This window comes from Pseudoalteromonas sp. A757 (assembly GCF_004103285.1).
GTDB lineage: Bacteria > Pseudomonadota > Gammaproteobacteria > Enterobacterales > Alteromonadaceae > Pseudoalteromonas > Pseudoalteromonas galatheae.
In genome coordinates this window covers 230,686-288,356 of sequence record NZ_QNQN01000073.1, presented here as the reverse complement: position 1 = coordinate 288,356, position 57,671 = coordinate 230,686, and the positions used below count along the sequence as shown (strand labels likewise).

The following is a 57,671-nucleotide window of genomic DNA, read 5'->3' as shown; positions in this document are numbered from 1 at the left end:
GATTTAAAAGAGCAAGACCCTGCGGCATACGAACAAGAAACGGCGTTTATTCTTCCCCATTTTAATCGTCTGTTAATCGCCGAAGGCATGATGTACCTTGCCGGTGAAATGGGACTTGTGGCACAAAGTGATGACTTGGGAAAGACATGGCAAAAATTTGAGTCTTTTTATCGCGGATCATTTTTCGCTGTTGATCAAACCTTTGACAACCAACTTATTGTTGCGGGCCTTAGAGGCAACGCATTTATTGGCAATGTACAGCAAATAGTACAGCTCGATACTCAAAAAACAGCGACAATAAATAGCATTGCCCACAAAGATAATGTGACCTATATGTTTGCTAACAGCGGCGTAATATTCACGTTGAAAGCAGGTAAGCTAACCTCAAAACAACTAAAAAATGGCCACTCTATTTTAGCAGGTGTGGTTAAAAAGAATCAGCTAATTCTAGCGACGGAGCAGGGGATTGCTGAGGTAGAGGTGAACAACTAATGCAAGCGTTTTTAAATCAATTGGTATACGCCATCTTTAGGCATCGTATTAGCGTCGTGTCTTTTTTCGTACTGACGACGGTATTTTTGGGCTTCAAAGCCACACAAATTCAGCTCGATGCCTCATTTAACAAAAATATTCCACTAAATCATGAATACATGAAGGTGTACCTGAAGCACGAAAAACAGTTTGGTGGTGCAAATAGTATTCTTATTTCTGTTTGTGATAAAGATGGTGACATCTTTAATGAGCCATTTTTCACTCAGCTAAAAGCGGTGCATGATCAGCTTTATTTTATTCCGGGCGTTAATCGCCCATTGGTAAACTCAATCTTTGCTCCTAGTGCAAGATTTGTTGAAGTTGTGGAAGACGGCTTTGCTGGTGGGCCTATTATTCCTGCTAATTTCCAACCCACCGAACAAGGCCTAGCGGTTGTAAAGCAGAACATTGAAAAAGCAAAAGTTGTGGGTCGTATGGTTGCAAGCGACTATTCATGTGCCATGGTAACCGCACAGTTAATGGAAACCGACCCGCAAACTCAAGAGAAACTTGATACCTTAGCTTTTGCGCAGAAACTAGAATCTGAGGTCAGAGAGCCACTTAGCACTGACAAGGTGAGTATCCATATCATTGGCTTTGCAAAGATGGCTGGTGACATTGCTGATGGCGCGAAAGGTGTAGTGCTCTTCTTTGCATTAGCGATTGCTTTTACCTTTATTATGGTTTGGATGTTTTGTAAGAGCTTTAAGTTAACCTTACTACCTATCGCCTGTTCATTTATTGCTGTGATTTGGCAGATGGGCTTACTCAGTACTTTGGGTTTTGGTGTTGATCCCATGTCTATTTTGGTGCCTTTCTTAGTGTTCGCCATTGGCGTGAGTCACGGTGTGCAAATGATCAACGCGATAGGTAAAAAAGTAGCGGAAGGGGTAAGCTGCAAAGTGGCTGCTGAAGCGAGTTTTAAAGCATTACTTATCCCTGGTGGTATTGCTCTACTTTCGGACACCGTTGGCTTCTTAACCTTACTGGCAATCGACATCGGCATTATTCGTGAACTTGCTATTACTGCCAGTTTAGGGGTTGCGGTTATCATCTTTACCAACTTGATACTGCTTCCAGTGATGGCGTCGTTCTTTGAGTCCACAAATATCAAACGACTTGGTGATGGTAAAAACGCCAGCCATGGTATGTTTGAGGCAATGCGAGAGTGCTTGGTGAAAACCACAGACAAAAAAGTAGCCAGAATTATCTTACTTATCAGTGCAGTACTGTTCGCATTTGGCTACTGGCAATCTGAAAAGATGCGTATTGGTGATTTACATGCTGGTGCACCGGCGCTACATGAAGATGCCAGATACAACCAAGACACTTTTCTTATCTCAGACCGTTATGCCATTTCTTCTGACATCTTAAAGGTCATTGTCGAAGCGACACCTGCGGCTTGTACTGAGCACGATACAATGGAGCGTATTAGTCGTTTCCAATGGCGCGTAGAAAATTTGGCCAGTGTACAATCGGCAGTTTCTTTGAGCTCTGTTGCACAAGCGGTTAATGCTGGGTACAACGAAGGCAACTTAAAATGGCAGACGTTACCAAGAAATACTGCTTCTCTAGTTCAAGCTACCTCTCGAGTAGAGACAAGCTCAGGACTGCTTAACGGTGATTGTTCGGTGATGCCTATTATCATCTTTATGGAAGATCATAAGGCGGAATCTATCGACCATGTGATTGCAAAGATCAAAGCGTTCTCAGAAGAAGAGGGAACTGATGACGTTGCCTTTAAGTTGGCGTCTGGTCCAATCGGTGTAATGGCGGCGACAAATGAATCTGTTTCTGAGGCACAGGTCCCTATGATGATATACGTGTACGGTGCCGTGATCCTGTTATGCTTAGCGAGCTTTAGGAGCGTTCGAGCGACTATCGCAGTGGTACTACCTCTGTATGTGGTATCAACGCTGGCTCAAGCGCTTATGGTGCAGCTTGAAATCGGTTTAACGGTATCGACGTTACCGGTCATTGCTTTGGGTGTGGGAATAGGTGTCGATTATGGCATTTATATTCTATCCTCAATGATGGGACAGCTTAAGCAAGGTATGCCGTTGTCTGCGGCCTATAGAAATGCGCTTGCTGAACGAGGCAGTGCGGTACTGTTTACTGGTATCACGCTGGCTATTGGAGTAAGCACATGGATTTTCTCTGCGCTTAAGTTCCAGGTTGATATGGGTATCCTTTTAACCTTCATGTTCTTGGTAAATATGCTGGGTGCTGTGCTGCTTTTACCGGCAATTGGAACGCTTATCTGGTCTGACCAGAAAAAATAATGTGAATAATTGTGCTCCTTTTTATTTGGTATTGGCGATTTATATCTATTTTTTGTGAATAGATGAGCAAACAGCTGAAAAGCTTGAAATGTTTTCGTCAAAAAGGCTGTTTATTAGCGTCAGAAAGGTTAGAATTTACCTGACTCCACGCTAATAAATGGCTGTACAAATAATCTACCGTTCAAAGGTGGTATAGATTAAGGAACACATAATGACACAAAATGAAGGCACAGCTTCTGTTATCCTAGATAACGTCTGCAAGCTTATCCATAAAAAAGTCCATGCTGACAAAGTGTCACTTGTCGAAACGTTTGCCAAAACCTTGTACAGCAATATGTCTAAAGAGGATTTGGCACATCGTAACGACAGTGACTTATATGGCGCAGCATTGAGCCTTTGGAATGCCCTTGATAAAAACAAGTCTGACGATGCCGTCATTCGCGTTTTTAATCCTGAGGTTGCAAAGGATGGATGGCAATCATCGCATACGATTGTCGAGATAATCGCTAAAGATATGCCGTTTTTGGTTGATTCAGTGCGCATGGCGATGAATCGCAAAAACATAGTCTCTCACCTATTACTTCATTCTCCACTTAAGTTACAAAGAAATGATGCTGGTGCAATCACCGCAGTTTCTAACTTAAAAGCAGAACAAGAATCTACGTCTACTAAGACCGTATTCTTTATCGAAATCGACAGGCAAACAGATGATTCGGTGATCGCTGATTTTACAGCTGAGCTTGAATCTGTCTTAAATGATGTTTCTGTTGCGGTTGCTGATTGGCTACCAATTCGCGATAAATTGGTGAGCGTAAGTAAAGAGCTGCCGACCCGTCATTATAGTTGTTCAAAAGAAGAAGTTGCTGAAGCCGTCGAGTTTTTAGACTGGCTGGTTAGCGACAACTTTACCTTTATGGGCTACCGCCAATATGATTTGACTCCAGTTCAAGGTGACTATGAGCTGAAGCCAGTTGAAGGCACAAGTCTCGGACTGATGAAAAACTCAGGTGATGATCACAGTCGTTTATTGTCTGAATTGCCTGAAGTTGCGCGCAAAGAAGCACGTAGTAACAACTTGCTGATCTTAACCAAGACAAATTCACTTTCACGCGTTCATAGACCAGCGTATATCGACTATGTTGGTATCAAGCGTTTTGATGATGAAGGTAACGTGATTGGTGAAGACCGTTTCATCGGCTTGTTCTCATCTAGTTTCTACAACAACAGTGCAGTAGATGTTCCGGTACTTAAGAGTAAGATTAACCGTATCATGGAGCAATGTGACTTTGCAAAAGGCACACATGCATACAAAGCGGTACTCAATATTCTTGAAACCTATCCTCGTGATGAGCTAGTACAGGCGCGTGAAAGCGAGCTACTTGAAGTGGCAATGGGCGTTTTGCAAACTCAAGAGCGTGACATGTGTCGCCTATTTGTGCGTAAGGATGTGTATGGTCGTTTCTTCTCTTGTATGGTTTATGTGCCAAGAGAGCGATACAACACAGCGTTACGCCGTGAAACTCAACAACTGCTAGGCCGTGCATTTAAGTCTAGCGACAAAGTAGAGTTCACCACCTTTTTCTCTGAATCAACACTAGCGCGTACGCATTACATCGTGCGTGTTGATGACAACAACATAGATTACAACGTGAAAGAAATCGAAAATAACTTGGTAGAAGCCGCTCGTACTTGGGAAGACAAGCTACAATCCGCACTTCTTGAAAGAACAGGCGAGTCTCGTGGTAACGAGTTAAACCGTAAATACACGAATGCGTTCCAGTCTGCATATAAAGATCAAGTGCTGCCAAGCGCAGCAGTCGTAGACATCGAAAAGCTAGAGCAACTAAATGACGACAACAAACTTGAGATGCTGTTCTACAGACCTCAAGAAGAAGCTACGTCGCAGCTTGTTCGTTTGAGTCTGTTCCACAAGGCAGAGCCTATTCATCTATCAGACGTGATGCCAATGCTTGAAAACTTTGGCCTACGTGTTATTGGTGAAACTCCGTACGCCGTGAAGACGACTGATGGTCAAGTAAACTGGATCATGGATTTCTCTATGCTTATTGACAGTAAAGGGATCACTGATTTTGAGAAAGTATCAGCACGTTTCCGCGCAGCATTGACTAATGTGTGGAATAACCGCCTAGAAAATGACGGTTTCAACCGTTTAGTGTTATTAGGTGGTCTAACTGGTCGTGAAGCATCTATCTTACGTGCATATGCTAAATACATGCGCCAAATTGGTGTGACGTTCTCGCAGTCTTACATCGAAAATACATTTGACCGCTACCCGCACATTGCAGCGATGATCGTTGATCTCTTCGTGAAGAAGTTTGCACCGAAGAAAGTTGCCACTGAAAAGGCACTTCAGAAGGTTATTGATGCAATCTACCTTGAGCTTGAAAACGTAGCAAACTTAGATGATGACCGTATCATTCGTTTGTACGTTGATATGATCAATGCAACGCTGCGTACTAACTTCTATCAAAAAGAAGCAGACGGCACGAACAAGTCGTACACGTCATTCAAGATCCAGCCAAGTGCAGTGCCAGATATGCCATTGCCATTACCAGCGTTTGAAATCTTTGTATACTCTCCACGCGTAGAAGGTGTTCACTTACGTGGCGGTAAAGTGGCTCGTGGTGGCCTACGTTGGTCAGACCGTCGTGAAGATTTCCGCACAGAAGTACTTGGCTTAGTTAAAGCACAGCAGGTTAAGAATACGGTTATCGTACCTGTGGGCTCTAAAGGTGGTTTTGTTTGTAAACAACTTCCCACTGAACGTGAAGCGTTCTTCAAAGAAGGCCAAGAGTGTTACAAGATCTTCATCCGTGGTCTACTAGACATCACAGATAACATCGTACATGGTGACATTGTGCCGCCAGTGGATGTTGTACGTCACGACGAAGATGACCCATACCTAGTTGTTGCAGCAGATAAGGGGACAGCTACCTTCTCTGATATCGCAAACGGCATCGCTGAGTCTTACAACTTCTGGTTGGGAGATGCGTTCGCTTCTGGTGGTTCAATCGGTTATGACCATAAGAAGATGGGTATTACTGCTAAAGGCGGTTGGGAATCGGTTAAGCGTCATTTCCGTGAAATGGACATTGATTGTCAAACAACTGATTTTACAGCAGTTGGTATTGGTGACATGGGTGGTGACGTATTCGGTAACGGTATGCTGCTATCTAAGCACATTCGTTTACAAGCGGCATTTAACCACATGCACATCTTTATCGATCCAAACCCAGATGCAGCAAGCTCGTATGTAGAGCGTGAGCGTCTATTTAATCTGCCACGTTCAAGTTGGGAAGATTATAATAAGGATCTTATCTCCGAGGGCGGTGGTATTTTCTCTCGTGCAGCGAAAGCAATTACGCTAAGCGCTGAAATGAAGAAGATGATAGGCACTAAGAAGTCGAGCATGACACCAAACGAGTTGATCAAAGCATTGTTGAAGATGCCAGTTGATTTACTTTGGAACGGTGGTATCGGTACTTACATTAAGTCTAAATCTGAAACTGATGCTGAAGTAGGCGACCGTGCAAATGACGCGCTACGCATCAACGGTGGTGAGCTTGGAGCGAAGATCTTTGGTGAAGGTGGTAACTTAGGTGCTACTCAGCTAGGTCGTATCGAGTTTGCTTCAAACGGCGGTCGTATTAACACCGACTTTATTGACAACGTAGGTGGTGTTGCCTGTTCGGATAATGAAGTTAATATCAAGATCCTACTTAACGGCCTAGTTGCTGAAGGTGAATTGACGAATAAGCAGCGTAACGAATTACTGTATTCAATGACTGATGAAGTATCAGAATTGGTACTGAAAGATTGTTACCGCCAAACGCACACGCTTTCGATTACTAAGTCTAAAGGTCCTGCAACGCTGAAAGAAAAAGTACGCTTTATTCATGCACTTGAAAAAGAAGGCAAGTTAAATCGTGCAATCGAATTCTTACCAACTGATGAAGAGCTAGCAGAGCGCGCGGCGGCAGGTAAAGACCTAACACGTCCTGAGCTATCTGTATTAGTTTCTTACTCTAAGATGGTATTAAAAGAGACATTAGTTGTTGATGAGATCTCAGAAAATCCATACTACCGTCAGTTGCTAGTGAACTCGTTCCCAGCACCGCTGCGTGAGCGCTTCAATGCTGCGATGGATAATCACCCGCTACGTAAAGAGATCATTGCAACGAAACTTGCAAACAATATCGTTAACGATATGGGTCTAAACTTCATGGTTCGTATGCACGAAGAGACAGGTGCAACGGATGCAGAAATTGCGGTTTGCTACTCAATTGCAAGTGCAATCTTTGAAATGAAGGAAACGTGGTCAGCGATTTCTGCGCTTGATAATAAGATCCCAGCAGCAGTTCAAACGGAAATGCTATATCAATTACGTCGTACGGTTCGCCGTTCAACGCGCTGGTTCTTGCGCCACCGTGATAAGTCTCAAACCATCGAGCAAACTATCGCGTTCTTTGCACCAACATTTAAAGATTTAAGTACAAATCTACACAACTACATGGTTGCAAATGAAAGCGAGCAGATCGTTGATAAAGCGCGCGACCTTGAATCTCAAGGTGTACCAGCTGAGATTGCACTGCGTATTGTGTCACTTTCAAGCTTGTTCTCGGTCATGGACCTAGCGGAAGTGGCACATAACTCAGGTCGTAAGATCGGTGTTGTGTCTAATACCTACTTCACGCTCGGTGCAAACATGGGTCTACATTGGTTCCTTGACCAAATCACGGCTCAACCTGTTGCAAACCATTGGCAGGCGCTTGCTCGTGCTTCATATCGTGAGGAGCTTGATTGGCAACAGCGTTCATTGTCAGAGGTTGTATTAAACAGCTTTGCTGGTGATGACAGTGATATCAATGAACAGATTGAGCAGTGGATGGATAAGCAAGCAGGCTTACTACACCGTTGGCAGCAAATGTTAACTGAGTTTAAGACGTCGCAAAGTCATGACTTTGCTAAGTTCTCAGTTGCACTTCGTGAGCTAATGTTACTAAGCCACAACTGCGATACTTCCAAATAATCCAGAAATCGCTACAATACCCCAGCTTTGACTGGGGTATTTTTTTGTCTAATGCCATTGGCATAATCCATTTAGCTAAAGTCACAAAAGGGTGATTTTAGCTAAGTCGATTACGTTACCAATACTGAGGAGCTACCATGTTTTACGATCTTGCGCGTCGTTTTATGTTTAACAAAGATGCGGAGTGGGCACACGATTTTGCCTTAGGCAATCTTCGTCGCTTTGCAAATACGCCAATGAGCCTTGCATGGTCTCAATCAGTTCAAGACAAACCTGTTAATTTTCTAGGTTTAGAGTTTAAAAATCCAGTCGGGTTGGCCGCCGGTCTTGATAAAAATGCTGAGTGTATTGAAGCATTCGCACAAATGGGTTTTGGCTTCATTGAAGTTGGAACTGTCACGCCGAGACCACAAGCGGGCAACGACAAGCCTCGGATCTTTCGTCTACCTGAAGCAAATGCGATTATTAATCGTATGGGATTCAATAACAAGGGCGTTGATTACCTAGTCAACAATGTAAAAGCAGCAAAATACGATGGGATCCTTGGGATCAACATTGGTAAAAATAAAGATACACCGAATGAACAAGGTAAAGATGACTACATTCACTGTATGAGAAAAGTATTTGAACATGCCTCATATATCACAGTGAATATCTCTTCACCAAATACACCGGGTCTGAGAGATCTACAATATGGCGAAGCGCTGGACGATCTATTACAAAGCCTGAAAAATGAACAGATGGATCTGATCGCCAAGCATAACAAGTCAGTGCCTATGTTGGTAAAGATCGCACCAGATGTCGATGGTGTTCAGTTAACCCAGATCGCAGAATCATTAGTTAATAACCGTATCGACGGTGTTATTGCAACTAACACAACATTAGCCCGAGATGCGGTAGCAAATCTAGAGTACGGTAATGAAGCAGGTGGTTTGTCTGGTAGACCTGTTCGTGAAAAATCGACGCATGTAGTCAGCGAATTGAAGCGTATTACTGACGGTAAGCTACCAATCATAGGTGTAGGTGGCATTGACAGTGCTGAATCTGCAAAAGAGAAATTTTCAGCTGGTGCTGATTTAGTACAAGTCTACACAGGCTTTATTTACGAAGGGCCTGCGCTTGTTAAAAAGATCGTTTCGTCCTTATAAGGATCGGTCATATAACCAAATGATCCAAAACAAAACGTTATTATAAAAAATTTCATCATTGCGTTTTTCGCGTTATACTCCCACTTACTAGTTGAGCTAATTGGTTGGTGGGAGAGGAGTTTTGCAAGCTTCAAAAGAGTGGCAATGGATCCGCTGCACAGAAAGGAACAGGTTGTTGATTGATTTGGGTGATGAGCTTCAGCTTTGCACGCCTTTTCGTTTGCGCCACCTTACTGAAGACTCAACCGTTAATCCTAATTTTAGTCTCAGCGAAGCTGAATTTTATCAGAGTGTATTTTCCTACCTTTGCGGTTTTGGTGTTTGGAACGAGCCCAGATGCTGCCAAATCGCTTTAAATGCCACTGCGGCAAAGTTTCATCTGCAACCGATGCAAGCAAAAAGCTGGTTTTTTAAGCCGTATTTTGGTGGTGAACCTGTGAGTGAGGCGGTTGTGTGTTTAAATTCCAAGTTAAGCCGCGGCGAGTTTCTAATTATCGAGCATGATGGTCAATCAAGTCTTTGCTTAAGCCTGAACGAGCAATTTATGCTTGATGAGGGAATAGAGCTTGAACAATTTCAAGCGATAAAAGTACTGAACGATCGGTTAGCGCCGCTGGTGTTAACACAACGGGTACATCAAAGCGCATAGCCAAGTTCATCCCATCGTTTTATTGACCAGCAATTATTTCCTGTATTAATCTGTACCTAATTTGAGTTGTTTGCTAGTCTAGAGAACAGAATGCGCTGCATCTGCGATAAAACATTAAAACTTACTTATGCCGACGCTGAAGGACATTGCGGTTATCAATGTCAGTCATGCGGTGCCATTTGGCTGCCGCGCAAATTTATTGATTCCATTAAACATACTTATCACTTTAGTTATACCGATTTTATTGCAAAGCGGTCGTTGGTTGAGCGCGACGTTTTACAATTATGCCCTGATGATGGTCATACACTTAAAGGCTATACGCTCTTTGAAGCCAGTTTTAGTGAGTGCGGGTGCTGTGGTGGCGTGTGGTTTGAAAAAGGGGAGCTCCATAACTTACTACAAAATTACGAAAGCAAGAGTTCGGACATAAGCGCGCTAGATAAGTTAGACTTTCTGAACTTGCTAAATTTTTAACGTAATTTATCCCCATACAACTAAGCTCAACTAATAACTAACGATAACTTGTGTGTTATACTGCGCCCAGTTGAAATTTAAGGGTATTCAAATTGCAATTTATCGCATTGACATCTATTGGTGTAGAGCAGTTACTGGTTGAAGAATTAACCGAGTTTGGTTTTGAAATAAATAAGCAAACCGTTGGTTCAGTTAAGTTCACAGGTGCTAATCTAGACGTACAAAAGTTCTGTATGATGACACGATTTGCAACGCGCGTGATGTTGCTTATCGATGACAAACCAGAAGTGAATGACAAAGATTCTCTCTACAAGTTTGTTCGTTTTCAGGCATGGCAAGATTGGTTTAGTCCAAAGCAGACCTTTGCAGTAGAGTTTAATGGTACGAATAATGCGCTTAAAAATACGCAATTCTCTGGTCTGGTGGTTAAGGATGGGATCGTTGACTATTTCAATGACCTGTTTGAACAACGTCCAGATGTTGACAAACAGACACCGGATATTCGCATCATAGCGAAATTATCTAAGCAAGGCTGTGCGCTATATATCGATTTTTCGGGACCTCGCTTATCTGATAGAGGTTATCGTGACAAACAAGGTAAAGCGCCAATTCGTGAACATTTAGCGGCAGCGCTGGTTAAACGTAGCGGCTGGCTTGAAGATACTAATAAGCCACTTTTTGATCCCTGCTGTGGTTCTGGCACGTTATTGATTGAAGCAGCTTCTATGGCACTTGGCTTACCTACTAACCTAAATAAAGACTTTGCCTTTAAACGCCTGCCGAGTTTTCGTGAAAGTAAGTTCACTGAGCTTAAAGCACAATTAAAGGTACAACCAGAGCAAAAGAGCTTATGGCTGATCGGTAGTGATATCGATGAGCGTGTGCTGTCAATTGCCGAGCGCAATGCCAAGCGCGCAGGCGTTGAGTCACATATTAAGTTTAAGTTTGAAGATGCCAATCAGCTTAGCCTTGCAGCTAAACGTCCCGGCACTGTGCTGAGCAACTTGCCTTATGGTGAACGTCTAGGTGGTATGGCTGAAATTATTACGCTATATCGCAATATGGGGATCGCCTTTAAAAAGCACTATAAAGACTGGAATTTGGCGTTACTCGCGAGTGAAGAAAGTCTATTAAAAGTGCTAAAACTAGCGCGTAAAAAGTCTTATAAATTCAAAAATGGTCCGCTCGACGTGCTGCTTAACTTGTATGAAATGAATGAAATGCAGGTACAGCAAAATAAACAAAGCAGTGGTCTTAATTTTGAAGGCTCGACTGCGTTTGGCAACCGTTTGAAGAAAAACCTGCAAGGCTTAAAATCTTGGCTGAAAAAAGAAGACATTAATGCGTATCGTGTTTATGACGCGGATATCCCAGAGTACAATGTTGCGGTTGATGTATATAACGACAACGCAGTCATCTTTGAATACAAAGCGCCAAAAGAAATTGACGATAGCGTTGCGCAAAAACGTTTGCAAGACGTGATCACACTTACCGCCGAGCAGTTGAATATCGACCCGTTAAACATCGCGGTAAAAGTAAGAAAGCGCCAAAAAGGTCAAGAACAATACAAAGCCCTGGACAAGCAAAACCGCACTGAGATAGTAGAAGAGTACGGTGCTAAGTTTAAGGTTAACCTATTTGATTATCTTGATACGGGTCTATTCCTTGACCACCGTTTAGCCCGCAAGTTTATTCAGCAACATTCGAAAGATAAACGTGTGTTGAATCTATTTGCATACACAGGTAGTGCTTCTGTGCACGCTGCAGTTGGCGGCGCTAAGTCTGTTACCACAGTAGATATGTCAAAGACCTATTTAAAGTGGGCTGAAGAAAACTTTGAGCTAAATGGTTTGAAGAACCCACGTTTCAGATTTGAGCAAGCGGATTGCTTAAAATGGCTTGAAAGAGCCGTTGGTCAATATGACTTGATATTCTTAGACCCACCAACATTCTCTAACTCTAAACGTATGTCTGACGCATTTGACGTACAAAGAGATCATTTAAAACTATTTGGTTGGGTAAAGAAGATATTAGCACCGAACGGTGTACTGCTGTTTTCTAATAACAAACGCGGATTTAAAATCGATGAAATGGGACTTGCTGCACTTGGCCTAACCGCTGAGGAATACTCATCACAAACCTTGTCTTTGGATTTTAAACGTAACAAGCAAATTCACAACAGCTGGTTGATCCGTCATGATTAAATGTACCTTATTCCACACCGATGGTTGTCATCTTTGTGAAGAAGCATTGGCGATGTTAATTCAATTTTTGCCTGAGGCCGAAATTGAACTAGTCGATATCGTTGATAGTGAAGAGACGATGACGGAATATCAATATAGAATTCCAGTGATTAAAAAAGGCGAGACAGGTCAGGAACTTGGCTGGCCTTTTACTCAACAACAACTACAAGAATTTATAGACTAATATGGATCTCATTCGAATTGCTAAAGCCCAACTGGCTTTTGGTTCACACCCTATACTTGACCAAGCTGATGCCGTTATTGAATCAGGTGAGCGCGTTTGTATTGTGGGCCGAAATGGAGCCGGTAAATCAACGTTACTGAAAGTACTTGATGATCAAGTTCAACTTGATGATGGTGAAATCAACCGTGTTGGTGGATTAAAGGTTTCAAGGCTAGAACAAGACCCACCAAAGGGTGCAAATGGGTCGGTTTTTGATTATGTTGCGAACGGTTTACCTGATGTTGCTGAGCTACTCATTGAATTTCATGAAGTCAGTGAAAAACTACAAACCAGCCAGTCAGATAAATTGATGACCTCGCTTGAGCGCCTGACTCAGCGATTGGAAAGCGAAGATGCATGGCGTTTTGAGTCAAGGATCAAGCAAGTGCTTAGCCAGTTGCAATTAGATGCGAATATGCGCCTAGAAGAGCTCTCCGGTGGCTGGCTACGCAAAGTCGCGCTGGCCAAAGCGTTGGTGAGCGACCCAGACTTGTTGCTACTCGACGAGCCGACCAACCACCTTGATATGCAAAGTGTTATCTGGCTTGAGCAATTCCTGAAAGAGTTTAAAGGGGGGATCGTGTTTATCTCTCACGACCGTGCCTTTATTCGCGCAATGGCAACCCGAATTTTAGATTTAGACCGTGGCAAGTTGGTTTCATACCCAGGGGACTATGCGCAATATCTAGAGCAAAAAGCCCATGATTTAAAAGTGGAAGAGCAACAGAATGCCTTGTTTGATAAAAAGCTTGCCGAAGAAGAAACTTGGATAAGGCAGGGGATCAAGGCCCGTCGAACCCGTAACGAAGGGCGTGTGCGAGCACTAAAAGCGCTCCGTGTTGAGCGCAAGCAACGCATCGAGCAGCAAGGTAAGACAGACTTTAACATCGAGACGGCGGATCGTTCCGGTAAGCTGGTCTTTGAAGCGAAACATTTAGACAAAGCATTCCAAGAAAAATGCATTGTGAAGGACTTTTCAACGCTGGTGATGCGTGGCGACCGTATTGGCTTGGTCGGTCCTAACGGAGCTGGTAAAACCACGCTATTAAAAATGCTTTTTGGTGATATTAAACCTGATGCGGGTAGTGTAAAACAAGGTGTGAATCTAGAAGTTGCGTACTTCGACCAATACCGAGAAAAATTGGATGAAGAAGCAACCGTGCAGGATAATGTCGCAGAAGGCAAGCAAGAAGTAATGATGGGCGGCCGCTCGCGTCATGTGCTTGGCTATCTGCAAGACTTTTTATTTCCGCCTGCGCGAGCCCGAACCCCTGTAAAGGCGTTATCAGGCGGTGAAAAAAACCGTTTATTGCTTGCAAAGCTTTTCCTTAAGCCTTCAAATATTATTGTGCTGGACGAACCGACCAATGACTTGGATATTGAGACGCTTGAGCTACTTGAAGAAATCTTAAATCAATATCAAGGTACGGTGTTGGTCGTTAGCCACGATCGTGAGTTTATCGATAATACCTGTGGCAGTGTTTGGGCGTTCGAAGGCGAAGGCTTGGTGACAGAAATCGTTGGCGGTTATAGTGACTTTGAGCTGTATCAACAAAGACGTGAGCAGCAAAAGAAAGAAGCGCAAAAGGTTCATCAAGAAAAACAGCAACAAGCCGAGATTAAAAAAGCAGCTGCGCCTGCTCGTTCAAATAAACTGAGTTACAAATTAAAACTTGAATTAGAGTCATTGCCCAGTAAAGTAGAGGAACTTGAAGAGGCAGTGAACAAACAACAAGCACTGGTCAGCGATCCAGACTTCTTTAAACAAGATCAAGAAACGACCCACAAGGCATTGAACCATTTGACTGAGCTAGAGTCGAAGCTGGAAGCCGCGTTTGAACGCTGGGAAGAACTAGAAGCATTACAGAATCAGCAGTAAGGATTAAAATGAAATTTAAACTTTTAGCCGCGAGTGTCGTCGTAGCCCTTTCACAACAGGCGGCCGCTGCCACCTATCAGTTAACTGAATTACCAAGACATGATAATAGCAAATATAGCTACGTGTCGGATGCCAATGAAGCTGGAGATGTGATTGGTCACGCTTCCAACTTATTTGGTGTAAAGATTGATGTATCGTATATCGACTTCGATGATTCAACACTAAAAAATTATTACGACAGTACTAAAAAGCAGTATGAGCTGATCGAAGAAGAAATCACCTTCACACTAGAAGATATTCAAAACAATGATGCAGCTAATACGAATGCTCAAGCTCATGCATTTATGCTGTCTTATGTTATGAGTTCAAGTAGAGTAGTTAGCCAAGAGTATCAAAGAGTTGAAAGAGCAATTTCTTTGACATATGACAACAATACCGCAGAAGAGTTTGTGGTGTTTGATGAACAGTCTCCTGATTACGAAGGACTTACTCGCTCGGTTACTAACTATCTTACGAGCATCGCAGAAGACGGGACAATAGTCGGTTGGGGCTCAGCACCTTTTAAAAAGATAACTTTTACTCCTGAGGGTGAAACAGAAGAAGAAACCTACTTTGTACGTGATTGGCGCAATAAAGGTATTTTAGTTACACCAGCTGGAGAGAAAATTAGATTAGAGCCTGCCTTTACAGAATACGGCGGCTTTTCTATTGCCACTGATATCAAACAAACTGCAGATGGCGGCTATATTGTTGTGGGACAAAGCTCGACGTCGTTATCGCAAAGAGCAATAGAAAATATAGAAGACAGTTGTGACGGTGTAGATGAGCCAGTTGATGTGTGTATTCAAAGGTTGACCTCGCCATATCATACTCGAGCGTATAAGTGGACGTTTGATAACGATTTTAACTTAGTCAGCGCAACCGATCTTGGTTTGGGATTCACGCCAGATGAAGACAGTGAAATTGCTTATTCAAGTTTGGCTGTGGCAACTAATGCGAACGGCTTAACGGTTGGTGAGTCCCGAGCGCGTCGTCAAAGTAATGATGATTTATTGCCATATGGACAGGCTGTTTATTATAAAGATGGTGAAATCAAGCGCATCAAAGAAGTTGAGAGCTTTATCGAGTATAGCCAAGCGGTTGATGTAAATGATAATGGGATTATTGTTGGTGTGTTTGGTCGGTCATCGAATGGTTCAAGAGAATATGACTCAACTGGCTTTTATTTTGATACAACAACATCAGAATTTAAAGAGATGCCTGCATACTTTGAGAGTTCAGCAACTGCGGTAAACGACATCAATAATAACGGGTTTGTTGTAGGTCAAGGTGTTATTGAAAAGAGTGGCTCTAACCGCCGTCGCGAGGCGTTTTTATATGAAATTGGTGCAGAAAAACTAGTTAATATAAACTCACTTCTTCCTTGTAAGAGCGATTCTTTCCCTTACACTATCGCAGAAGCTGTAAAAATCACCGATGATAACAAGATTTACGCTGTCGCGACTAAAACAGTTGAACGACGCAATACCTTGGGTGGAATTGAAAAGGACAGTAAAGGTGAGATAGAGTATGAATCGGTGAGTTTGCCAGTTTTACTTACGCCAATTTCGGGTGAACCAGAAAGCTGTACACCACCTGAAGCGGAGACGTATGAGCGCCAATCTGCAAGCTGGTCTTGGCTTAGCTTACTTGCGTTACCACTAGTGGCGCTGAGAAGACGTCGTAAAATCTAAAGTACAAATTTAGACACAAAAAAAGCCCTTAAGGGCTTTTTTTGTGTCTGAAAAAATTCAATTCGATATTTAATTCAACCGATAAAAATCTTAACTATACTGGTACTAGTCTTGGCCGCGACTTTGCCACGCTTTGTTTACTGAGCGTCGCCACAGGTAATCGATACCGAAAAAGCCGACAATGGCGGCAAATGTTGCGCAGATCAAAGAGCCGACGATAAATGCTGGCCCAATCGTTGTTAAACTTTGTGCAAGCCATTCCCAACTCGCTTCAAAATGGAATGGTTGTTGTTCTTGGCCAAGAGCAAATACACCGACTAAGTATGAGCAATAAAATATAGGCGGCATTGTGAGTGGGTTAGTGATCCACACGAGTGCAATAGACAAAGGCAAGTTAACGCGAAATGGAATCGCGAGTGCTGCTGCCAGCACCATTTGAAAAGGAACAGGGATGAATGCGAAAAATAACCCCACCGAAAATGCACCGCGCGCTGAGCGCCGGTTCAAATGCCAGAGATTGGCATCATGCAATAACTTACCAAAGATTTTTAATGATTTCTGTTGTTTGATTTTATTATGATCAGGTAAAAAGCGTTGAATCGTTTTTTTCGCCATTTGCAGCTGCCATCTACTTGGATTCTGATATGTTTTGGAATAATGCTGGGTTGCTTCAGTGCGGTATTTCTTCTCGACAATTGGCGATTAGCCGCAATAAGCATATTCCTCTACTTCATGGGCCGCTATTCTAAGCTTTTTTGTCCTATATTGGCAGGGTTTATTTTAGGGATTTCCATTGTTCTTAGCCATTACTTTGTTTTTTATCAGCTAAAAATACCAGAAATGTGGCAATCGCAGCTTGTTACTGCTTCGGGTAAAGTTCTTGAGGTTGATAATTCTGTGATAGGTGAAGCGTTAAAGGTAAAACTTGAACAAGTTGACGATTATCAGTTTGCGCGTTGGCGGACGGTAAATGCAAAGCTTTATCGTGACGCGTCAACGCCTATATTGACAGTTGGTGACCACATTGAGTTTACGGTAAAACTTAAGCGTTATCGTAGCCGAGTTAATATCGGACTTTTTAACGCTGAATTGCATGCGTTTAGAAAGCACATGTATTTTAAGGGCAGCATCAAAACAATCAATTTGGTAGTGAAGGACACTACGTGGCGAAATAACTACCGCTTATTCATAGATAAAAAGCTAAACGGGCTCAGTTATGCTTGGCTGTATTATATTTTGTTAACCGGCGATACAAGCAAAGTCGACTTTGAAAACAAAACACAATTTAGAAGTCTAGGTTTGAGCCATTTGTTAGCGATTTCAGGGCTTCATATCGGGATGGTATTTGCCATCGCGTTTTTGCTGATAAAAGTCGTGCTGTATTGTATCCCGGTAATAATCTCCCAGGCAGCCAACTTGCATCAGTGGTGTTTAGTTTTTGCGTTATTATTGTGTTTTGGATACGTCATTCTCTGCGGCTACAGTGTATCGGCGACACGAGCTGTGATCATGGCAATGGTATGGGTTGCCTGTTACCTCTTTGCTGTGCGACTTAAAGCGCTTCAAGTGTTAACGGTTGCGTTGACAATCGTCTTGGCGGTAGACCCGTTTTCGCTACTTAATCCTGGTTTATATTATTCCTTTTTTGCGGTTGCTATCATCGTAACGTTAGTGACAAAAGTTGGTCGAGGTATAGGTGTAAAACTGCTTGCGTTAATTAAGTTGCAGCTTGCGTTATTTATCTGCCTGTTGCCACTTAACCTATATTTCTTTTCCGGTGCGAGTATTATCTCACTGGTTGCGAACATCATTGTGATCCCGTTGATTTCTGTGGTTGTATTTCCGCTACTACTGCTTCATGTTACTGCGTTGCACGCTATTGGTTGGCAACTTCCACTTCACTTAGTTGATAATGGTTTAGTGGTTCTTTTTGAGTTGTTGCAGAGCGCTCCGCTAACTTGGGTAGATATACCCAGCGTTTCGTCCGTGTTTCTCATAACCAGCTACTTAAGTGCTGTGCTGCTGTTTTTATTCAGAGATTATCTCGGTTTATTACCTGTCTTACTTTTCCTCGTTCAGTATCAATTTCGAGCTTCTCCGCTATGGCAAATCGATATCTTTGATGTAGGTCACGGAACGGCAGTGTTAGTTTCTCGTGATAACAAAGGGCTGCTCTATGATGTGGGGGCTAAGTATTTTGGTTATTTTTCGATGTTCGAGTTTGTGATCAAACCCTATCTTTTAAATAATCGAATTACGCTGCAAGATACCATCATTAGTCATAACGATGGTGACCATAATGGTGGCGTTGACGACCTCATTGCTTTTGATGGCGGGAAGTCGTTACAGCGTTTTCACCCAGCAAGTGCTGCTGATAGTTGTGTGCTAGGAATGCATCAATTTCAAGGACTAGAGGTATCTGTGATCTGGCCTCAAGAAATGTCGAACAATGACAACAATAACTCTTGTGTGGTTCGTATCTCTGATGGGCAGTTTACGCTTTTATTACCAGGAGATATTGAGAAAGTCATTGAAGCTAAGTTACTTACTCTAGAAAAAGAAGCACTCAAAGCCGACATTTTACTGGTTCCACACCATGGTAGTGGCAGCTCTTCAAGCGAGCAGTTTATTCAAGCAGTTGACCCGGATATTGCGATATTTTCTCGTGCCTTTTATTCGCCTTGGAAAATTCCCAATGAGAACGTGATTGAAAGATACCAAAGAGTAGGGAGCACGCTATTGGATACCGCCTTAGATGGCCATATAAAGATCTCAATTTTTGCTCAAGAAATCACAGTTGAACGAGCTCGAGAAGTGGAAAATTACTGGTTTCTCAGATAATCCATTCAGTTTTAACGATTTGAAAGTTACAATAATGCCATATAGAAAAGTAGAGGCTGGCAATGCAACCAACCGACAAGCAGATTTACGCTAGATTATTTAGCTATGTAAAAGACTTTAAACTCGCTGCCGTATTTTCAGTAATTGGCATGATAGGGTACGCTGCGATGGACGCTTCGTTCGTTGCCTTAATGGATCCATTTATCGATGAGGGTCTCACAGCAGGCAATCGCGATGTACTAAAACTAGCGCCCTTTGTTGTCATCGCGTTAGTTATTGGTCGCGGTATATTTAACTATATGGCATCGTATTGCTTGTCTTATGTTGGGTCTCAGGTTGTTCGCACTTTGCGACAGCAACTATTTGAACATATGTTGTATCTACCAGTTTCATTTCATGATCAACATTCTAATGGTGAATTGATATCAAAAATCACTTTTGATACTGAGCAAGTACAGCAAGCCGTCACTAAGGCACTTCAAGTGCTGATCCGTGAAGGTGCATTTGTATTTTTCCTACTTATTACGATGTTTTATGCAAGTTGGCAGCTATCACTCATCTTCTTAGTTGTGGTACCAATCGTGGCGGTGATCGTTACTGTGGTGTCTAAGCGTTTTAAGAAAATTTCCAAGAATATTCAAGATGCGATGGGAGAAGTGACGAAAAGCTCTGAGCAAATGATGGCGGGTCATAAAGTTATTCATGGGTTTGGTGGTCAAGATAAAACTATCTCTCACTTTGCTAAAGTTAATAATCATAATCGCCAGCAACGCGTAAAAATGGATGCGACTAAAGCGCTGAGCGTGTCTATCATCCAAATCATAGCGGCGAGCGCAATGGCGGTGATACTCGCGATTGTCGCAATGCCTTCTATGGTAGATAAAATTTCATCGGGCACCTTTGTCACTTTGATCACCTCTATGATGATGATGCTGCGTCCTTTAAAACAACTTGCCAATGTGAATAGCGACTTGCAACGCGGTATCTCTGCGGCGAAAAGTGTGTTTGCGGTGATTGATCTTGAAAAAGAAAAGGACACTGGCACTCAGTCCTTATCTCGTGCTCAAGGTAACCTACAAGTCAAAGACTTAACCTTTACTTATCCATCTAAAAACGATCCGGTGATTGAGTCATTAAACCTTGAAATCAAAGCCGGGCAGAGTATTGCGTTGGTTGGCAGAAGTGGCTCAGGAAAATCAACGATTTCTAATCTATTACCGCGTTACTATGATATTGAAGCGGGCAGTATTGAGTTAGACGGCACGAACATAAATGATTACCAGCTTGCGGATCTACGCGCGCAGTTTTCCATCGTGTCGCAGCAAGTGGTGTTGTTTAATGACACTATTGCAAACAATATTATGTACTCGTTAAAGCAACCCTTATCGCAAGAAGCCCTCGAAAAAGTAGCAAAACAAGCCCACGTCTGGGAATTTGTTAAAGATCTTCCTGAGGGCCTAAATACTGTTGTTGGTGAAAATGGCGTGATGCTTTCTGGCGGACAACGACAACGTATCGCCATTGCGCGTGCTATTGTAAAAGATGCACCTATCCTTATTTTAGATGAAGCCACATCAGCACTAGACACGGAATCTGAGCGTTTGATCCAACAAGCGTTAGAAGAACTGATGGCTGATAAAACAACCATAGTGATTGCCCATCGGTTATCGACAATCGAGCGTTGTGACTGCATCTATGTGCTAGATAAAGGCAAAATCATCGAACAAGGCAAGCATGCTGAATTAGTCGCGCAGGAAGGGGTTTATCATGCACTTTGCAAAATGCAGTTTGGTGAGCAATAAATGGCATCAAAAATAGAGCAAAGTTGGTATAAAAAAGCGGGCGTACTGACGTTGTTATTACTTCCGTTAAGCCTGTTATTTGGACTTATTAGCTCGATAAGAAAGGGGCTTTATAAACTCGGTTTTTGCCCCGCGTATCGCTCGCCTGTTCCGGTTATTATTGTCGGTAACATCAGTGTGGGCGGTAATGGCAAAACGCCATTTGTGCTTTGGTTAGTGCCTTTTCTTGAAAAGCTTGGTTTTAAGGTTGGGGTGATCAGTCGAGGCTACGGTGCGAAACCCAGTTCAACACCGTTTTTGGTCACTGAAGCGACCTCAACGGAAGAGGGCGGTGATGAACCTTGTTTACTCGCCAAGCGGTTGAAATGCCCAGTGATGGTTGGTGCTGATAGACAAGCCAGTATCGAGAAATTATTGGATAGTAGCGATGTAAACATCATTGTCAGCGACGATGGGCTACAGCACTATAAATTGGCGCGAGATATTGAGTTCTGTATTGTTGATGCTGAACGGCGCTTTGGGAATGGCTTGTGGATGCCAGCAGGACCCCTTAGGGAGTTACCTAAGCGTATTCAGAGTGTCGATCTTGCCGTATATAATGGTGGGTGCGAAAGTTACTCCTATACGCTTGAGGCGGTTGGTTTTTTTCGTGTTACAGATGATAGTCCAGCATCCAATATTGAAATGGCTGGTGCTTCAGTCTGTGCTATCGGCAATCCCGCGCGATTTGAAAATACGCTACGAGATAGGGGGATTGTTCTGAGTGAAAGCCTACATTTTGCGGACCATCATCCATATCAAGCGTCCGACTTCTCGCAAATCGATAACGGCGCTATTTTTATGACAGAGAAAGATGCGGTAAAGTGTCGCACATTTGCAAAAGATAATTGGTATTACCTCAAAGTAGATGCCAAACCTACATCAGCGCTTGAAAAAGCGGTATTAAATTTACTTAAAAAGAAAGAGATTTATCATGGCCTTTGATACCAAATTACTAGAAATAATTGCCTGCCCAGTATGTAAAGGCAAATTAAGATATGACAAAGAAAACAAAGAGTTGATCAGCACAGCAGCTAAGCTTGCGTATCCAATTAAAGATGATATTCCTGTGCTATTGGAAAACGAAGCACGCGAGCTGAGCAGTGATGAGGTTGAGCAGTGGAATTCGTAGTCGTTATTCCGGCGCGTTATGCTTCAAGCAGGCTGCCTGGTAAACCACTTGCTGATATCGGCGGTAAACCAATGATCCAGCGTGTCTACGAACAAGCTATTCAATCTGGCGCTGCAGCGGTTTATATCGCAACCGATCACAGTGCGGTATTTGAGGCTGCGCAAGGCTTCACCGATAATGTGCTTATGACGCGTGAAGATCACCAATCTGGTACTGAGCGACTTGCCGAAGTTGTTGAACAACTGGGGCTGAACGAACAAACCTTGGTGGTCAACGTACAAGGTGATGAGCCACTACTAGAGCCTGATAACATCGCACAAGTCGCAGCACTACTGCATCATTCTGATGCACCGATGGCGACTTTGTGCGTTGATGTGGAAGATGTAGAAGAGGTGTTAAATCCGAATGCTGTGAAAGTGGTGTCTGATATTCAAGATAACGCGCTGTATTTCTCTCGCGCGTCTATTCCGTTTCAGCGCGACAGTATGTTAACGCTCGACAAAAATAACATTCCAGTGAGTCACTTTAGACGTCATGTTGGCATATATGCTTATCGTGCGGGCTTTATTCAAACCTATTTATCGCTAAGTGTTTCACCGCTAGAGTTGCAAGAGTCACTAGAGCAGCTACGCGTGCTGTATCATGGATACAAAATTAAGGTCGCTAAAGCGGCTAAGCCGGTGCATGCAGGAGTCGATACTCCCGAAGATTTAGCACGAGTTCAAGAGATACTGAATGGAAAAGTTTAAGCTCATTGCAGACGAGGCAGACTATGTAGTTGCATACAAACCTCAAGGTGTGAGTTTCCATAGTGAGGACGGTGCAGGTTTTGTTGCCTTACTGACGGAGCAATTAGGCTATCCCTTATTTGCGGTTCACCGCCTTGATAAAGTTACATCGGGACTCATTCTTTTAGCGAAGTCTAGCGAGACTGCAAAGCAGTTGACAAGCCTGTTTTCCGCCCGAAAAATAGATAAATTTTACTTGGCGTTAGTCAGTGCTAAACCGAAGAAAAAGCAAGGCTGGATAAAAGGCGATATGGCTAAGTCGCGTAGAGGCACTTATAAGCTGGTTAAAACTAAGCTAAATCCTGCGGTGACTCGATTTTATTCATGCTCTGTTGCGAGCAACCTACGCGCTTGTATCGTTAAACCGTTTAGCGGTAAAACACACCAAATTCGCGTGGCACTAAAAAGCATCGGTGCGCCAATTTTAGGTGATTTAGCCTATAGTGGAGAGCCTGCTGATAGAACGTATCTTCATGCATTTTGCCTTGAATTCGAGTGGCAAGGTAACCATCAACGTTATCAAGCGGTGCCTGAAGGTGAGGGTGCATTTGGCCATTTATTGGCACATGAAATCTTTGCAAGTTGGCAAAATCCAAGTCAATTAGAGTGGTAACATGACGGATTCGAATAGAGAACTAAGATTTGGCGGTATTGGTCGGTTATACGGTAACGCCGAGTTAGAAGCATTAAGTAGAGCACACTTTTGTGTTATTGGTATCGGTGGCGTTGGTAGCTGGGCTGTAGAAGCATTAGTGAGAACGGGTATAGGTAAGATTACGCTTATCGATATGGATGATATTTGTATAACTAACATTAACCGCCAGTTGCATGCTCATAGCGAAAGTATCGGGATGCAAAAGATTGAAGCAATGCGAGATCGCTGTCTTGCGATTAACCCAGATTGTGAAGTTACCCTGATCGATGATTTTTTGATGTTAGATAACATTAGAAACTACATTCAAGGCTTTGATTATGTTATTGACTGTATCGACGCGGTTAAAGAGAAAGCGGCGCTAATCGCACATTGTAAGCGTAATAAAATACCGGTGATCACCACAGGAGGTGCAGGCGGTCAAACCGATCCTAGCCAGATCCAATATGGGGATGTGGCAAAGACAACCCATGATCCGTTGCTGGCAAAAGTACGTTATATTCTCAGAAAACAATATAATTTTAGCGATAATCCAAAACGTAAATTTGGCGTGGATTGTGTGTATTCCACAGAGCAACTCGTTTACCCAAGTACCGACGGCACCGTGTGCAAGGCAAAGCAACAAGCTGAAGGTGGGAAAAATATGGACTGCGCGACCGGGTTTGGCTCTGCTACTATGGTAACCGGGAGTTTTGGTTTTTTTGCGGCGTCCAAAGCAATACGCAAGTACCTAGATAAACAAAGCAAAAGCAGCGAATAAGTGTGCTCGTTCGAGCACCTTATATCACTTTATTTTAATAACTCCGCCTTTGCTTGGATCTGTTCAACAATCGCACGTATACCATTACCTCTTGATGGGCTTAGGTGAGCAATTAATCCAAGCGACTCAAACAGTTCATAAGCATTAAACTGACTTGCTTGCTCTGGTGTTTTACTTGCGTACGCTGCAATGATGATTGCAAGTAATCCTTTGACAATACGCGTATCTGAGTCGGCAATGAGTACGAGCTGCTGCGCGTTTTCATCTAAGTCCAGATAGAGCCAAACCTTACTATCACAGCCTGACACTAACGCTGAGTCGACTTTCAGCGCATCAGGAAGCGCTGGAAGTTGTTTACCTAGCAGCATAATTTCACGGTACTTGGCTTGCCAGCCATGACTTTCAGATAATTTTTTTGTGATATGTTCAATATTCATAAGTTTAATCTAATAATTCTATTGTGGCATTTAACGCATTAATAAAATGCTCAATATCATCTTGGTTATTATAAAAAGCCAAACTTGCACGCACTGTCCCGTTAACCTTGAGCATTTTCATAAGAGGCTGAGTACAATGATGTCCGCTTCTGACTGCTACGCCGTATGTATTGAGTAGTGTGGCAAGATCGTAGTGATGCTCGCTTTTATAGTTAAAACTGACTACGCCAACATTGTTTTGTGTATCGCCATAAACCGTGATGCCTTCAATCTGTCTTAGCTTTTCTAAAAGGGCGTGGTAGAGCGTTTGCTCATATCGTTGAAGTGCACTGTGCTCAATCTTGTTTATATAATCTATCGCTGCGGCAAAACCGATAACGCCAGAAATATTGGGCGTGCCGGGTTCAAACTTGCCAGGTGCCTCTCGATAGCTGGATCGCTCGAAGCTCACTTCTTTTATCATTTCGCCGCCGGTTTTATACACGGGGAGCGCATTTAGTTGCTGGTATTTACCATAAAGCCCGCCGACACCTGTTGGTCCAAGCGCTTTATGAGCTGAAAAAACATAAAAGTCGCAATCCAGTGCCTTCAGATCAGGCCTTAAATGCAGTAAAGACTGTGCGCCGTCGATAACCGTGATGGTACCCAATGCCTTACAAACCGAAATGAGCGACTTAATTGGATGAATATTCCCAAGTGCGTTTGAAACGTGGCCCATTGCTAACACATCAGGTTTATGTTGTTTTAACAGCGCAATAGCGCCTTGCTCATCGAGGATGCCGTCTAACATAGGTAACACTAATAAAGTTGCCCCGGTACGTTGACAGGCTTCTTGCCAAGGCACTACGTTAGCGTGATGTTCAAAAGGACTGATGGCAATGACGCTGTCTGAATTGAAGCATGCACTCAGGCCATGAGCCAACAAATTTAGAGATTCAGTAGCGCCGCTGGTCCATACTATTTCTCGTGTTTCTACATTTAAAAAATTTGCAACTGTTTCTCGGGCACTTTCGTAGCGAACGGTGGCGTTTTCACTAAGCGTGTGTAAACCTCTATGTACGTTTGAATTCTCATCTTGATAAAAAGATTTTATGACATCGATGACTTTGTTCGGTTTTTGCGCAGTTGCAGCAGAGTCAAGATAGCAAAGCGGCTGTCCATCAAGTTGTTTGTTCAAAATTGGAAAGTCGTTGCGCAGAGATTGAATGTCAGTCATAACGTACCTGAGTTAATTGAGCAGCGCGATTCTAACGAATACGCGGCGATATTAAAACAAAAAAGGCCGCATTAAGCGGCCTTTTCAAACACAATAACGAGATTATCTGTCGTTTTGTGTTTTGTAGTCGCGAGACGTGTAGCCTTTGTAAAGCTGACGCGGACGACCAATTTTGTGTCCTGGTTGAGAAAGCATTTCGTTCCAGTGTGAAATCCAACCCACAGTACGAGACATCGCGAAGATAACCGTAAACATGCTTGTTGGAATACCGATTGCTTTAAGAATGATACCAGAATAGAAGTCTACATTCGGGTATAGTTTCTTCTCGATGAAGTAAGGGTCTTCTAGGGCAATCTGTTCAAGTTTCATTGCTACGTCAAGCAGTGGATCTTGAATGTTTAGCTCTTTAAGCACTTCGTGACACGTTTGACGCATTACCGTCGCACGTGGGTCAAAGTTTTTATAAACGCGGTGACCAAAGCCCATTAGACGGAACGGATCGTTCTTGTCTTTTGCTTTTGCAACGTACTCGTCAATACGATCAACAGAGCCAATTTCTTCAAGCATCGTTAAACATGCTTCGTTTGCGCCGCCGTGTGCAGGGCCCCAAAGTGATGCAATACCTGCCGCGATACATGCGTATGGGTTTGCACCTGAAGAGCCAGCAAGACGAACGGTTGAAGTTGACGCGTTTTGCTCGTGGTCTGCGTGAAGCATGAAAATACGATCCATTGCTTTAGCAAGCACTGGGCTGACGTTATAGTCTTCAGCTGGTACAGAGAACATCATGTGAAGGAAGTTTTCTGCGTAGCTCAAGTCGTTACGTGGGTATACGAAAGGTTGGCCAACGTTATATTTGTACGCCATTGCAGCAATCGTTGGTAGCTTAGCTACTAATTTGATTGCACAACGCATACGCTGGTCTTCATCAGAAATATCCAAATCTGAGTGATAGAACGAAGATAACGCACCAACTACACCACATAGCATTGCCATAGGGTGCGCATCGACACGGAAACCTTGGAAAAACGCAGCGATTTTCTCGTGCATCATTGTGTTGCGAGTGATCTCATCTGAGAACTCAGCTAGTTGTTCTTCGCTTGGTAATTCACCATTTAATAGTAGGTAGCAAAGTTCAATATAGTTAGAATTTTCAGCAAGTTGCTCAATTGGATAACCGCGGTGAAGCAGTACACCTTTGGCACCGTCAATATAAGTGATAGACGAGTCACAAGAGGCAGTCGACATAAATCCTGGGTCATACGTAAATAGGCCGTGAGCACCTAAAGAACGAACGTCAACTACGTCTTGACCAGCTGTACCCTCGTAAATCGGTAACTCAATCGGATCGTGACCATCAATATGGACTGTGGCTTTTTTATCTGCCATCTATTTGTCTCCTATTTAATAACAATATTCTGATTGTTATGTTGTGATACTAATGTTAAGCAAATTCAGATCATTCTAACTTATAACCTAGGTCAAAAGTCAATTTTTCTGTGATTTATGCATAAATGTATAATAAATATTCTACGACGATTAAATATTAGACCATTCGCTAATTCGCAAGCGTCTCTATCTAAACAAGAATTGTAAAAGGGCGCATAGCCTTATATACTGTCAACGGTTTTATACCGTATCGTCTGTAGGTAAACCTATTTTTACATCAATTTTTACACTCAAGTGAACTATTTGGTGTCCAAATTGGTTTATCTAGAGTGTGCTGCTTGCATTTGAGAATATGTAGGTGGGTTTCATAAAAACAAGTAGATGGCTCCTTGTGGGCAAAGATGGGCAAGTAACTGTGAAAATGCAAAGACCTGTAAATCTAGATCTTACGACTATATCTATGCCAATAACGGCTAAAGCGTCGATTCTTCACCGTATCACTGGTGTAGCGTTCTTTTTCGCTTTAACCTTTGTGATTTGGGCTTGGTCTGAATCTCTCTCTTCTTCTGAAGGCTTCATGTTTGTAAAAGAACTGATGACTAGCTTTGTCGCGAAATTCATCGCGTGGGGCACCCTAACTGTATTGTCTTACCACGTTATCGCTGGTATCCGTCACATGATACAGGACAAGGGGTGTTGGGAAGAATTAGAATCAAGCGCGAATAGCGCGAAAGTTGCACTAGCGCTTTGGGCTGTTTTAGCAATTTTAGCTGGAGTATGGATATGGTCTTAAATCAAGCGACTCTTAAGCGTGATGGCGTACAAGACTTCGTGTCATTACGCACAACTGCGTTAATTATCCTAGCTTATGCTGTATTTATCATAGGCTATTTATTATTGACTCCTGAACTGACCTATGAAGCTTGGTCAGGGTTGTTCTCAAACTTAGCTGTTAAAGCAGCGACGATGATCACACTCGTTTGTATCATGGTGCATACACGCATTGGTTTGTGGCAGGTTCTAACTGACTACGTTAAGAACTCGACAACTCGCACTGTCCTTGGCTTTGTATTAAACCTAATGGCAATAGCTTACGTAGCTATTGGTCTATTTGTTCTATGGGGTGTTTAAGTGAAATATAACGTACGCGAATTTGACGCAGTTGTAGTTGGTGCTGGTGGCGCAGGTATGCGCGCGGCACTCGCTATTTCAGAATCAGGTAAAACTTGTGCTCTTATTTCAAAAGTTTTCCCAACTCGTTCCCACACAGTATCTGCGCAAGGTGGTATTACAGTCGCGCTAGGTAATTCTCATGAGGATAACTGGGAATGGCACATGTACGATACGGTTAAAGGGTCAGACTACATTGGTGACCAAGATGCCATCGAATACATGACTAAAACGGGTCCTGAAGCTATTACTGAGCTTGAGAACATGGGACTACCTTTTTCTCGTTTTGAAAATGGTCGCGTTTATCAGCGCCCATTCGGTGGTCAGTCTAAAAACTTCGGCGGTGAGCAGGCTGCACGTACAGCTGCGGCTGCTGACCGTACTGGTCACGCATTATTACATTGCTTGTATCAGCAAAACGTGAAAAACAAAACAAACGTGTTCTCAGAGTGGTATGCGCTTGATTTAGTTAAAAACGACAAAGGCGACGTCGTTGGTGTTACCGCGATTGATATCGAAAGTGGCGAAGTCGTTTATTTCAAGTCTAAAGCAGTGGTATTAGCAACGGGTGGTGCAGGTCGTATTTACGCATCTACTACTAACGCACACATTAACACTGGTGATGGTGTTGGTATGGCAGTGCGTGCTGGTATTTCAATGCAAGACATGGAAATGTGGCAGTTCCACCCAACCGGTATTGCAGGTGCAGGTACGCTTGTGACAGAAGGCTGTCGCGGTGAAGGTGGTTACCTTCTAAACAAAGACGGTGAACGCTTCATGGAGCGTTATGCACCTAACGCAAAAGACTTAGCTGGTCGTGACGTTGTTGCACGTGCAATGATGACAGAAATTCGTGAAGGCCGTGGCTGTGAGGGTCCTTGGGGTACACATATCAAGCTTAAACTCGATCACCTTGGTGAAGAGATGCTAAATCTACGTTTACCTGGCGTATGTGACCTTTCTAAGACGTTCGCGCATGTTGACCCTGCTAAAGAACCAATTCCGGTTATCCCAACATGTCACTACATGATGGGTGGTGTACCAACGAATGTGAATGGCCAAGTGTTAAGTGTTAGTGAAAATGGTGATGAGCGTATCATCGAAGGTTTATTCGCTGTAGGTGAAATTGCGTGCGTATCAGTACACGGCGCAAACCGCTTAGGTGGTAACTCGTTGCTTGATTTAGTTGTATTTGGCCGTGCGGCAGGTAACTTCCTAGGCACGTACCTAAACAACTTCGAGTCTACTGGTGAAGCATCAAAAGATGATGTTGATAACGCGTTCGCACGTTACAATCGCTGGGAGTCGTCTGAAGCTGGTAAAGGTGAAGATCCAGTACAAATTAAAAAAGACCTCCAAGAGTGTATGCAGCTTAACTTCTCTGTATTTAGAGAAGGCGATGCAATGGCTGAGGGCCTTAAAGAGCTTAAAGAAATCCGCGAGCGTCTTAAGCATGCTCGTCTAGATGACAAGTCATCTGAGTTCAATACGCAACGTATTGAGTGTTTAGAACTAGATAACTTGATGGAAACAGCGTACTCGACAGCAGTAGCCGCTAACTTCCGTACAGAGAGTCGTGGTGCACATTCACGTTTTGACTTCCCAGAGCGTGACGATGAGAACTGGCTGTGCCACTCAGTTCATCACCCGGGGTCTGATTCGATGACTAAGCGTGAAGTAAACTTTGCGCCTACAACTCGTGAAGCCTTCCCGCCAAAAGCACGTACATACTAGGAGTTCAACGATGGCGACTTTAGAATTATCAGTTTATCGTTACAATCCTGATGAAGATTCAGCACCGCGTATGCAGGACTATACTCTAGAAGTAGAGGAAGGTCGTGACATGATGGTGTTGGACGCTCTGATGCAATTAAAAGAGCAAGATCCAACTTTATCTTTCCGTCGTTCATGTCGTGAGGGCGTTTGTGGCTCTGACGGCGTAAACATGAACGGTAAGAACGGCCTTGCCTGTATTACTCCAATTTCTGCGGTGCAGAAAGGTGGAAAAGGTAAGATCATTATTCGTCCATTACCGGGTTTACCAGTAATTCGTGACCTAGTAATTGACATGAGTCAGTTCTATACGCAGTACGAGAAGGTAAAGCCGTTTTTGATCAACGACAAGCCGACTGGCGGTGTTGAACGTCTTCAGTCTATTGAAGAACGTGAAAAGCTAGATGGTCTGTATGAATGTATTCTTTGTGCATGTTGTTCAACGTCTTGTCCTTCGTTCTGGTGGAATCCAGACAAGTTCATCGGTCCGGCAGGTCTTCTACACGCTTATCGTTTCTTGGCTGATAGCCGCGATACAGCAACGGAAGAACGTCTTGCAGGCCTTGATGATGCGTTCAGTGTATTCCGTTGTCACGGTATCATGAACTGTGTTAACGTTTGTCCAAAAGGTCTTAATCCAACTAAGGCAATTGGGCATATTAAATCAATGTTGTTAAACCGTTCGGTATAACACATACTACTAGCTAAGATGGCAAGCAAATGCTTGCCATCTTGTTTTCGTTTGGGTTTCTGCGCTAGATAAAAGGGCTAATAGATGCACGAAGGTGTGATGAAGGCATGGCTAGAATCTTCGCATTTGTACGGCGGTAACGTTGCGTACGTAGAAGATCTATATGAAGCGTATTTAGATGATGCAGCTTCAGTGCCAGAAGAGTGGCGAGAGGTGTTTGATCAACTACCAAAAGTTGATGGTGTGGATGTTGACACAAAGCATTCAGAAGTGAGAACGCAATTTGCGGAACTTGCTAAAAACAAACACAGAGAAGTCGTGGTTTCTGCAGAAGGTTCTGCTGATGCCAAACAAGTTAAAGTTCTGCAGTTAATTAATGCATTCCGTTTCAGAGGTCATCAGAACGCAAACCTAGATCCTCTAGGGATTTGGGATAGAGAGCGTGTTCGCGATCTTGACCCTGCTTTTCATGATTTAACCGATGCAGACTTAGATAAAGAATTTAACGTTGGCTCATTTGCTTGTGGCAAAGAGACAATGAAACTCAAAGACTTGTACGCTGCGCTTAAAGCGACATACTGTGGCTCTATCGGCGCTGAGTACATGCACATCACGTCTACCGAAGAAAAGCGTTGGCTACAACAGCGTTTGGAATCGTCCTTCTCGAGACCACAGTTCGACAAAGAAACCAAACTAAGAATCTATAAAGGCCTTACTGCTGCAGACGGCTTAGAAAAGTATCTGGGTGCAAAATTTCCGGGTGCGAAGCGTTTCTCTTTAGAAGGCGGTGATTCACTTGTGCCTATGCTGAAAGAGCTTATTCATCGTGCTGGTGAAAGTGGTCAGCAAGAAGCCGTAATTGGTATGGCTCACCGTGGTCGTCTAAACGTACTAGTGAATGTACTGGGTAAAAACCCACAAGAACTATTTGACGAGTTTGCTGGTAAATACGGTGAACATGCAGGTTCGGGTGATGTTAAATACCACATGGGTTTCTCTTCTGACTTTGGTACGAAGGGTGGCAATGTTCACATGGCATTGGCATTTAACCCATCTCACCTTGAAATTGTAAACCCAGTAGTAATGGGCTCGGTACGTGCTCGTCTTGACCGACTAAATTGCCAAAGTGGCTCTAAAGCACTACCAATCACAATTCACGGTGACTCTGCAATCGCAGGTCAAGGTGTCGTACAAGAAACGTTTAACTTATCGCAAACACGTGCATACGGCGTTGGCGGTTCGATCCGTATCGTAGTTAATAACCAAGTAGGTTTCACTACATCAAAACGCGAAGATACTCGTTCGACTGAATACTGCACTGATATCGCTAAAATGGTTCAGGCACCTATCTTCCACGTTAACGCTGACGACCCAGAAGCTGTTGCATTTGTTACACAAGTTGCACTTGATTTCCGTAACAAGTTCAAACGTGATGTGGTCATTGACTTAGTATGTTACCGTCGCCACGGCCACAACGAAGCTGATGAGCCAAATGCGACTCAGCCGTTGATGTATCAAAAGATCAAAAAGCACCCAGTACCTCGTCAATTATATGCTGATCAGCTCGTACGTGAAGGTGTGATTTCTGAAGATGATGCGAAGCAGATTGCCGACGATTACCGTAATGGTCTTGATAAAGGTGTTTGTGTAGTAGAAGAAATTCAAAAAGAAACCAAGCATTCTTCTGATTGGTCTAAGTATGTTGGTCACGACTGGGACGCGCCTTATGAGCCAAAAGTTGCGTTAGATAAGCTTAAAGCGCTTGGCGAAAAGATTGCGAACTATCCTGAAACGCATAAAGCACAATCACGCGTTAAAAAGATTTACGACGACCGTAAACTAATGGCGCAAGGCGAGAAAATGCTTGATTGGGGTATGGCTGAGACATTGGCTTACGCGACTTTAGTTGACGAAGGCACAGACGTACGTCTTACTGGCCAGGATTCTGGTCGTGGCACATTCTTCCATCGTCATGCTGTAGTACATAACCAAAAAGACGCGTCTACTTATCTTCCGCTACAAAACATTCGTGAAGGCCAAGGCCTGTTCGAAGTGTACGATTCAGTATTGTCGGAAGAGGCGGTACTTGCATTCGAGTATGGTTATGCGACAGCAGAGCCAACGTCATTGGTACTGTGGGAAGCGCAATTCGGTGATTTTGCCAACGGTGCTCAAGTCGTATTTGACCAATTCCTTAGCTCAGGTGAACAGAAGTGGGGCCGTCTATGTGGTTTAACACTTTTACTTCCTCACGGCTATGAAGGTCAAGGTCCAGAGCACAGTTCTTCGCGCTTAGAGCGTTATTTGCAGCTTTGTGCTGACCACAATATGCAAGTATGTGTACCGTCAACACCAGCGCAAGTATACGCAATGTTACGTCGTCAATCGGTTCGTCCACTGCGTCGTCCATTGATCGTAATGACGCCTAAGTCGCTATTACGCCACCCACTAGCGGTTTCTAGCCTAGAAGAGCTATCTGAAGGCGTATTCAACAACATGATCGATGAGATTGATGATATCAATCCTGAAAACGTTGAGCGTGTGGTGTTCTGTAGCGGTAAGGTTTATTACGAACTACTGCAAGAACGTCGTAAGCAGGAACTTAACAACGTTGCTATCGTTCGTGTTGAACAGCTATATCCTTTCCCTCACAAAGAGATGGATGAGATCATGGCTCGTTACCAGCACGTAAAAGATTTTGTTTGGTGTCAAGAAGAGCCACAAAACCAAGGTGCTTGGTACTGTTCACAGCATCATTTCTGGGAAGCTATCCCAGCTGGCGCAAATCTGACGTATGCAGGCCGTAAGGCTTCAGCTGCACCAGCATGTGGATACATGTCTACACATACTAAAGAACAAAACGCGTTAATTGCTGACGCTTTAACAATTAAGAAATAAGGAATAAGAGATGACAACCGAAATTAAGGTGCCTGTTCTTCCTGAGTCTGTTGCAGATGCAACGGTTGCTACATGGCATGTAAGCGTTGGCGATAAAGTGACTCGCGATCAAAACTTAGTTGACATCGAAACGGATAAGGTCGTTTTAGAAGTGGTAGCACCAGAAGATGGTGTTATCGTTGCAATTTCTGAAGAAGAAGGCGCAACCGTTCTTGGCGAACAAGTTATTGCACAACTAGGTGCTGCTGATGAAGCAGCAGCGCCTGCTCAATCAAATGAAAAACCAGCAGCGTCAGAATCGGCGCCAGCAGCAGAAGGTAAAGAAGTGGACATTAAAGTACCTGTACTTCCTGAGTCAGTAGCAGATGCTACTATCGCAACTTGGCACGTTCAACCAGGAGAAGCGGTTAGCCGCGACCAGAACCTAGTTGATATTGAAACTGATAAAGTGGTTCTTGAAGTTGTTGCACCTGAAGACGGTGTGATGGGTGAGCACATCCACGCTGAAGGTGAGACTGTACTAGGTGATCAAGTTATCGGTAAAATCGTTGCCGGTGGTGCACCAGCTGCATCATCAAGTGCTAAGAAAGAAGAAGCACCAGCAGCTGCTTCTGACGAAAACTCAGATGTACTAACGCCATCTGTTCGTCGTCTTATCGCAGAAAAAGGCCTTGATGCTGCTAAGATCAAAGGTTCTGGTAAAGGCGGTCGCATTACTAAGGAAGACGTTGATGCTTTCCTAAAAGCACCAGCAAAATCAGAGTCTAAGCCTGCGGCTTCTGCACCAGCAGCGCCTGTAGGTGAACGTACACAAAAGCGTGTACCTATGACTCGTCTGCGTAAGACAATCGCTAACCGTCTATTAGAAGCGAAGAACTCAACAGCAATGCTGACGACGTTCAACGAAGTAAATATGAAGCCAATCATGGATCTTCGTAAGCAATACCAAGAAGTTTTTGAGAAGCGTCACGGTATCCGTTTAGGTTTCATGTCTTTCTACGTGAAAGCAGTAACGGAAGCCCTTAAGCGTTTCCCTGAAGTAAACGCGTCAATCGACGGTGATGATATCGTTTACCACAACTACTTTGATATCAGCATCGCGGTATCAACGCCTCGTGGTCTAGTGACTCCGGTACTACGTGATTGCGATAAGCTTTCAGTTGCTGAAATCGAAAAGAACATTCGTGAACTGGCTATCAAAGGCCGTGACGGTAAGCTAACAGTAGATGATATGACTGGCGGTAACTTCACAATCACCAACGGTGGTGTGTTTGGTTCACTACTTTCTACGCCTATCATCAACTTGCCACAATCTTCAATCTTGGGTATGCACAAAATCCAAGAGCGTCCTATGGCAGTAAATGGTAAGGTTGAAATCTTACCTATGATGTATCTAGCGCTTTCTTATGACCACCGTCAAATCGATGGTAAAGAGTCAGTTGGCTTCCTAGTGACGATTAAAGAGTTGCTTGAAGATCCAACACGTTTACTACTAGACGTATAATATTTGTTTAAAGAATAAGCTGTATGCTCGCATGCAGCTTTTTTTTTGCGCCTTTGGTCTAAGTGGGGTTTTCATCAGAAGCCTTGGGATCTATACTATGTGCGCAATTTGGGATAGCTGACTATTTGCATAAATATTCAGCTTTTTTAGTATAAAAAATTGGATAAAGCATCATGAATTTGCATGAGTATCAGGCAAAACAACTTTTTGCCGAATATGGTTTACCTGTATCAGAAGGCTTTGCTTGTGATACACCTCAAGAAGCAGTAGAAGCTGCTGGTAAAATCGGTGGAGACAAGTGGGTTGTTAAGTGTCAAGTACACGCTGGCGGCCGTGGTAAAGCTGGCGGTGTTAAACTTGCAGACAGCAAAGACGAAATCCGCGCATTCGCTGAAAACTGGTTAGGTAAAAACCTAGTTACTTACCAAACAGACGAGAAAGGTCAGCCAGTTGCTAAAATCTTAGTAGAAAGCTGCACTGATATTGCAAATGAACTATACCTAGGTGCTGTTGTTGACCGTGGTTCACGTAAGATCGTGTTCATGGCATCAACTGAAGGTGGTGTAGAAATTGAACAAGTTGCAGAAGAAACGCCTGAACTAATTCATAAAGCTGAGATCGACCCACTTGTAGGTCCTCAAGCTTATCAAGGTCGTGAGCTAGCGTTCAAACTAGGTTTGAACCCAACTCAAGTTAAGCAGTTCACTAAGATCTTCATGGGTCTAGCGCAAATGTTTATCAACCACGACTTTGCACTACTAGAGATCAACCCGCTAGTAATCACAGACGCTGGTAACCTACACTGCCTAGACGGCAAAATCGGTGTTGACGGTAACGCATTATTCCGCCAGCCTAAGATCCGTGAATTCCACGATCCTTCACAAGAAGATGCACGTGAAGCTCACGCTGCAAGCTTCGAGTTAAACTACGTTGCTCTAGACGGTAACGTTGGTTGTATGGTTAACGGTGCAGGCCTTGCGATGGGTACTATGGACATCGTAAACCTACACGGCGGCAAGCCAGCTAACTTCCTAGACGTTGGTGGCGGCGCGACGAAAGAGCGTGTATCTGAAGCATTTAAGATCATCCTTTCTGATGACAATGTTAAAGCAGTATTAGTTAACATCTTCGGTGGTATCGTACGTTGTGACATGATCGCTGAAGGTATTATCGGTGCGGTTAAAGAAGTTGGCGTAAACGTACCAGTAGTTGTACGTCTTGAAGGTACTAACGCTGAAGCTGGTCGTGAAGTACTAGCTAACTCTGGCCTTGACATCATTGCAGCTGAGTCACTAACTGACGCTGCTGAGAAAGTAGTTGCTGCTGCGGAGGGCAAATAATGTCTGTACTAATTAACAAAGATACTAAAGTAATCTGTCAAGGTTTCACTGGTGGTCAGGGTACTTTCCACTCTGAGCAAGCTATCCAGTACGGTACGCAAATGGTTGGTGGTGTTTCTCCTGGTAAAGGCGGCACAACTCACCTAGGTCTACCTGTATTTAACACAGTACGTGAAGCGGTAGAGTCAACTGGTGCAACTGCATCTGTTATCTACGTACCAGCAGCATTTTGTAAAGACGCTATCCTTGAAGCGATCGACGCAGGTATCGAGCTAATCGTATGTATCACTGAAGGCATCCCTACACTAGACATGGTTGATGTTAAAGTGAAGCTAGAAGAAACTGGCGTTCGCATGATTGGTCCTAACTGCCCAGGTGTTATCACTCCAGGTGAAACTAAGATCGGTATCATGCCAGGTCACATCCACATGCCTGGTAAAGTAGGTATCGTGTCACGTTCTGGTACTTTGACTTATGAAGCAGTTAAGCAAACAACTGACGCTGGCTTCGGTCAATCTACTTGTGTTGGTATCGGTGGTGACCCAATCCCAGGCACTAACTTCATCGACGTACTAGAGATGTTCCAAAACGATCCGCAAACTGAAGCTATCGTCATGATCGGTGAGATCGGTGGTACAGCTGAAGAAGAAGCGGCTGAGTACATCAAGCACAACGTAACTAAGCCTGTAGTTTCTTACATCGCCGGTGTTACAGCACCTCCAGGTAAGCGTATGGGTCATGCTGGTGCAATTATCGCAGGTGGTAAAGGTACAGCTGACGAGAAATTCGCAGCACTTGAAGCAGCGGGTGTTAAAACCGTTCGCTCTCTTGCAGAAATCGGTTCTGCACTAAAAGAGAAAGCGGGTTGGTAAGTTAATACCACGTGTTAAAAAGGCTCCTTACGGAGCCTTTTTTGATCTAGTTATACCTATTGTATGAGTGAATTATGCCTTTTCATAAACTCGGTCAGTTTTGTGAAGCCACAAGAAATGAATTATTAACATTTATTAGGGAGAATCCAACGTTTGGTACAAAGCGCTGCGGCCGCAATGAAATATTGTTGCAGCAAGGACAAATGCAACATTATGGCTTCTTTATCCACTCTGGCAAGCTCGTCTCATCGGTAGTAAATGAAGTAGGGGAACTAAGACATAAGGAGTTCTATTTTGCTGGCGAACTTTGTATTTTATTTGCTGAGTGGATCCAAAAATCTCCTAGCTTCTATCAAATCTCTGCGCTGGATGATGCAAAGGTTGTACTCGTTCCGTTAGCCAAATTGGAACAAGATAATCTCCGCGCACTTAAATTAAAATTATTACAACAACAGTTGCTATTCAAAGAAGCAAAAGAAGCGTTTCTATTACTAAATACGCTTGAGCAAAGGTATTGTTTTTTGCGTGACGAACGTCCACATTGGGTTAATGGTTTGGCAAATTATGATCTTGCTAATTATTTGGGTGTAACGCCTCAAGGCTTATCACGGTTAAAGTCGCGAGTAAACAATGCACAAGTGCCCACAACTAAGCGCTAGCTCAAAGACTATATTCACGCTCTACCTTGGCAATACGAGTTGTATAGCTTTGATACCATTTCTTATTACCGCTTTTTTGTGCCTCAATATGCTCAGCATTGGCTTTCCATGCTCTGATTGACTCAAGGTCTCGCCAATAAGAAACCGTGATCCCAACCTCTTCACGCGCAGATTCTAATCCTAAAAAGCCAGGTTGAAGCTGTGCAAGCTCGACCATTCTCGACGCGGTTCGGGCGTAGCCCTCATCGTCTTCATTTTTTATATTGGTAAAAATTACTGCGTAATAGGGTGGTGGTGGGGTAGTTGCAATCATAAGTTGTAGCGCAGTAAATTGTAGATGCTATGTTTATACCAATTAAGCTGTGCTTAAATCAATCACGATAAATGATGAGTTACTCATCAGAGCAACTCAGCATTTATTTTTAATATCATTCAACCCCAAAAGGATTGTCTATGCTGTGCGCAGGCTCAGTAAACCAACGCGGACCATCGTCGGTCATATAGAAATGATCTTCCAAGCGAATGCCAAATTCATCAGGAATAACCAGCATAGGTTCGTTTGAAAAGCACATTCCAGCTGCAAGCGGTTCTGGGTTGTCTTTGACTAAATAAGGCCATTCGTGGATATCTAAGCCGATCCCATGCCCAGTGCGATGTGGGCAACCTGGTAGTTGATAATCAGGACCGAGCCCATTGTTGGCAATATACTCTCTCGCGGCCTTATCAACAGCGCCACAGGGCGCCCCAATTTTGGCTGCATTAAATGCTGCAATTTGCGCTTGCTTCTCGATTTGCCAAACGGACTTTTGCTTTTCACTGGGGTCGCCAAAAACATAAGTACGGGTGATATCGCTAAGATAGCCGTGTAACTTACAACCAGTGTCGACGAGAACCACATCGCCTTTTTTCAGCGTTTGTGGATTTTTTACACCATGTGGGAATGACGACGCCACACCAAATAGCACAATACAAAAATAATTGCCCGGCGCCCCCACTTTTTTGTGCGCTTCATTAATAAAGGCTTCAACTTCGGTTGTGGTGATCCCTTCATACAGCATAGATGCCGTTGCTTTATGTACGGCAAGTGTCATGTCCATTGCGCGTTGAATAAGGGCAATTTCATTGGCCGACTTATGCATTCTACAATGCGCGGTTACTGCCTTTGCATTAATAAGCGAAAGCCCAGGTGCCGCGAGTTTGATCCCATCAGCAACAAAAAACGCAGTGCTTTCGTCAATGGCGAGTGTGCCTGTTCTATCAATATTGAGTGTGTTAAGTACGTTTGCGACGAGCTCGTAAGGAGATTCTTCTTCTTGCCAAGCATGAATAGGGCCTTCAATCAGCCAATAATCCTTAATAGAGCCGATTTCAAAAAATGGGACGATAAACTGAACTTGTCCATTGGCGGGTAAAATAGCACCAACCAAACGTTCACTGGCGTACCATTGTAAACCAGTAAAGTACTTTAAATTTGTACCAGCATTTAAATAGAGCGCATCAATGTTGTTTTGTTGCATATATTGTTGAGCTTTCTCTATTCTTGCTAAATACTCGCTTTCGCCAATTGGCGCTATGCCTTTGGTCATATCTTCTAAGTTATCTAGCGCTTGCTGCGCGCTTTGGTATGCAATACCTTTCATTTTTGTGCTCCTTGTCTAATTAAATCGAGCAATACTAAAAGGAGTAAGATCGATGTCGTTGGGCTTGTTGTCAATAAGATCTGCGATACATTCACTGGAAATTGCGGCTTGGGTCAGTCCTAAGTGCTGATGACCCAGTGCAAAATAAACGTGGTGATGATTTGGCGCTTGTCCGATGACAGGTAAATAATCTGGGAGTGAGGGACGGCAGCCAACCCACAAGTTATCATTTTGTTGTGGCAGCGATGAGTTTAACAATATACTTGCATGATGCAATAATGCGTGAGCACGGCTGTAATTGGGCTTACTCTCCAGTGTGGCAAATTCTACTGTTCCGGCCAGTCGCAAACCTTGTGACATGGGCGTCATGATAAACCCTCGTTCACTTGATGCGACCGGTCTTGTAAGCGTATTATTCACTGCCAACATGTTGTGATAACCGCGCTCGGCAATCATGGGCAGTGAGTAACCTAAAGACGCACAGAGCGTTTTACTTGCAGCACCCGTTGCCACAACCACTTTGTTAAAGGTCATCTTGTGGTTATTCGAGTTGAGTGTGTAGCCATGCTCTGTGTGGGTAATATTGTCGATTGAGCCTTGCTTGAACGTACCGCCTAGCTGCATAAACTGCTCATATAACGTCAAACAAAGGGCGTAGGGGTCTGTGCTATGCGCGACTTTATCAAAATACAGTGCCGAGGTAATGGTACTTGATAGGCTCGGCTCCATTTCTCGGGCTTGATCGCCTGTTAGTAAGCTCACTGAGATGTCTTGTTCGGCGTATTTGTTATAGCTTTGACGCGCAGAGCTTTCGTCACCTTCAAATACCAGTAAACTGCCGTTACTAGATATAAGTGTATGATATTTGTCACCAAGTAAACGCTGATATGCGGGTAGTGCGCGTTCATTTAAACTTCTAAGTGCGATTGTACCTTTATGGAAGCAGCTACTTTTCATTTGCTTTAAGAATCGTACAAACCAAGGAATATTTTTGAGCAAAGAGGTGGTCTCAATTCGCAAAGGCCCCATCGGATTGACTAACATGCCAGGCACTTTTGTTAGTAAAGCTGCATCTGCCATGGGAAATACCTGTTCTGTGGCAAAATGCCCCGCGTTACCCTTAGAACATCCCTCTGCGGGCTGATTTTTATCGAGTAATGTAACAGCGTGGCCTCGTCGAGCCAATTGCAGTGCTGTGGTGATCCCAATAACCCCTGCACCTATCACTGCAATTTTATTATTATTTTCCACAATTTACCTCACCACCCTAAATTGTATTTCCACATAGCCATCAATCAGGCCTCATTTAAATACCAACAAGAAAAAATTTAACACTTATAAATCATAGTATTAAAGATGTTTAAGCCAATCATTTGAGTTAATGGCTAAAAAATCTCTCTTTTGAATATTGATTATTGTATACAATATACCTATGATGGCAAGCACAATAACTAAACAACTTAATGAAAGGCGAGAACCATGAACGTAAATTGGCAGGGTGTATATCCAGCAGTAACCACTCAATTCCATGATGATGAAAGTATCAACTTTGATACCACTAAAGCGATGATAGATAACCTGATTAACGAAGGGGTTCATGGCATCATAGTATTAGGCACCGTAGGTGAAAATTGCTCACTCACGGCTGACGAGAAACGCCAAGTTTTAAAAGCTGCAACAGAAGTTGTAGGTGATAGAGTGCCACTACTTAGTGGTGTGGCTGAGACCACAACAGCACTTGCTGTCGAGTTTGCCAAGGATGCAGAAGCGCTAGGCATTGATGGACTGATGGTATTGCCGGGGATGGTCTACCGCTCAACCGAGCGTGAAGCTATTCATCATTACCAACAGGTGGCGCGCAGCACCGCATTACCTATTATGATTTACAACAATCCAGTGACCTATGGTGTCGACGTGTCAATCGAAGGCATGAAAACCTTAGCTGAAGAGTCCAATATTGTTTCTGTAAAAGAAGCAACGGAAGATACCCGCCGTATTAGCGAGCTGTTTAGCGCATTTGGCGATCGTTACGTGGTATTTGGTGGTGTTGATGATATCGCACTGGAAAGCCTGATGCTTGGTGCGACGGGTTGGATCTCGGGATTGACCAATGTATTCCCACGCGAGTCAGTGGCTATTTATAAACTTGCTGAGCAAGGTCGCTACGAAGAAGCGCGTGCGCTGTGGCGTTGGTTTTTACCTTTGCTACGTTTAGATACGATTCCGACACTGGTGCAGTGCATCAAATATGCAGAGTATTTGGCTGGGCGCGGTAGTGAAGTGACTCGTTCTCCAAGATTGCCACTAACTCAAGAAGAAAAAGCCTATGTAAGTCGTTTGTACGATGAAGCGATGGCAAATCGAATTGACTTAAGCCAATATAACTTGGACTAAGCGTATGATTTTAGGCACCTACTATTGTATAGATGGCCATACTTGTGGCAATCCCGTGCGCTTGGTCACAAGCGGTCATCCAACGCTTTTGGGCGAGAGCATGAGTGAAAAGCGCCAACATTTTTTACGTGACTACGATTGGATAAGGCGCGCATTGATGTTTGAGCCCAGAGGCCATGACATGATGTCGGGTGCCTTTTTGTATCCACCGACCACTGCTGATGGGGATGTGGCAATCCTATTTATCGAAACCTCTGGGTGCTTGCCTATGTGTGGGCACGGCACTATCGGGACAGTCACTTTTGGCCTCGAAAGCGGCCTTATTACCCCAAAGGAACAGGGGGTACTCAAGCTTGACACCCCTGCGGGGCGCGTGAATGCCTATTATGAGATGAAAGCAGGTAAAGTGACTTGGGTAAGGCTCTACAATGTGCCGGCATTTTTGGCTTACCAAGCGGTGCCTGTCCACGTTGATGGGTTGGGGGAGCTTATCCTTGATATCGCCTATGGCGGTAACTTTTACATTATCGTTGAACCTCAAAGTTTATTTGCTGGTGTGGATCAAAGCTGCGCCGCTGAATTACTGGCGTGGAGCCCTAAAGTGCGCGCGGCAGTTAATGCGCAAATAAACCCTATTCATCCCGAAGACTCTACCGTGTGCGGCGCCTCCCATGTGTTGTGGACAGGCAAGCCACAGCACCCAGGTAGTCATGCGGCCAACGCGGTATTTTATGGCGATAAAGCACTTGATAGGTCACCTTGTGGCACAGGCACAAGTGCAAGAATGGCACAGTTGTATGCAAAGGGGCTGCTAAAAGAGGGTGATACATTTGTTCACGAGAGCATCATAGGCAGTCAATTTATCGGTAAGGTCGAAGGCACAACTGAGGTCGCGGGAAAAGCCGCAATTCTACCAAGTATTCAAGGTTGGGCACGTCAAACGGGGAGTAATTGTATCACTGTAGATGACGAAGATCCGTATGCACTTGGTTTTCAGGTGCTCTAGCCATTAAGACTGAAAGAAAACAGGAGCTAACAATGAATTTATCAGGAAAGAGCTACGTCAACGGTGCGTGGCAAGCCGCACAAACGGCAACAACGTTTTGCGCGTTTTGCCCGGCAACCAATGAACCGTTAACGCAAGCATTTTTTAACGCCAGTGAAGCACAAGTAGAAGAAGCCGTTAATGCAGCAGAGCAGGCTTTTAAGGCTTATCGTAAAACCTCGATGACTGCTAGAGCCGAATTTTTAGAGACCATAGCCCAAGAAATTCTCGCCTTAGGTGATGAGCTGATCACTACTACGATGGCAGAAACTAACCTACCAAGGCCACGACTCGAGGGCGAGCGTGGCCGCACGGTAAACCAATTAAACACATTTGCTGCAGCGCTGAGAGATAACCTAGCTGAGCTTTGCCTGACTAAGGAAGAGCAAGCAGACCCAAATCGCACGCCGGTGCCTAAGCCAAAAACACAGCTTAAGCATATTCCTATTGGTGTTGTTGCGGTGTTTGGCGCGTCAAACTTCCCGTATGCCTTCTCTACGCTCGGGGGCGATACCGCAGCTGCGTTAGCCGCCGGCTGTCCTGTGGTATATAAAGGTCACCCAGCACATCCGGCAACGTGTGAGCTAATGACTAGGGCCATCGCCACAGCAATAAGCAAGTGCGATATGCCAAGCGGGGTGTTTTCAATGCTGCAAGCGAAAGCATACGATGTCGCGCATTGGCTGGTGGAAGCTAAGCCTATCAAAGCGGTTGGGTTTACAGGCTCCTTTGGCGTTGCAAAAGCATTGCAAGAAACCATCGCGAAGCGCCATGAACCTATCCCGCTTTACGGTGAGCTTGGCAGCGTGAACCCGCAAATTGTCTTACCTGAAAAAGTACAGGCACAAGGCGCAGAGCTTGGTGCACAATTTGTCCAGTCTTTACTTATGGGTAATGGTCAATTTTGTACTAGCCCCGGCATTTGGTTGGTGCCAAGTAGTAGTTCGCAAACATTTATCGAGACAACTAAGCGACATATTAGTGAAGCGCCTTCAGATACCTTATTGACTCCGGGCATTTTAAAAGCTTATCAAAACAGCATCGCGGCGCTAAAAGCACACCCTCAAGTAACGTTGTTGAGCGCTGGTGAGCAAGCACAGCCGTTTCACGCAAGCGCTCACTTGTTCCTGACGGATAGCGAAAGCTTTGCAACCGATGCAAGGCTTAAAGAAGAAGTCTTTGGGCCAAGTGCTTTAGTGGTGAGCTATGACAACTTAGCACAGCTTGAAGACTTAATCGCAGACTTAGATGGACAACTCACCGCCAGTATTCATGGCACTGAGTCTGACCTACATCAAGCCGAATGCATCATAGAGGCGCTACAATACCGCGTAGGTCGATTGATTTACGGGCAAATGCCCACGGGCGTTGAAGTGTGCGCCACCATGAACCACGGTGGGCCGTTTCCGTCATCAACCGATGTACGTTCAACATCGGTAGGGTTAGAAGCGCTCAAACGATTCGTAAGACCAATTTGTATACAAAGTTAAGCAAACCAAGCCCATAGTACTGCTATGGGCTTATTTATTCAGACATAATTCGCACATCAAACTTATATACTCGACAAACATGCAATTTGAACTCAGATACGTTTATAATGAGTTCATAAAACAATAATTACTAAATACTATGGCGATTGTACATAAAACTCGAACTCAATTAGTTGCTGAAGCAATTCGTGAAAAAATCCTCACTGGCGAAATCAAAGCGGGCGAGCCGCTAAGGCAAGCCGCGCTGGCAGATGAGTTAAATGTAAGCCGTATTCCTGTTAGAGAAGCCCTTCTGCAACTAGAAGCTGAAGGCTTAGTTAACTTTGAAGCGCACAAAGGTGCGACAGTTACGCGTTTAAGTGCCGAACAAATCGATGAAATATTTGATCTACGCGCATTGTTAGAAGCCGAGCTATTACGTCACTCAATCGACAAGTTAACCGCACGCGACCTATTAGAAGCCGAAGCCATCTTAGCCGAGCTTGAAGAAGCAATGGCCGCTGGCGATACACAACTGGCAACGGGCAAACTCAACGCCGAATTTCACAGCAAACTCTACAGCAAAGCACAGCGCCCACAAACACGTGAGCTGGTGGATGTGTACAGTAAAAACTCCGAGCGCTACGTGCGCATGCATATCCTACTTGCGGGCGGCATTAAAACCGCACCAGAGGAACACCGCCAGCTATTAGAGCTATGCCGCGATAAAAATACCAAAGGGGCTTGTGACTTTTTGAAAAAACATATCATCGGCGCAAAAGATGATATCAAAGCATTGCTGCTAAAGCTTGAAAGCGAGCAGTAGGTAAATTTGGTTGTATAGGTCCTAGTGGATTTCTGAATAATAGTCATATCTATTCTCATGGCTATTGTTCAGGACGCTGTGATTACATGTATTACACAGACATAATCATATTTAATTTCCCTAACCTTGATCTGTATCATCCTCGCAAGACTAAAGTCTCATCAAAACTTGGTGGTTTTTTATCTATCTTTACTCTGTTCTAGCAAAACTGAGTAACCTATTATGACAACAATAACCTATCAACAGGCATATCAAACATTTTCCCAAGACCCTGAGGCATTTTGGCTTAAAGAAGCGGCACGGCTTGATTGGCATACGCCACCACAAATCGGACATAACCAAGACCAAGAGGGGCTGAGTCATTGGTTTAGTGATGGTTTGATGAATACCAGTTATTTGGCACTTGACCATCATGTACACCAAGGCCGAGGCGAGCAAACCGCGCTAATTTATGACTCGCCGGTGACGAATACCAAACGCAAAATTAGCTATGGCGAGTTGCTCTCTCAAGTGAGTCATTTTGCAGCTGGCTTAAATCAACTTGGTGTAAGTGCAGGGGATAGGGTGGTAATTTATATGCCCATGGTGCCAGAGGCGGTCGTTGCCATGCTTGCTTGTGCGCGCGTGGGTGCTATTCACTCCGTGGTGTTTGGCGGTTTTGCACCTCATGAGCTTGCGGTGAGAATAGATGATGCGAAACCAAAGCTAGTGATCAGTGCTTCTTGCGGAATTGAAATAGGCCGCACCATTGAATACAAACCTATGCTGGATGAAGCTTTGTCGTTGGCAAAGCATCAAGTGGAACATTGCATTGTGCTACAGCGTGAAGCATACCAAGCACAGATGTCTTCGCCAAGAGACCTAGATTGGACTGTGGTGGCAAATACGCCAGAGTCTTTTGATGCTGTGCCTTTACCAAGCACGCATCCGCTTTATATTTTGTATACCTCTGGCACCACAGGCACACCCAAAGGAGTAGTGCGAGAGCAGGGCGGTCACGCCGTGGCATTAAACTACAGTATGAAAACCGTTTACGGCATGGAGCCCGGAGAAGTGTTTTGGGCAGCATCCGACATTGGCTGGGTTGTGGGGCATTCTTATATTGTCTATGGCCCACTGATTTATGGTTGTACCAGCGTGTTATACGAAGGAAAACCGATTAAAACTCCAGACGCAGGGGCATTTTGGCGAGTGGTTGAAGAATATCAAGTGGCAGCACTTTTTAGTGCACCGACGGCATTTCGTGCCATTAAAAAAGAAGATCCGAGCGCAGCGCTTTTGGCTAATTACAACACCAGCAGTCTAAAAACGCTATTTTTAGCTGGTGAACGACTCGACCCTGCCACCTACGACTGGTTACAGTCCACTACAAAGCTACCGGTAATTGATCACTGGTGGCAAACGGAAACGGGCTGGGCAATTGCGTGTAACCCAGTTGGGATTGAATTGATGCCTTCAAAGGCGGGCAGTGCCACAGTTCCAACACCGGGCTATCAAGTCGAGATCCTCGATGTAGACGGCAGTCCATGCGAGGCCAATCAACAAGGTGTTGTTGCGGTTAAATTACCCCTTCCTCCCGGTTGTTTAACCACTATTTGGAATAACACGGCGCGCTTTAAAGGCAGTTACTTATCACAATACCCCGGCTATTACCTCTCTGGCGATGGCGGGTATTTTGATGAAGACGGCTACCTGTTTATTATGGGCCGCACTGATGATGTAATAAACGTAGCCGGGCATAGACTGTCAACTGGTGAAATGGAAGAAATCGTTGCTGGTCACAATGCAATTGCAGAATGCGCGGTATTCGCCGGTAAAGACGAGTTAAAAGGTCAAGTACCCATTGCAATGGTGGTATTGAAAGATGGCGTAAACACCACTGAATCGGCAATTGCCGAGGAGATAAGAAGCCTGATCCGCGAAAAAATCGGCGCGATTGCCTGTCTTAAAACTATTAGAGTCGTTGAGCGTTTACCCAAAACCCGTTCGGGTAAAATTCTCAGAAAGAACCTACGCCAGCTGGTAGACGGAGAAGACATTGTCGTGCCATCTACCATTGACGACCCGGCCATTATCGAAGAGTTAAAGCAATTGTGGGATGTGAGCCAGTACCAATAGTTTTTGCGTGTCAGCAGGTTACCCCTAACGCGAAACGCGCATCAGCATTAGTTAGGAGCGGGTTCACCCCGCGATCTTTTGAGTGCGGTTCCTTCTAAAATCTGATGTCGCAATAAATCACGACCTACGAGTTTTAGTAATGATTTACCAGTGTTGCTGAGCTGTTAGGGTAAACCTTGTGCTAAACGCGCATCAACATTAGGTAGGAGCGGGTTCACCCCGCGATCTTTTGGAGTGCGGTTACCTCAAAAATCTGATATCGCGATAAATCACGATCTACCAGTTTTAGTTACGTTTTGCTATTGTCCGAAAGCTGTCCGGTGTCCGTCCAGTCCCCTTGAATAAAGCCGTTAAATCTCATAAATTTCATATAAAACAACAATATAAATTCTGGCACGCTACTTGTACTTAGTTACTCATGATAATCTCGGACACTCACGTGTCCGCATGGAGGTAGCATGATTAAAGATACAAGTGCGCAAGACAAACAAATCGCAAAAAAGCGAACCATAAAAAAGCCTGTAATTGCGTTATTGGCCGTTGGCATCACATTAGGTGGATTAACCAGTGCTTGGTCAAGCATTAACACTATTCTATCAGCAGAGCAGACCGTATCGCGGGAGCAAGTACGTCTCGCCACAGTAGTGAGAGGTGATATCAGCGAAGATCTTCGTGTTGAAGGACGTACGCTCGCTGCGAATAATCCAGATTTATATGCCATCGCATCGGGCACAGTAACGCTAAACGTTAAACCTGGTGATGCCATCAAAGCGGGGCAAGCTTTGCTTAGGATAGATAGTCCTGAACTAACCAATCGTTTACTACAAGAAGAGGCTACGTTCGAACGTTTACAAACGGAAGTTGAGCGCCAACGGATCTCGATTAAACAGCAGCTACTCGATACCGAACAACGCATGGAAATGGCGAAAGTAGACTTAGAAGCGGCAGAGCGTGAAATGGCGCGCTCAAAACAAAGCATCAAAAAGCAAATTATCTCAAAATTAGAGCTTGAACAGTCAATGGTTGAACTTAAGCGCGCGCAGCTACAAGAGCGGCACGCCATCGAGTCGCTAAAGCTTGAGCAAGAGCGACTTGCGTTTGAGCTAAAAAGTAGCGAACTGAGCCTAACCAGACAGCAGCATATTTTAGAAGAAGTGCAGCGTCAGGTAGCTGCACTTAATATTATTTCGCCGTTATCAGGCATTGTTGGTACGGTGCATGTCCAACAAAAGCAGTTTGTACAGCGAGATGCCGCATTAATATCACTGGTTGACCTTTCTGAGCTTGAAGTTGAAGCACAAATACCAGAAATTTACGCCGACAACCTGGGGGTCGGCATGGCCGCTGAAGTATTTATCAATCAATACCAATATCATGCGAAGCTGGTCGCTATTTCCCCTGAAATCGAAGCTGGTCGCGTCAGTGCTCGGGTGCGCTTTGACGAGCAGCCAAGCGGCCTTCGCCAAAATCAAAAGGTATCTACAAGAATTATCCTATCGCAAAAGCAAGACGTGCTCAAAGTAAGGCGTGGTGCGTTTGTTGAAACCGGTGCCGGGCGTTTTACCTATGCGGTTGTCGGTGAGCAGGCTGATCAAACACCAATTCAGCTTGGTGTAAAAAGTATTTCTGAAGTTGAGATTATTGAGGGGCTGAGTGAAGGGCAAGAAATCGTGATTTCAAGTTTAGAACCGTTCAATAAAAAAGCGCGAGTGCTACTCGGGAAGTAGTGCCAGCTTTCGTTGCGAATAAGAATTAGAAGGAATAGACAATGTTAAAAATGAATGAAGTAAGCAAAATCTATCGCACAGATCTGATTGAGACCCATGCACTCAGTAATGTGAATTTGACCATTGAAGAAGGGGAATTTATTGCGGTCACAGGCCCGTCAGGATCGGGTAAAACGACCTTTTTGAACATTGCGGGTTTATTAGAGCGTTTTGAGCGCGGTGATTATTTTCTAGATGGTGAAAACGTTGCCAATCTTAACGATAAAAAGCTATCACAACTACGAAACGAAAAAATTGGTTTTATCTTCCAAGGCTTTAACCTTATCAGTGACTTATCTTTATATGACAACGTTGAAGTCCCCCTTATTTTTAGGGGAATAAAAGCCAGTGAGCGTAAAAAGCGCATTGAAGAAGCGCTCGAACTCGTTGGGCTTGCCAGCCGAATGAAGCATTATCCTGCACAGCTCAGTGGCGGGCAACAGCAACGTGTTGCTATTGCCAGAGCACTGGCGGGGAAACCGCGATTCCTGTTGGCAGATGAGCCAACGGGTAATTTAGACAGCTTAATGGCAAGGCAAGTGATGGACTTACTACAAGAAGTGAATCAGGCAGGTACTACATTGATTATGGTAACGCATGACAATGAACTGGCTCGAAGAGCTGGTCGCAACATTCAAATTCTTGATGGTGAGCTAACCGACATCACAAAGTCTCAACTAACCGAACTGGCAGTGTAGGAGCAGGCAATGAAAGAGCTAGTACTTTTAGCTTGGCAGGGGTTAAAGCAAAAGCCCAAACTGAGTGCACTAATGATAATTAACCTTGCAGTTGGGATCACTTTAATGTTGACCATGTCAGCCATAGTAAAACAAAGCAGTAGCGAAGTCATTGGTTATAAGGCAAACAGCTTATTTACGGCAGGCCTCAATTATTATGATGCGGTGGTAGATGTTGTCGACTTTAGACAATTTCCTCGCTGGACTTTTCAAGATGCCCAAGCACTTAAGCAAGCGGATTTATCGTACGAGCATCTATCGTTTAACTACACCACGGAGTTTATCGTTGGTCTTGCTGATAACTCAGTTAGGCCTATTAGTGTAGAGGCATCTGGTACAGATAGAGAGATGTTTAATGTACTAGATGCGCCGTTTATTTACGGTACTTCTTGGAACGAAAAAAGCCAGCAAGGTAGTGAAGCGGTGGCTGTGATCAGTAAAAACGTCAACGACAATCTATTTGGTGGGGCGAATTCTGTTGGACAGTTTATTCAAGTTCAAGGAGAACAAATACAAGTCGTGGGCGTGGTTAATTTAAGCAATTATAAACGTCGCTTCCAAGATTTGAGCTTTAGCAATAATTACAACCACGATGTTTTTATTCCGCTAAATTATGCTTATGCGCAAAACTTTCCGAGAACGGGGCAAGTAACGTGCAGAACTGACGAGTTATACACTGCAACTAACCCGAGAAGTGGCAGTATCGACATGTTGAAAAGTACTGAATGTGGTTATTTGACGGTTTGGTTCCAGTATCAAGAAGACAAGAAGACGGCGCATCTTGCAGAACTAAAAACCTGGTTAAATAACTATATCGTTAACCAACAAGAAGTTGGCCGGTTTCAACATACTAACCTTACTAGTTTTTATAGCATGGGCGAGCTGTATATTTTGATCCAACGCTTTATGGCGTGGGAAGCCATTTATCTGACTTTTTCGTATTTATTATTTGGCATTTGTTTAGTGAATACAGTGGGGATCCTACTGGCCAAATTCCAAGCCAATCGCAAGCTTATTTCTCTTTACCGAGCCCTCGGTGCAAATCGTAGAGTGATCATGAAAATTCATTTTCTAGAAATTCTCATGCTCACGGTTGCATCTGTGCTGTTTGGTTTTGTACTAGCATTTGCAGGACTCGAGTTGATGTTCCATCTGCGTATGTATCAGACGGATTATATGGCACTTGCTGAGCAAGTACGACAAATCTATCAGTTCGATGGTGAGCTGGCACTTTGGACGACTGTTGGGATTTTCTTAGCGGTGGGTCTATCTGGGTTATATCCGGTATACCGCAGTAGTCGCGTATCACCAGCTGCAGAGTTAAGGGGATAATCATGGCGATTAAACATATTTTAAAGCTGATATTAAAGCAAAAGAGCATTTCACTATTAATTATTCTACAAATCGCGATTACCGTGATGATTGTCAGCAACACGGCCTTTATCAGCTATGCAACGCTGCAAAACTGGTTAATTCCTTCAAAGCTGGAAGAGCAACAAATTCTCAATGTGACGACGCGTGTATTTGATACCTCAGTAAATGTCCAGTCACTTATCGAAAAGGATATTCAAGCGATTGAAAACGTACCGGGGGTTATTGGTGCATCTTATGCCGGTAGAGAACTGGTATTAAACAGCTTAGGCCCTGGGTGGACCATTTTTAAAGATACCCAACCAGAAACGGATTATAGCGTGTTCGGCTACTTTGGCTTAGATGAAAAGGGAGTTGATGTACTTGGGCTTGAGCTCGTTGAAGGGCGCAGGTTTTATGCCAGCGAATTTATTAAAGGCGATGAGACTACAAAAAATGCCGGCGTTATTATGATAAGTGACGACCTTGCCACGTCCTTATTTGGTGATAGCTCTGCTCTTGGAAAGTCGGTGTATATTTCAAGACAGCGTATTCCTCACCAAGTCGTTGGGGTATATAAAGGTAAAATGCTTGGTGAAAGTGCCACATATAGTCAACAACCCTACAATTCGGGAGTTGTACCTGAAGTCATCTGGGGTAACCGTCAGCGGGCCAATTATTTAGTGCGAGTAGAGGAAGGCGTATCTGAGCGCATTCTAGAAGAGGTCGAAACCGCGCTTTATCATTCTGAGGGCCGTATGGTAGAGAGAGTTGAATTTGTAGCGCGTGCTAAAAAGCGTTTGTGGGATGGCCGCAGCACCTTTGCACTCACCATGGCAGGTATAAGCGGCATCGCTTGTGTGGTCACCGCGCTCGGTATAGTCGCACTTGTCAGCTTTTCTGTTAGCCTTAGAAAGAAAGATCATGGTGTACTTCGTGCACTAGGCGCATCTAAAGGTAAAGTGATGTGGTCTTTAATTAAAGAAAATACAATTTTAGTCTGTATCGGTTTAGTGCTAGGCTTTGGTCTCTCGATTTTGCTTTACTATTTTTTGATGAATAATGTTCGAGTGCAAAGTGTGGTAGAGATACCGTTATTGGTTGGGGTCGCTATTTTTACTTGGCTTGTGAGTACATTGGCGGTGTACCTGCCTGCTAAGGAAGCCGCCAAAGTGTCGCCGGCGCAAGTAACTAAATCGAGTTAATAATAAAAACAATACAGCCCCGAAAGGGGCTAAATCTACAAATTAGGATCAAAAGCGTTCATGAGTGTATTGGTAATTGACGATAATCCGGATGTAATTCAAGCAATTAAAGTCCTCTTATTGCTCAATGATATTCAGTGTGAAGGCGTGACTTCTCCGCAGCAAGGCTTAGAGATGGTACGTAGTAAACAGTTCGACTTGGTCATTCAAGATATGAACTTTACCCGAGACACCACCAGCGGGGCAGAAGGTAAAGCCCTGTATAAAGCAATCAGAGATTTAGAGCCTGATTTACCTATCATTTTATTGACCGCTTGGACAAATCTTGAAATGGCGGTGGAGCTAATTAAAGATGGTGCGGCAGACTACTTAGCCAAACCTTGGAAAGACCATAAACTCGTCACCTCAGTGAAAAACTTGCTCGAAATGCGAGAACTACAAGAACAAGTTAGTAGCGCCGCTAATCAGCGCAATACCAGATTACAGAAGCTAAAAGCGCAATACGATCTGTGTGGTGTGGTGGTAGCCGATCCTGCTATGTTGAGCTTGCTTGAAATGGCAACTCAGGTTGCCCATTCTGATGCACCAATATTGATCACAGGACCAAACGGGGCAGGTAAAGAAAAAATTGCAGAAATCGTGCAAGTCAATAGCAGCTATAAACATAAACCCTTTATTAAGGTAAATGCAGGAGCTATCCCAGCTGACCTGATTGAGGCCGAATTATTTGGGGTTGAAAGTGGTGCGTATACAGGCGCACAAAAATCGAGGGGTGGGCGCTTTGAAGCGGCTGATGGCGGGACATTATTTTTGGACGAAATTGGTAACTTGTCTTTGGCAGGGCAACAAAAATTACTGAGGGTTTTACAAAGTGGTGAGTTTGAACGCGTTGGCAGCACGATAACAAAGAGGGTGAATGTTAGGGTGATCAGTGCCACCAACAGTAATTTACCAGAGGCCATTCGGGCAGGTACTTTTAGAGAAGACTTATATTATCGTATCAATATGATTGAGTTAAAGCTGCCGCCACTATCTGAGCGAAAAGAAGATATTGCCGTGTTAGTGGATCACTTTTTGCCTAGCAATAAGAGTTTGAGTAACGCAGCTATGAAGCAGTTAAAGCATCATACTTGGCCTGGAAACGTTAGAGAGCTTGAAAACACCATAGCCCGTGCAGTGTTGCTGAGCCCCGGGCAAGAAATTGAGTGTGAGCATTTAGCAATTCAAATACCACAACATGAAGAGCCGCTTGAATATACACAAGCAGATATCGAAGCTGCATTAGACAGCGCTGATGGCGTCGTCAGTAAAGCCGCAAGAAAGCTTGGATTAAGTCGGCAAGCACTATATCGGAGAATGGAGAAATTTGGCTTAAAATGACGATATCTCTTCAAGCAGCTGTGTCTGCATGCTTATTTGTATCATTATTGGTGTTTGCGGCTATTTTATGGCTGGCAGCTTCATTTGCAATACCACTTACTCTGGCAATTCCGGTGGGGCTCCTTGTTGCAACGGTATTTGGCATTGTCGGTATCAGTTATTTTTTTTCTCGCCAACGGCGGATCATAGATTGCTTAACGGACGGGATCCGCAGTTTTAAAGATCAAGACTTCTCAGTTCAAATTACCCACTTTGAAAGCATAGAAATGTCTGATTTAATTCTGGAATATAATTGTTTATCGACGACACTAAAAAAACAGCGCCACGCTACTAGCCAAAGGGAGTTACTACTCGATACCATTTTGCAGGTGTCGCCGGTGTCGATTATATTACTCAATCAGTTTGATCAGGTTGTATATGCCAACGACAAAGCTGGGAAATTACTCAATAACAAAAAATCCTTAAGTGGCCTTGTACTTCATCATGCCATCGCGAATGCAGATCCTAAGCTGCAAACAATTTTGCTACAAAAAGAATCCGGGTTTGTGACCTTTCAAGCCAATGATGAAAAGCAAAGCTATTACTTTTCAAGGCAGAGTATCACACTCAACCACCAGCCACATGTATTGCTAATGTGTCAAAACTTATCTAGCGAAATGAGCCGTCAAGAGGTGGGACTTTGGAAAAACGCCATTCGCCTGATAAGTCATGAGCTCAATAATTCATTAGCGCCCATTTCTTCGTTGACTAACTCCGCAAATACGATTGTTGAGCGTAGCGCTAAAGAACAAAATCATACCCTAGTCCAGTTGCTACCTGATATGCTGGCAACCATTAATCGCCGCACCGAAAACTTGAGTGAGTTTGTGGCTAAATATAGTGAATTTGCGAGATTACCGGCTCCTAATATTTCAGAGCAACCCTTGCAGCCCTTACTAGATACCGTTGGTAAGCTTTATGACTTTACTTCGCTGGCACCACTTCCTGTGGAGCGCGCTTTTTTTGATCCCATACAGGTAGAGCAGGTGATGATTAATTTGGTTAAAAACGCCCATGAGTCAGGATCTAAAATAGATGAAATAGGCGTGAAGCTGCTGGTTGATTATCAACGCCTGATAGTCGTGGTTGTTGATAGAGGTGTAGGAATGGAAGAAGAAAAGCTAGCAAACGCAGTACTGCCATTCTTTTCTACTAAACCAAGTGGCACAGGGATAGGGCTGAGTATTTGTAATGAAGTCGCCATTGCCCACGGTGGACAACTTAAGCTATTTAATCGCGAAAAGGGCGGACTAATGGTGCAGTTTGATCTACCCCTCGTTGCACCAAAAACATAGTATTGTCATTGTACTAACCCATATCGAGTAGGCGCAGATCCACCCAGCCTTTTTTGATTCCGCATTTCGGGTAGGAGCGGGTTCACCCCGCGATCTTTTTGGTTTTAATGCCGTACCTTAGGCGGCGGAAATCCTGTGTCGTGATAAATCACGACCTACAAATAACAAGCTTCACAAATTTATTTGGTTGACCTCTTTTTTTGCTAAGCCCATATCTGGTGGGAGCGGGTTCACCCCGCGATCTTTTTGGTTTTAATGCCGTACCTTAGGGGCGGAAATCCTGTGTCGTGATAAATCACGACCTACCAGTCAGCTGCGCTGCTAAAGCAAATATTGTCCTAAAAGCTCAATTTCTGGTAGGAGCGGGTTCACCCAGCGATCTTTTTGCCTCTAATGCTGCACTCTAAGCCGCGGAAATCTTTTTGTCGTGATAAATCACGACCCACAAACAATACTGGTTGAGCGCATATCTATCGACAGGCAAAGGCAGAACAGTGATACTTAAGCAAGTTGACCATACAGGGAAATGAACTTGAACACGAAAACTCAAACGACCAACCATTTTCTACTCTTCGCGGGTGTGTGTACAGCCATTGCGGCAGTGGCGCATGTAGGCTGTATTGTCTTCGGTGCACCTTGGTATCGATTTTTTGGTGCCGGCGAGGAAATGGCTACTATGGCCGAGCAAGGGCTTATTTATCCTCACCTTATCACTGCCGTTATCGCTACGATTTTACTACTCTGGTCATGCTATGCGTTTTCAGGAGCGAAACGGATCCGACAATTACCTTTGATGAAAATCGTCCTGTGTGTGATCAGTGCAATCTTTTTAATCAGGGGAATTGGCTTTGTTTTTATCATGTCAACCATCCCAGATAACAGCATGACGTTTTGGTGGGTGAGCTCCTCAATTTGTTTGGTAATAGGAGGGGCTTACGCGCTTGGAACCAAAAAGGCATGGTCACAAATCTAGCAGCTTTAAAAGCTAGCACTTCAGGTGCTAGCTTTTTGTTCAGATTAGGCAGTTAACCTTATTCATTCAGTGCTGTTCTAACACCGGCTTCAAGTTCTTCGTGAACAGATTTAAATAACCCAAGTTGGCGTTCTATGATATGTTCAGGTACACCCGCCATCGTGCGTGCTATGTTGCCGTACAAGCGCTGCTTTTGGGCATCATCAAATAGGCAATATAGAGCACGAGGCTGTGAAAAATCATCATTGTCTTTGCGGTGGTCGTATCTATCCGCCATTCCCTCAAGTTCAAGAGCAGGGCGTTTATACTCTGGATTCTCTTTTGGGCCTCCCATCGAGTTAGGCTCGTAATAAGCATCTTCGTTACCACCGGGTTCATTGTTAAAGAACCGCATTGCACCGTCTTTGTGGTAATGATGCACAGGGCATTTTGGGCGATTAACAGGTAATGCCTCATAATGCGTACCGAGTCGGTAGCGGTGAGCATCTGCATAGGAGAAAATGCGTGCTTGCAACATTTTATCCGGAGAAAATCCAATTCCAGATACCACGTTAGACGGACTAAATGCAGCTTGTTCTATCTCAGCAAAATAATTGTCTGGTACGCGATTTAATTCGAGTGTGCCAACATCGATGAGTGGAAAGTCGCCATGCGGCCAGACTTTGGTTAAATCAAACGGATTGTGTTGGAATTGTTTTGCTTGTGCTTCAGTCATCACCTGAATTTTCATATCCCATTTCGGATAATTTCCGCGCTCTATGGCCTCAAGCAAGTCCTCTTGAAAGCTCTCTCTGCTTTCGCCAATTACCGTTTTAGACTCTTCATCAGTATGATGCTGGTGGCCTTGTTGGGTTTTCATATGAAACTTTACCCAAACTCTTTGATCCTCTTCATTGATCAAACTAAAGGTATGTGAGCCATAACCGTTCATGTGCCTTACATCCGTTGGCAAGCCACGGTCAGACATTAAAATTAATACTTGATGCAGGCTTTCCGGTGACAGAGACCAAAAGTCCCATTGTGCGGTGTTGGAGCGTAGGTTCGTTTTAGGGTGGCGTTTTTGGGTGTGAATAAAATCTGGGAATTTATACGGATCACGAACAAAAAATACGGGGGTATTATTGCCAACTAGATCCCAGTTTCCTTCTTCAGTATAAAACTTTATCGAGAAACCTCTTACGTCACGCTCCGCATCGGCAGCCCCTTTTTCTCCGGCTACCGTTGAAAAGCGCATCAGAATGTCGGTTTGCTTACCAACC

Annotated in this window: 46 protein-coding genes (2 of these 46 only partly in view); 38 read left to right on the top strand and 8 right to left on the bottom strand. The window is 44.0% G+C overall.

The genetic code is table 11. The features are described 5' to 3' along the window. The 10 genes from DRB05_RS18635 to DRB05_RS18590 form a co-directional block, all read left to right on the top strand. Positions 1-492: the final stretch of a YCF48-related protein gene (locus DRB05_RS18635; RefSeq protein ID WP_240036274.1), read on the top strand. The gene continues 510 nt to the left of window position 1, outside the view; only the last 492 of its 1,002 coding nucleotides appear in the window; its start codon lies off the left edge, out of view; it ends in the stop codon at positions 490-492. Continuing rightward, a complete protein-coding gene (locus DRB05_RS18630; protein ID WP_128728252.1) occupies positions 492-2,813 on the top strand; it encodes an MMPL family transporter in 2,322 nt (773 codons plus the stop codon). The genes DRB05_RS18635 and DRB05_RS18630 overlap by 1 nt, the downstream gene beginning before the upstream one ends. Before the next feature lie 211 nt (positions 2,814-3,024). Continuing rightward, a complete protein-coding gene (locus tag DRB05_RS18625) occupies positions 3,025-7,863 on the top strand; it encodes an NAD-glutamate dehydrogenase (RefSeq protein WP_128728251.1) in 4,839 nt (1,612 codons plus the stop codon). Positions 7,864-8,000: 137 nt separating this feature from the next. Next, complete coding sequence (pyrD, locus tag DRB05_RS18620) at positions 8,001-9,011, top strand: quinone-dependent dihydroorotate dehydrogenase (protein ID WP_128728250.1); 1,011 nt, start codon at positions 8,001-8,003, stop codon at positions 9,009-9,011. 121 nt (positions 9,012-9,132) lie between these two features. Continuing rightward, complete coding sequence (locus DRB05_RS18615) at positions 9,133-9,660, top strand: cell division protein ZapC domain-containing protein (protein WP_128728249.1); 528 nt, start codon at positions 9,133-9,135, stop codon at positions 9,658-9,660. 90 nt (positions 9,661-9,750) lie between these two features. Continuing rightward, positions 9,751-10,134 carry a zf-TFIIB domain-containing protein gene (locus DRB05_RS18610; RefSeq protein ID WP_128728248.1) on the top strand — a complete coding sequence of 128 codons (384 nt, stop codon included), beginning with the start codon at positions 9,751-9,753 and terminating at the stop codon, positions 10,132-10,134. Between the two features lie 92 nt (positions 10,135-10,226). Beyond that, entirely contained in the window at positions 10,227-12,338 is a 2,112-nt protein-coding gene (gene rlmKL, locus DRB05_RS18605; RefSeq protein WP_128728247.1) for a bifunctional 23S rRNA (guanine(2069)-N(7))-methyltransferase RlmK/23S rRNA (guanine(2445)-N(2))-methyltransferase RlmL, read from the top strand. Next, positions 12,331-12,561: a glutaredoxin family protein gene (locus DRB05_RS18600; RefSeq protein WP_045989052.1), complete on the top strand. Its 231-nt coding sequence runs from the start codon at positions 12,331-12,333 to the stop codon at positions 12,559-12,561. Before rlmKL ends, DRB05_RS18600 begins: the two co-directional genes overlap by 8 nt. 1 nt (position 12,562) lies before the next feature. Then, on the top strand, positions 12,563-14,479 hold the full coding sequence (locus DRB05_RS18595; RefSeq protein WP_128728246.1) for an ABC transporter ATP-binding protein: 1,917 nt from the start codon (positions 12,563-12,565) through the stop codon (positions 14,477-14,479). Between the two features lie 8 nt (positions 14,480-14,487). After that, a complete protein-coding gene (locus DRB05_RS18590) occupies positions 14,488-16,212 on the top strand; it encodes a DUF3466 family protein (protein ID WP_128728245.1) in 1,725 nt (574 codons plus the stop codon). A gap of 105 nt (positions 16,213-16,317) precedes the next feature. On the opposite strand, the gene DRB05_RS18585 is transcribed toward DRB05_RS18590, so the two are convergent. After that, the gene (locus DRB05_RS18585; protein WP_128728244.1) at positions 16,318-16,827 is read right to left on the bottom strand and encodes a DUF2062 domain-containing protein; all 510 of its coding nucleotides are present in this window, start codon (positions 16,825-16,827) and stop codon (positions 16,318-16,320) included. Positions 16,828-16,869: 42 nt separating this feature from the next. Between DRB05_RS18585 and DRB05_RS18580 the strand changes: the two genes are divergently transcribed. From DRB05_RS18580 to tcdA, 7 genes are all read left to right on the top strand, one after another. Then, entirely contained in the window at positions 16,870-19,053 is a 2,184-nt protein-coding gene (locus DRB05_RS18580; RefSeq protein ID WP_128728243.1) for a DNA internalization-related competence protein ComEC/Rec2, read from the top strand. A gap of 62 nt (positions 19,054-19,115) precedes the next feature. Beyond that, positions 19,116-20,855 (top strand): lipid A export permease/ATP-binding protein MsbA, encoded by a 1,740-nt coding sequence (gene msbA, locus DRB05_RS18575; protein WP_128728242.1) that lies wholly within the window; start codon positions 19,116-19,118, stop codon positions 20,853-20,855. After that, a complete protein-coding gene (lpxK, locus tag DRB05_RS18570) occupies positions 20,856-21,839 on the top strand; it encodes a tetraacyldisaccharide 4'-kinase (protein WP_128728241.1) in 984 nt (327 codons plus the stop codon). Continuing rightward, on the top strand, positions 21,829-22,026 hold the full coding sequence (locus DRB05_RS18565; RefSeq protein WP_010371492.1) for a Trm112 family protein: 198 nt from the start codon (positions 21,829-21,831) through the stop codon (positions 22,024-22,026). The genes lpxK and DRB05_RS18565 overlap by 11 nt, the downstream gene beginning before the upstream one ends. Next, positions 22,014-22,775, top strand: coding sequence for a 3-deoxy-manno-octulosonate cytidylyltransferase (gene kdsB, locus DRB05_RS18560; RefSeq protein ID WP_128728240.1), 762 nt, complete (start codon positions 22,014-22,016; stop codon positions 22,773-22,775). Before DRB05_RS18565 ends, kdsB begins: the two co-directional genes overlap by 13 nt. Further along, entirely contained in the window at positions 22,762-23,427 is a 666-nt protein-coding gene (locus DRB05_RS18555) for a TIGR01621 family pseudouridine synthase (protein WP_128728239.1), read from the top strand. Before kdsB ends, DRB05_RS18555 begins: the two co-directional genes overlap by 14 nt. 1 nt (position 23,428) lies before the next feature. Then, positions 23,429-24,226 (top strand): tRNA cyclic N6-threonylcarbamoyladenosine(37) synthase TcdA, encoded by a 798-nt coding sequence (gene tcdA / locus DRB05_RS18550; protein ID WP_128728238.1) that lies wholly within the window; start codon positions 23,429-23,431, stop codon positions 24,224-24,226. 29 nt (positions 24,227-24,255) lie between these two features. Here the strand turns inward: tcdA and DRB05_RS18545 are convergent, their stop codons facing one another. The 3 genes from DRB05_RS18545 to DRB05_RS18535 form a co-directional block, all read right to left on the bottom strand. Beyond that, complete coding sequence (locus DRB05_RS18545; protein WP_128728237.1) at positions 24,256-24,663, bottom strand: SufE family protein; 408 nt, start codon at positions 24,661-24,663, stop codon at positions 24,256-24,258. A gap of 4 nt (positions 24,664-24,667) precedes the next feature. Beyond that, positions 24,668-25,879 (bottom strand): cysteine desulfurase, encoded by a 1,212-nt coding sequence (locus DRB05_RS18540; protein WP_128728236.1) that lies wholly within the window; start codon positions 25,877-25,879, stop codon positions 24,668-24,670. Positions 25,880-25,981: 102 nt separating this feature from the next. Continuing rightward, the gene (locus tag DRB05_RS18535; protein WP_010371472.1) at positions 25,982-27,268 is read right to left on the bottom strand and encodes a citrate synthase; all 1,287 of its coding nucleotides are present in this window, start codon (positions 27,266-27,268) and stop codon (positions 25,982-25,984) included. 415 nt (positions 27,269-27,683) lie between these two features. On the opposite strand from DRB05_RS18535, the gene sdhC reads away from it, so the two are divergent. The 9 genes from sdhC to DRB05_RS18490 all read left to right on the top strand — a co-directional run bounded on the left by sdhC (position 27,684) and on the right by DRB05_RS18490 (position 38,175). Then, a complete protein-coding gene (gene sdhC / locus DRB05_RS18530) occupies positions 27,684-28,061 on the top strand; it encodes a succinate dehydrogenase, cytochrome b556 subunit (protein WP_128728235.1) in 378 nt (125 codons plus the stop codon). After that, a complete protein-coding gene (gene sdhD / locus DRB05_RS18525; protein WP_128728234.1) occupies positions 28,052-28,399 on the top strand; it encodes a succinate dehydrogenase, hydrophobic membrane anchor protein in 348 nt (115 codons plus the stop codon). The genes sdhC and sdhD overlap by 10 nt, the downstream gene beginning before the upstream one ends. After that, positions 28,400-30,172, top strand: coding sequence for a succinate dehydrogenase flavoprotein subunit (sdhA, locus tag DRB05_RS18520; RefSeq protein WP_128728233.1), 1,773 nt, complete (start codon positions 28,400-28,402; stop codon positions 30,170-30,172). 10 nt (positions 30,173-30,182) lie between these two features. Next, positions 30,183-30,902: a succinate dehydrogenase iron-sulfur subunit gene (locus tag DRB05_RS18515; protein ID WP_128728232.1), complete on the top strand. Its 720-nt coding sequence runs from the start codon at positions 30,183-30,185 to the stop codon at positions 30,900-30,902. Positions 30,903-30,986: 84 nt separating this feature from the next. Then, a complete protein-coding gene (gene sucA, locus DRB05_RS18510; protein WP_128728231.1) occupies positions 30,987-33,800 on the top strand; it encodes a 2-oxoglutarate dehydrogenase E1 component in 2,814 nt (937 codons plus the stop codon). 10 nt (positions 33,801-33,810) lie between these two features. Continuing rightward, positions 33,811-35,304 carry a 2-oxoglutarate dehydrogenase complex dihydrolipoyllysine-residue succinyltransferase gene (gene odhB / locus DRB05_RS18505; RefSeq protein ID WP_045989062.1) on the top strand — a complete coding sequence of 498 codons (1,494 nt, stop codon included), beginning with the start codon at positions 33,811-33,813 and terminating at the stop codon, positions 35,302-35,304. Positions 35,305-35,477: 173 nt separating this feature from the next. Further along, positions 35,478-36,644, top strand: coding sequence for an ADP-forming succinate--CoA ligase subunit beta (sucC, locus tag DRB05_RS18500; protein ID WP_010371452.1), 1,167 nt, complete (start codon positions 35,478-35,480; stop codon positions 36,642-36,644). After that, on the top strand, positions 36,644-37,516 hold the full coding sequence (gene sucD, locus DRB05_RS18495; protein ID WP_099641555.1) for a succinate--CoA ligase subunit alpha: 873 nt from the start codon (positions 36,644-36,646) through the stop codon (positions 37,514-37,516). Before sucC ends, sucD begins: the two co-directional genes overlap by 1 nt. A gap of 74 nt (positions 37,517-37,590) precedes the next feature. Further along, on the top strand, positions 37,591-38,175 hold the full coding sequence (locus DRB05_RS18490) for a Crp/Fnr family transcriptional regulator (RefSeq protein ID WP_128728230.1): 585 nt from the start codon (positions 37,591-37,593) through the stop codon (positions 38,173-38,175). Position 38,176: 1 nt separating this feature from the next. Here DRB05_RS18490 and DRB05_RS18485 read toward each other — a convergent pair whose 3' ends face one another. The 3 genes from DRB05_RS18485 to DRB05_RS18475 form a co-directional block, all read right to left on the bottom strand. Next, positions 38,177-38,488, bottom strand: a complete 312-nt coding sequence (locus DRB05_RS18485) for an antibiotic biosynthesis monooxygenase (RefSeq protein ID WP_128728229.1) — start codon at positions 38,486-38,488, stop codon at positions 38,177-38,179. A gap of 115 nt (positions 38,489-38,603) precedes the next feature. Next, positions 38,604-39,815 (bottom strand): Xaa-Pro peptidase family protein, encoded by a 1,212-nt coding sequence (locus DRB05_RS18480; protein ID WP_128728228.1) that lies wholly within the window; start codon positions 39,813-39,815, stop codon positions 38,604-38,606. Between the two features lie 15 nt (positions 39,816-39,830). Then, positions 39,831-41,066, bottom strand: a complete 1,236-nt coding sequence (locus tag DRB05_RS18475) for an FAD-dependent oxidoreductase (protein WP_128728227.1) — start codon at positions 41,064-41,066, stop codon at positions 39,831-39,833. Between the two features lie 228 nt (positions 41,067-41,294). On the opposite strand from DRB05_RS18475, the gene DRB05_RS18470 reads away from it, so the two are divergent. The 12 genes from DRB05_RS18470 to DRB05_RS18415 all read left to right on the top strand — a co-directional run bounded on the left by DRB05_RS18470 (position 41,295) and on the right by DRB05_RS18415 (position 56,412). After that, a complete protein-coding gene (locus DRB05_RS18470; RefSeq protein ID WP_128728226.1) occupies positions 41,295-42,209 on the top strand; it encodes a dihydrodipicolinate synthase family protein in 915 nt (304 codons plus the stop codon). 4 nt (positions 42,210-42,213) lie between these two features. After that, on the top strand, positions 42,214-43,215 hold the full coding sequence (locus DRB05_RS18465) for a 4-hydroxyproline epimerase (protein WP_128728225.1): 1,002 nt from the start codon (positions 42,214-42,216) through the stop codon (positions 43,213-43,215). A 32-nt stretch (positions 43,216-43,247) separates the two neighbouring features. Next, positions 43,248-44,744, top strand: a complete 1,497-nt coding sequence (locus DRB05_RS18460) for an aldehyde dehydrogenase (NADP(+)) (RefSeq protein ID WP_128728224.1) — start codon at positions 43,248-43,250, stop codon at positions 44,742-44,744. Between the two features lie 139 nt (positions 44,745-44,883). Continuing rightward, entirely contained in the window at positions 44,884-45,549 is a 666-nt protein-coding gene (locus DRB05_RS18455; protein WP_128728223.1) for a GntR family transcriptional regulator, read from the top strand. Between the two features lie 222 nt (positions 45,550-45,771). Next, positions 45,772-47,667 (top strand): propionyl-CoA synthetase, encoded by a 1,896-nt coding sequence (locus DRB05_RS18450; protein ID WP_128728222.1) that lies wholly within the window; start codon positions 45,772-45,774, stop codon positions 47,665-47,667. A 458-nt stretch (positions 47,668-48,125) separates the two neighbouring features. Further along, on the top strand, positions 48,126-49,394 hold the full coding sequence (locus DRB05_RS18445) for an efflux RND transporter periplasmic adaptor subunit (protein ID WP_128728221.1): 1,269 nt from the start codon (positions 48,126-48,128) through the stop codon (positions 49,392-49,394). A 41-nt stretch (positions 49,395-49,435) separates the two neighbouring features. After that, positions 49,436-50,131: an ABC transporter ATP-binding protein gene (locus DRB05_RS18440; RefSeq protein WP_128728220.1), complete on the top strand. Its 696-nt coding sequence runs from the start codon at positions 49,436-49,438 to the stop codon at positions 50,129-50,131. A gap of 9 nt (positions 50,132-50,140) precedes the next feature. Then, positions 50,141-51,502 carry an ABC transporter permease gene (locus tag DRB05_RS18435; RefSeq protein WP_128728219.1) on the top strand — a complete coding sequence of 454 codons (1,362 nt, stop codon included), beginning with the start codon at positions 50,141-50,143 and terminating at the stop codon, positions 51,500-51,502. Between the two features lie 2 nt (positions 51,503-51,504). Continuing rightward, positions 51,505-52,725: an FtsX-like permease family protein gene (locus DRB05_RS18430; protein WP_128728218.1), complete on the top strand. Its 1,221-nt coding sequence runs from the start codon at positions 51,505-51,507 to the stop codon at positions 52,723-52,725. 60 nt (positions 52,726-52,785) lie between these two features. Further along, positions 52,786-54,105: a sigma-54 dependent transcriptional regulator gene (locus tag DRB05_RS18425; protein ID WP_128728217.1), complete on the top strand. Its 1,320-nt coding sequence runs from the start codon at positions 52,786-52,788 to the stop codon at positions 54,103-54,105. After that, positions 54,102-55,439 carry an ATP-binding protein gene (locus DRB05_RS18420; RefSeq protein WP_128728216.1) on the top strand — a complete coding sequence of 446 codons (1,338 nt, stop codon included), beginning with the start codon at positions 54,102-54,104 and terminating at the stop codon, positions 55,437-55,439. Before DRB05_RS18425 ends, DRB05_RS18420 begins: the two co-directional genes overlap by 4 nt. Positions 55,440-55,965: 526 nt before the next feature. Continuing rightward, complete coding sequence (locus tag DRB05_RS18415; protein ID WP_128728215.1) at positions 55,966-56,412, top strand: hypothetical protein; 447 nt, start codon at positions 55,966-55,968, stop codon at positions 56,410-56,412. A 58-nt stretch (positions 56,413-56,470) separates the two neighbouring features. Here DRB05_RS18415 and DRB05_RS18410 read toward each other — a convergent pair whose 3' ends face one another. Next, positions 56,471-57,671, bottom strand: partial view of a catalase gene (locus DRB05_RS18410; RefSeq protein ID WP_128728214.1) — the 3' portion only. 242 nt of this gene lie beyond the right edge of the window; only the last 1,201 of its 1,443 coding nucleotides appear in the window; its start codon lies beyond the right edge, outside the window; its stop codon occupies positions 56,471-56,473.

Coding starts and splice junctions, on each gene's coding strand:
- DRB05_RS18450 (WP_128728222.1), top strand. CDS start 45,772: ATGACAACAATAACCTATCAACAGGCATATCAAACATTTTCCCAAGAC.
- DRB05_RS18465 (WP_128728225.1), top strand. CDS start 42,214: ATGATTTTAGGCACCTACTATTGTATAGATGGCCATACTTGTGGCAAT.
- sdhD (WP_128728234.1), top strand. CDS start 28,052: ATGGTCTTAAATCAAGCGACTCTTAAGCGTGATGGCGTACAAGACTTC.
- DRB05_RS18585 (WP_128728244.1), bottom strand. CDS start 16,827: ATGGCGAAAAAAACGATTCAACGCTTTTTACCTGATCATAATAAAATC.
- DRB05_RS18595 (WP_128728246.1), top strand. CDS start 12,563: ATGGATCTCATTCGAATTGCTAAAGCCCAACTGGCTTTTGGTTCACAC.
- DRB05_RS18580 (WP_128728243.1), top strand. CDS start 16,870: ATGCTGGGTTGCTTCAGTGCGGTATTTCTTCTCGACAATTGGCGATTA.
- sucA (WP_128728231.1), top strand. CDS start 30,987: ATGCACGAAGGTGTGATGAAGGCATGGCTAGAATCTTCGCATTTGTAC.
- DRB05_RS18440 (WP_128728220.1), top strand. CDS start 49,436: ATGTTAAAAATGAATGAAGTAAGCAAAATCTATCGCACAGATCTGATT.
- DRB05_RS18515 (WP_128728232.1), top strand. CDS start 30,183: ATGGCGACTTTAGAATTATCAGTTTATCGTTACAATCCTGATGAAGAT.
- DRB05_RS18435 (WP_128728219.1), top strand. CDS start 50,141: ATGAAAGAGCTAGTACTTTTAGCTTGGCAGGGGTTAAAGCAAAAGCCC.
- DRB05_RS18445 (WP_128728221.1), top strand. CDS start 48,126: ATGATTAAAGATACAAGTGCGCAAGACAAACAAATCGCAAAAAAGCGA.
- DRB05_RS18555 (WP_128728239.1), top strand. CDS start 22,762: ATGGAAAAGTTTAAGCTCATTGCAGACGAGGCAGACTATGTAGTTGCA.
- DRB05_RS18460 (WP_128728224.1), top strand. CDS start 43,248: ATGAATTTATCAGGAAAGAGCTACGTCAACGGTGCGTGGCAAGCCGCA.
- DRB05_RS18470 (WP_128728226.1), top strand. CDS start 41,295: ATGAACGTAAATTGGCAGGGTGTATATCCAGCAGTAACCACTCAATTC.
- DRB05_RS18610 (WP_128728248.1), top strand. CDS start 9,751: ATGCGCTGCATCTGCGATAAAACATTAAAACTTACTTATGCCGACGCT.
- msbA (WP_128728242.1), top strand. CDS start 19,116: ATGCAACCAACCGACAAGCAGATTTACGCTAGATTATTTAGCTATGTA.
- DRB05_RS18480 (WP_128728228.1), bottom strand. CDS start 39,815: ATGAAAGGTATTGCATACCAAAGCGCGCAGCAAGCGCTAGATAACTTA.
- sucD (WP_099641555.1), top strand. CDS start 36,644: ATGTCTGTACTAATTAACAAAGATACTAAAGTAATCTGTCAAGGTTTC.
- DRB05_RS18565 (WP_010371492.1), top strand. CDS start 21,829: ATGGCCTTTGATACCAAATTACTAGAAATAATTGCCTGCCCAGTATGT.
- DRB05_RS18590 (WP_128728245.1), top strand. CDS start 14,488: ATGAAATTTAAACTTTTAGCCGCGAGTGTCGTCGTAGCCCTTTCACAA.
- tcdA (WP_128728238.1), top strand. CDS start 23,429: ATGACGGATTCGAATAGAGAACTAAGATTTGGCGGTATTGGTCGGTTA.
- DRB05_RS18540 (WP_128728236.1), bottom strand. CDS start 25,879: ATGACTGACATTCAATCTCTGCGCAACGACTTTCCAATTTTGAACAAA.
- DRB05_RS18420 (WP_128728216.1), top strand. CDS start 54,102: ATGACGATATCTCTTCAAGCAGCTGTGTCTGCATGCTTATTTGTATCA.
- sucC (WP_010371452.1), top strand. CDS start 35,478: ATGAATTTGCATGAGTATCAGGCAAAACAACTTTTTGCCGAATATGGT.
- DRB05_RS18600 (WP_045989052.1), top strand. CDS start 12,331: ATGATTAAATGTACCTTATTCCACACCGATGGTTGTCATCTTTGTGAA.
- odhB (WP_045989062.1), top strand. CDS start 33,811: ATGACAACCGAAATTAAGGTGCCTGTTCTTCCTGAGTCTGTTGCAGAT.
- DRB05_RS18455 (WP_128728223.1), top strand. CDS start 44,884: ATGGCGATTGTACATAAAACTCGAACTCAATTAGTTGCTGAAGCAATT.
- DRB05_RS18490 (WP_128728230.1), top strand. CDS start 37,591: ATGCCTTTTCATAAACTCGGTCAGTTTTGTGAAGCCACAAGAAATGAA.
- lpxK (WP_128728241.1), top strand. CDS start 20,856: ATGGCATCAAAAATAGAGCAAAGTTGGTATAAAAAAGCGGGCGTACTG.
- DRB05_RS18625 (WP_128728251.1), top strand. CDS start 3,025: ATGACACAAAATGAAGGCACAGCTTCTGTTATCCTAGATAACGTCTGC.
- DRB05_RS18535 (WP_010371472.1), bottom strand. CDS start 27,268: ATGGCAGATAAAAAAGCCACAGTCCATATTGATGGTCACGATCCGATT.
- pyrD (WP_128728250.1), top strand. CDS start 8,001: ATGTTTTACGATCTTGCGCGTCGTTTTATGTTTAACAAAGATGCGGAG.
- DRB05_RS18430 (WP_128728218.1), top strand. CDS start 51,505: ATGGCGATTAAACATATTTTAAAGCTGATATTAAAGCAAAAGAGCATT.
- DRB05_RS18545 (WP_128728237.1), bottom strand. CDS start 24,663: ATGAATATTGAACATATCACAAAAAAATTATCTGAAAGTCATGGCTGG.
- DRB05_RS18485 (WP_128728229.1), bottom strand. CDS start 38,488: ATGATTGCAACTACCCCACCACCACCCTATTACGCAGTAATTTTTACC.
- DRB05_RS18630 (WP_128728252.1), top strand. CDS start 492: ATGCAAGCGTTTTTAAATCAATTGGTATACGCCATCTTTAGGCATCGT.
- DRB05_RS18425 (WP_128728217.1), top strand. CDS start 52,786: ATGAGTGTATTGGTAATTGACGATAATCCGGATGTAATTCAAGCAATT.
- DRB05_RS18415 (WP_128728215.1), top strand. CDS start 55,966: ATGAACTTGAACACGAAAACTCAAACGACCAACCATTTTCTACTCTTC.